Raw genomic sequence first — 57,495 nt, forward strand, 5'->3', positions numbered from 1 at the left:
GCCGAGGATCACCGGCCGCTCCGGGAAACTGGAGCTGCTGGACGAGCTCCTCGACACGATCCTCGCCGAGGGGGCGAGCGTCCTGGTGTTCACGCAGTACGTACGCATGGCCCGCCTCATCGAACGCCATCTGACGGCGCGTGGCCTGCCCTCGCAGTTCCTGCACGGCGGGACACCGGTCGCCCGGCGCGAGGCGATGGTGCGGCGGTTCCAGGAGGGTGAAGTACCCGTGTTCCTCCTGTCGTTGAAGGCGGCGGGCACCGGCCTGAACCTGACGCGGGCCGAGCATGTCGTGCACTACGACCGCTGGTGGAACCCGGCCGTCGAGGCGCAGGCCACCGACCGCGCGTACCGCATCGGCCAGACCCGCCCCGTGCAGGTGCACCGGCTGATCGCCGAGGGGACCATCGAGGACCGCATCGCCGACATGCTGCGCCGCAAGCGGGAGTTGGCCGACGCGGTACTCGGTTCCGGCGAGGCGGCGCTGACCGAGCTGACGGACGCGGAGCTGGCCGATCTGGTGGAACTGCGAGGGGATGCACGATGACCGGACACGACGCCGGCGCGGAGCGCACGTTCGCGGCGCTGCCGCCCGCGCGCGGGCGGGGTTTCGCCGAGACCTGGTGGGGCCGGGCCTGGCTGCGGGCCCTGGAGGAAGCGGCGGTGGACTCGGGGCAGGTGAAGACGGGCCGCAGCCTCGCACGCGCGGGTGCGGTGGGCGCGGTCTCGGTGCGCGCGGGGCGCATCACGGCAGTCGTCCAGGACCGTGACCGCAGCGCGCACCGGGCCGACGTCCTGCTGACCGAGCTGTCGGCCGAACAATGGGACCGTTTCCTCGACATGGCCGCCGAACGGGCAGGGCATCTCGCAGCACTGCTGGACCGCGAGATGCCGCCGCACCTGGTGGAGGACGCGGCCGCCGCGGGCATCGAACTGCTGCCGGGGCTGGGCGATCTGGAACCGGAGTGCGCCTGCGGCGCGTGGGACCACTGCGGGCACACGGCGGCCCTCTGCTACCAGGTGGCCCGCCTGCTGGACCAGGACCCGTTCGTACTGCTGCTGATGCGCGGCCGCGGCGAACAGGCGCTACTGGACGACCTGCAGGCCCGCAGCGTCGCCTCCACGGAGGAGCCCGCAGTCGCCGACGAGGAGACGGAGGGCGTGGACGCCGCCGAGGCCTATGGGGCGGGCGGCATCCTGCCTCCGCTGCCCGCAGCCGCCGAGTTGCCCCAGGAGCCCGGCCTGCCGCCCTCGCTGGACACCGAGGCTCCGCCTGGACCGGGAGTCGATCCGGTGGCCGTCCGTCACCTGGCGGCCAGGACCGCCGTCGAGGCTCATCGGCTGCTCGCGGAAGCGCTTCGGCCGCTGTCCGAACACCGCGAGGACGTCATCGAGTTGACGGTCGCTCAGGATGCCGTGCGGCTCGCCGTCGCCGCGCCCGATCAGGCCGTGACGCGACGGCTCGCCGACGGGTCGGGGCGCGACCCGGTGACCCTGGCGGACGCCACACGTGCGTGGGGCCTCGGTGGTGCGGCCGCGCTGTCCGTGCTGGAGGAGCACTGGACTCCCGACCGCGAGACACACGCACGCACGCGTGCCGCTCTGGACTCGGCCTGGGACGAGGACGAGAGGCCACCGCTGCGGGCGGCCGACAATAGGTGGACGGTCTCAGGAACCTCCACCCAGATACGCCTGGGACGGGACGGTCGGTGGTGGCCGTACCGGAGGGATCAAGGACGCTGGGTCCCCGCGGGTCCGGCCGCCCTGGATCCGGCGACCGCTCTGGCCTCGGCGCAGCTCACCTCAGCCGAAACGCAGCGGTAGTTCGGCCAGGCCTCGCAGAAGGGTGCTGCTGCGCCAGGTCAGCGTGCCGGGATCGGTCGCGAAGGCGAGAGCGGGCCGGTGACGCAGCAGCAGGCGCAGGGCGACGGCCGTCTCCGCGCGGGCCAGCGGGGCTCCCAGGCAGTGGTGCAGGCCATGGCCGAATCCCAGGTGCCCGCGCGTGGGGCGCCTCAGGTCGAAGCGGTCGGGCTCGGGGAAGCGGAGCGGGTCGCGGGAGGCTGCGGCGAGTGAGACCAGCACGGAGTCGCCCGCCTCGATCCGGGTGCCGCCGATGTCGAGCGGCCGGGCGGCGAAGCGGAACGCCGTTGAGTGCACAGGTGAGTTGTAGCGCAGGGACTCCTCCACGGCGGCTTCTGTGAGGGCCGGCTCGGCGCGGAGCAGGGCGAGTTGATCGGGGTGGGTGAGCAGCGCGTGGACGGTTCCGGAGATCAGGTCGACCGTCGTCTCGTGGCCCGCGACGAGGATCAGGAAGGCCATGCCAAGGAGTTCTTCGGAAGTGAGGTCGGCGGCCGTCACGAGGTCGCCGAGCAGGCCGGTCGCCCGTTCTGCGTGTCCTGGGGCGATCAGGTCGGCGAGGTACCCGGTCAGTGCGGCCGCGGCGGTGGTCGCCGCCTCGGGCGAGGTGGGCATGACGAGTTCGTCGGACCAGGCGTGGAAGGCCGCCCGGTCGGTCGCGGGCACGCCCAGAAGGTCACAGATCACCGTGACGGGCAGCGGCAGCGCGTACCGGGCGACCAGGTCCGCCGTTCCCCGTTCCGGCAGCGCGTCGAGGAGCCGCAGGGCTGTGGCTTCGATCCTCGGGCGCAGTGCGGCGATGCTCCCGGCCGTGAAGCGGGCCGCCACCAGCCGACGCAGCCGGGTGTGGTGCGGAGGGTCGGTCTGGAGCATGTTGCGGCCGATGGCGTGTCCGCCGTCGCCCTGCCAGGACGCCGAGTGCCGGATGTCGTTGCTCAGGCGCGGGTCGGTCAGCGCGGCCCTCGCCGCGTCGTGCGTGACGACGAGCCAGCTCTCGCCGCTTCCGGGGACGAGGACGCGGTGCACGGCACCCTCGGCACGCAGCGCGGCGTAGACGGGGTACGGGTCCGACGCCAGGTCGTGGCCGTCCGGAGCCAGGTCCTCCAGGGTGGGCGCGGGCATGGTGATTCCCTTCGATCGCGGTCCTCAGGTCCGCCCTGTGCTGCAGCCGCCGGTCGACAAGGCGTATGAGCAGCCGGCCCCCGGCGGTGGGCCGGCAGCACTACGGCGTACCGGTCGGCCTCTGTCGCTCGTCATGCCAGACCTTGTGCACCGACCCTGCGAGTGCCGTCGCCTGGGCGTGGCCGGCTCCGGCGGCCGCGGGGCGGCGCGCGTCGGACGTCATGTCGCGCCCCATGGCACGCCGCGCGGTGTGGTCCGGGGTCACGAGGGTGACGTGGGCGCCTTCCGCGGTGAGCGCGGCCGCCTGCTGTTCGGCACCGGCATGGGGGCCCACGGCGGCGGGGATCGGGGCGATGGCCAGAACGTGGTCGTGGCCGCGCGCGAGGTGGAGGTTGGCTGTGGAACGGCTGCCTCCGTCCATCCAGCGGCGCCCTCGCAACGTGACGGGAGGCCAGACCACGGGTACCGCGCAGCTCGCGGCGATCGCTTCGGGAAGCGTGATGCCGCAGTCGGCGTCGAAGGCCGTCAGTTGCCCTGAGAGAGCGTCGACCGCCGTGATCCGCAGCGCGCTGCCGGGCCAGTCCCGTACGCCACCCAGCAGGCGGCTGACGGCGTCGTACACGTCGGACTCGGGGCCCGTGCGGGCCTTCAGCGCGGCTCGTCCGAGGCGCCGTACGGAACGCTCCGGGTCACGGGAGCCCAGCGCGGCCCACAGGAAGCGCAGCGTCTGGGCGGGACTGACATGAAGGTCCACCCGGTCGGCACCGGCCAGTTGGCGTTCGTACAGCTCGCGCGCGGGCTCGCCGGCAAGGAGCCGCGAACCGAAGATCGCGCCGGCGGAGGTCCCGATGACGACGTCCGCGCGGACGGGGTCGACGCCCGCGTCGCACAGCCCCGCGAGGACTCCCGCCATCCAGGCTCCGCCGACGGGCCCGCCCCCGCCCAGGACAAGCGCGGTGCTGCCCATGTGTTGTCCACCCCTCCCAGGTAAATGGGGAGTGCTCCCCACTTCTTGGGCCGACGATAGCATCACTACCGGGGAGTGCTCCCCGGTACCGGAAGGGTGAACATGACGGACGACGCGACGGCACCGGCTCGACGGCGCGATGCGCGACGCAACCGGGAGCTGCTGGTCGAGGCCGCGCACGAGGTGTTCACGGAGCAGGGGCTCGAGGCACCCCTGGACGTGATCGCACGCCGGGCCGGGGTGGGCAACGCCACGCTCTACCGGCATTTCCCGAGCCGCGCCGCCCTGGTCGACGCGGTCTTCCGCGAGCCGCTGGCGGGCACGATGGCTGCCGGCGAGGAGGCCCGGACCGCCGCGGACCCCTGGGAGGGGCTCACCGGCTATCTGGACGCCGTGTTCGCCGTCCTGGCCACCGATCGCGGCACGAACGACCTGATGACCACGCATCTCGAAGGCGTCGAATCGCTGCAGGCCGTGCACGCCCACAACCGGGCGACCCTGGACCTGCTCCTCGCCCGCGGCCGTGACCAGGGCAGCGTCCGCGCGGATGTCACCACGGAGGACGTCCTGTTCGCACTGGCCGCGCTGGGGCGCGCCGTCCCCGCCCTGGCCGCCGCCGCGGCCCCCCAAGCCTGGCGTCGCCCGCTGACCCTGCTCCTCGACGGACTGCGCGCATCACCGGTCACCAGTGCCCTTCCCTCCCCCGCGCTCACAGAGGGCGAACTCGGCGACGTCCTCCAAGGGTTGGGACCGCACCGGGCACCCCGGAGCTCTCCTGCGTGAGCGCAGGTCCCGTACGGCACACGCGCGTGCGCGTTTCAGAGCTCCCCTGGATGAGCGCACGTCTCGCACGGCACACGCGCGCCCGCATTCCGGAGCTCCCTGGATGAAGGCAGGTCTCACACGCCACACACGTGCGTGCGCGTCACCCGATCAGGGAAGGGACCAGCGACTCCAGGTCGCTCGGGAACTCGCTGGGGATGTCGCTCGGGAACTGCGACGGGAGCTCGCTGGGCAGCTCGCTCGGGAGCTGCGAGGGCAGACTGAAGGACGGCTTCGCGGATTCGCTCGTGCTGGTGGCGGGGGCCGGTTTCTTGTCCGGTGAATCGTTGTTCCCCGACGCCATGAGGACCACGACGGCCACCGCGGCGGCGGCCAGGACGACGATGAGCAGGGCGATCAGCGGGCTGCGGCGCCTTCGCGGGCCGCGTGGCCCGGGCCCGCCGGGGTCGCCGACCGGACCCATCCGCTGGGTCGACGGCAGGCCGCCGTAGGGGTTCGGGCCCTTGCGCCCGAAGTCGTCGGGAGGTGGTCCGAAGCCACCGCCAGGAGGCGGTGTGTCACCCGGCGGTCCGGGCGGCTGGGGCGGTACCGGCGGCATGGCCATACCGTCCACAGTCGCCCCCGAACCGGTCATGGGGCGACCCCCGCGCGACAGTTGATACGGACCCATGCCGTGGATCGCATGATTCCGGAACATTCCGTGCAGGGGTCGCGACAGGCCGACTCGCTCATGCGCCGTCGTCAACGGTCCCGGTCGGTCGGCACGCGCGTATGCCGGCGGCGGAGGCCACTCACGACCGACGGCACACGCGCGTGGTCTTCGTTCAGCCGCGCGCGCCCAGCAGGTGATCCATGGCGAGCTGGTCGAGCTGCTCGAAGGCCATGCCGCGCGAGGCGGCCGCCTCCACGTCGAAGTCCTCGAAGGCGCTGCGGTCCGCGAGGAGCGACTTCAGGCCGTCCGCCGCGGTCTGCTGCGCCAGCTCGTCCAGGCGCGAGGCGCGCAGCGCCTCCTGGACCTGCGGGTCGGCACGGAAGGCGGCAGCACGCTCCTTGAGAATGAGGTAGTTGCGCATGCAGCCCGCGGCCGACGCCCACACGCCGTCGAGGTCCTCGGTCCGCGGCGGCTTGAAGTCGAAGTGCTTCGGCCCGGCGTAGCCGGCGCTCTCCAGGAGGTCGACGAGCCAGAAGGCCGCACGCAGGTCACCGGCGCCGAAGCGCAGGTCCTGGTCGTACTTGATGCCGGACTGGCCGTTGAGGTCGATGTGGAAGAGCTTGCCCGCCCACAGGGCCTGGGCGATGCCGTGCGGGAAGTTCAGCCCGGCCATCTGCTCGTGGCCGACCTCGGGGTTCACGCCGTACATCTCGGGGCGCTCCAGACGCTCGATGAACGCCAGGGCGTGACCGACGGTGGGCAGCAGGATGTCGCCGCGCGGCTCGTTCGGCTTGGGCTCGATCGCGAACTTGAGGTTGTAGCCCTGCTCGGTCACGTACTCGCCGAGGAGGTCGAACGCCTCCTTCATACGGTCGAGGGCGACGCGCACGTCCTTGGCGCCGCCGGACTCGGCACCCTCGCGGCCACCCCACGCGACGTAGGTCTCGGCGCCCAGCTCGGCCGCCAGATCGATGTTGCGGATCGTCTTGCGCAGCGCGTAGCGGCGCACGTCGCGGTCGTTGGCGGTGAACGCGCCGTCCTTGAAGACCGGGTGCGTGAAGAGGTTGGTGGTCGCCATCGGCACCTTCATGCCGGTCGCGTCCAGGGCCTCACGGAAGCGCTTGATGTGCCTCTCGCGCTCACTGTCCGAGGACCCGAAGGGGATCAGGTCGTCGTCGTGGAAGGTCACGCCGTGGGCGCCGAGCCCGGCCAGGTGCTGCACCGTCTCGACCGGGTCGAGGGCACGGCGGGTGGCGTCGCCGAACGGGTCCCTTCCCTGCCAGCCGACGGTCCACAAGCCGAAGGTGAACCTGTCCTCGGGGGTGGGCTGGTAGTTCATCACGCGGCTCCTCGCTGCTCCGGACTATTTCGTCATGGCGGTTTACAAATTAGTATGCGCACACGTCTCTGGGAAGAGACAAGGCGTCTCCGGGTGGAGACCCGAGCCATTTCAAGATCATGAGCCGTGCAACAAGGGAGAGCCCGATGTCAGCAGCCGAGGGTCCGCTCGTCGTCGGCGTGGACACGTCCACCCAGTCCACGAAGGCGCTGGTGGTCGACGCGGCCACCGGCCAGGTCGTCGCGAGTGGCCAGGCACCGCACACCGTGTCCTCCGGGGCCGGCCGCGAGAGCGACCCGCGTCAGTGGTGGGACGCGCTCAACGAGGCCCTGCGCCAGTGCGGAGACGCGGCCCGCGAGGCCGCCGCGGTGTCGATCGGCGGACAGCAGCACGGCCTCGTCACGCTGGACGCACAGGGCGAGCCGGTGCGCCCGGCGATGCTGTGGAACGACGTGCGCTCCGCGCCGCAGGCCCAGCGGCTGATCGACGAGCTGGGCGGCCCGAAGGCCTGGGCGGAGCGGACCGGCAGCGTGCCCGGCGCCTCCTTCACGGTCACCAAGTGGGCCTGGCTCGCCGAGCACGAACCGGAGGCCCTGCGCGCAGTCAAGGCCGTGCGCCTGCCCCACGACTACCTCACCGAGCGCCTCACCGGCCAGGGCACGACCGACCGCGGTGACGCCTCCGGCACCGGCTGGTGGGCGTCGGCGACGGAGTCGTACGACAGCGAGATCCTCGCGCACGTGGGACTCGACCCGGCTCTGCTCCCCCGCGTGGTCCGGCCCGGCGAGGTCGCGGGCACCGTCCGCGACGGGCATGACCTGCCGTTCTCCAAGGGAACCCTGGTGGCCCCCGGCACGGGTGACAACGCGGCGGCCGCGCTGGGCCTCGGGCTGCGTCCCGGTACGCCGGTGATGAGCCTGGGCACCTCGGGCACGGTGTACGCCGTGTCGAGGCGGCGTCCCACCGACCCGACCGGAACCGTGGCGGGCTTCGCCGACGCCCACGGCGACTGGCTGCCGCTGGCCTGCACCCTGAACTGCACACTCGCCGTGGACCGCGTCGCGGCCCTGCTGGGCCTGGACCGCGAGGCGGTGGAGCCGGTCTCCGGGGTGACCCTGCTGCCCTACCTGGACGGCGAACGCACTCCGAACCTGCCGAACGCCTCGGGACTGCTGCACGGGCTCCGTCACGACACCACCGGCGGCCAGCTCCTCCAGGCGGCCTACGACGGTGCCGTACAAGCCCTGCTCGGAGCGCTGGACCTGGTGCTCGACGAGGACGCGGACCGTTCGACACCACTGCTGCTGATCGGCGGCGGCGCCCAGGGCACGGCCTGGCGGCAGACCGTACGACGGCTCTCGGGACGCCCCGTCCAGGTGCCCGAGGCCAAGGAACTGGTCGCGCTCGGCGCCGCCGCGCAGGCCGCAGGACTGCTGACCGGCGAGGATCCGGGCGCGGTCGCCCGGCGCTGGAACACGGCCGCCGGGCCGGTACTGGAGGCCGTGGAGCGGGACGAGGAGACGCTCGCCAGGATCGCCGGGGTACTCTCCGACGCGGCGCCGCTGCTGGAGCGGGGGACGCGGGCCGGCTGACGACGGGGGACGCGGGCCGGCCCAGGACGGGAACGCGGATCCACCGAGGATCGAGGGAGGCATGACCGCACCGCTGCACGACGCCCACCCGGCGGGTCCCGGCCGCGGCCTGCCCGACACACAGCAGGGCATGCGCCGCCGCAACCTGGCCCGGGTGATGCACGCCGTCAGTGCCGAGGGACCGCTGTCGCGTGCCGCGGTCGCCTCGCGAATCGGTCTGACCCGGGCCGCGGTGTCGACCCTCGTCGACGAGCTCATACGCTCCGGGCTCCTCGAAGAGCTGGGCCCCGAGCGCCCCGGGAGGGTGGGCAGACCGGGTTCCGCACTCGCGGTCAGCGGGCGGGGCCCGGCCGGGATAGGCGCCGAGGTCGGCGTGGACCACCTCGCGGCCTGCGCGGTCGACCTGCGCGGACAGGTGCGCTCACGAGTGGTGCGGTACGGCGCCAACCGGGGCCGCTCCCCCGAGCCGGTGATCGCCGAACTCACCGCCCTGGTACGCCAGGTGGTGACGGAGGTCGAGGCCGAGGGCCTGTGGCCGGCGGGGCTGGCGGTGGCGGTGCCCGGTCTGGTGGCGCGTGACGCCAGGACCGTCGTCCGCGCCCCCAACCTCGACTGGCTCGACACGGACCTGGGCACCCTGCTGCCCGAGGACTACCCGCTGACCGTGGGCAACGAGGCCAACTTCGGTGCGCTGGCCGAACTCTGGCTCGGCGACGGAACCCCCCACGACTTCCTGCACGTCTCCGCCGAGATCGGCATCGGCGCTGCCCTCGTGGTGGACGGACAACTGCTGCGCGGGACCCGTGGTTTCGCCGGCGAGCTGGGCCATGTGCCGGTCCGGCCGGACGGCCCCCGGTGCCCGTGCGGCAGTCGGGGTTGTCTGGAGCAGTACGCCGGTGAGGAGGCGGTGCTGCGGGCGGCCGGGCTTGAGCCGGGCGAGGACCGGGTCGGACTGCTCGCCCAGCACGCGGCGGACGGCGACGAGGAGGTGCGAGGCGCGCTGCGCGAGGCGGGCGAGGCGCTCGGCATCGCACTGACCGGGGCGGTCAATCTGCTGGACCCCGAAACTGTGGTGCTGGGCGGCGCGTTGTCCGGGCTCGCACCCTGGCTGCTGCCGTCGCTGCGGGACGAACTGGCCCGACGCACGGCCGGCCCCGCCTGTCCGGTGTCCGTGTCCCGGCTGGGTTCGGAGGGGCCGCTGCTGGGGGCCGCTCACTCGGTGGTGCGGGCCGTGCTGGACGACCCCGCGGTTGTGGGCGAGCGGGCCTGACCACCTGCCGCTTCACCCCGTCGGGTGAGCGAGTTGTCCACATCACCAAGGTTGTCCACCGAAACACCAAGCACACTTCTGCCCCATCGGCAGGCGCCGTACCGTGATCCACGCGAGGCACACAGCCACCGTGAACAGCGGAGTCGGGGGGGCACAACATGTCGGCGAACAGGGCTGCTTGGCCGCGGCGCGACCTCATCGGGCTGCGCGAGATCCTGCTCCGTCGCATCACGGCCGCGGCCGACACCGCCCGCGTCCGCATCGCCCGTATCCGTACGGCCGTGTCCACCTCGCCCGTGTCCATACGGCTGGTGTCCGGACCGCCCGTGTCCGCCTCGCGCGTGTCCACCTCAGCGAACCCCTGCAGAACGGAGCCGTGCAGTGACGAGCGACGACCCCAGGATCCTGAAAGTGCGGCCCCGACCAGGCGAGTACGCCTGGACGTTCGGCGGCGCGCCACCCGTGGCCCGGATCTCCCCCGGCACGGTTCTCGACCTGTACACGGAGGACTGTTTTGCGGGGCGGGTGCGGTCCGAGAAGGATCTGGTGTCCGAGGTGTGCGAGTTCCCCTTCCTCAACCCGCAGACGGGTCCGTTCCACATCGAGGGCGCGGAGCCGGGCGACACGGTCGCCGTGCACTTCGTCTCGATCGAACCGGCCCGGGACTGGGCCGCGTCGACCACGGTCCCCCTGTTCGGCGCGCTCACCTCCACGCACACCACCGCCACGCTCCAGCCCCCGCTGCCGGAGACCGTGTGGATCTGGCAGTTGGACCGGACCCGGCGCACGGCACTGTTCCGGGCCCGGGACAGCGACATCGAGATCGAGCTGCCCATGGACCCGATGCACGGCACCGTGGGGGTCGCACCCGCCAATCTTGAAGTGCGCTCGGCGCTGGTGCCCGACGCGCACGGCGGGAACATGGACACACCGGAGATGCGGGCGGGCGTCACCTGCTACCTCGGGGTCAACGTGGAGGGCGCCCTGCTCAGCCTCGGCGACGGACACGCCCGCCAGGGTGAAGGCGAGACGTGCGGGGTCGCCGTCGAGTGCGCGATGAACACCGTGGTGATCGTCGAGCTGCTCAAGGGAATCGCCACGCCCTGGCCGCGCATCGAGTCGGACACGCACATCGTCTCGACCGGTTCGGCCCGTCCGCTGGAGGACGCGTTCCGGATATCGCAGCTCGACCTCGTGCGGTGGCTGGTGCGCGACTACGGGTTCAGTGAGCTGGACGCCTACCAGTTCGCGACCCAGGCCGTGGAGTCTCCGTTGGCCAACGTGTGCGACACCAACTACACGTGCGTGGCGAAGATCCGCAAGGAATGGCTGCCCGCGCGCGAGACTCACCGCGGGGTGCACGACCGGCTCCGTGAGACCGCGGCGGCCCTGCGGGGCTGAACACCGCCTACAGGAAAGGCGCTTGACTCTTGGAACGCTCACGACCGCTCCTCGACAGACGGCGACTGCTGAAGGGGGCCGTACTGGCCGCCGTACCGTACACGCTGCTTCCCGAGACGCGGGCCGGGGCGGCTCCCCAGCCCGTCGACCACCCGTCAGCCGAGTGGCAGCCGGCCACCCCGTCCAACTACACGGCGTCGGACCGCCCCTACTCCTACCGGGTGGACCGGGTGATCATCCATGTCACGCAGACCACCTACACCGGCACCCTCGACATCTTCCAGAACCCGGCGAAGAAGGTGTCCGCGCACTACGTCGTGCGATCGGCCGACGGCCATATCGCGCAGTGCGTCCGGGAGGCCGACGTCGCCTGGCACGCCGGGAACTGGGGGTACAACACCCGCAGCATCGGTATCGAGCACGAGGGCTGGGTGGACAAGCCCGCCTACTTCACCGAGGCCTTGTACGGGCAGTCCGCGAAGCTCACGGCGGAGATCTGCCGGAGGTACGGCATCCCCCGGGACCGCGGGCACATCATCGGGCACTACGAGGTGCCGGGCACGGACCACACCGACCCCGGACCGTACTGGGACTGGGCGCGCTACATGAGCATGGTCGAACTGGCCTGATCCGCGCGAGAGGCACATCGCTTGAGGTGACGCCGGTCGAAGTGGTTGTCTGCGCGCGTACCCGGAGTGACGATGTCCCCAGTCACATCGCCGTCCGGGGAGACCGAGTTGACCGATCCTTGGGTGGCCCTGGAACCCGGGGCCGACCCCGCCGAGCAGGTCCGGCTGCTGCGACGCGCCCACGAGACGTTCACCGAGGCGGGCACGGTGCAGCGGCCGGTGCGCCCGGTGGTGGCCGACTCGTGGCGGCGTTCCGCGCGGGCCGGTGTCGGGCCCGACGGAACGGCGAGCGTCGACCTCAGCGACGGTGACCTCGGCGTGTACCGGGCCGAGCATCCGCTGGCCCGGGTCATGCCGCTGGTCCGTGAGCTGATGGGGACCTTCGCCGCCGACGGGGAGCATCTGCTCGCGGTGTGCGACGAGCACGGCAGGCTGCTCTGGGTCGAGGGACATGCCACGACCCGCCGGCAGGCGGAGTGGATGAACTTCGTGCCGGGCGCGCGGTGGGCGGAGACAGCGGTCGGGACGAACGCGCCGGGTACGGCGGTCGCGGTGGACCGGCCGGTGCAGGTGTTCGCGGCGGAGCACTTCATCCGCCGGGTGCAGCCGTGGACCTGCGCGGCGGCACCGGTGCACGATCCTCGGACCGGGCGGGTGCTGGGGGCCGTGGACATCACCGGTGGGGACGGGCTGGCGCATCCGCACAGTCTGGGCTTCGTCCAGGCGGTCGCGCGGGCCGCCGAGTCCCAGCTGGCGCTGCTCCTCCCGCAGCGGCCGACCGGCGATGTCCCCGAGCTGAGCGCGCTCGGCCGGGACGAGGCGGTGCTGGTCAGCGACGGCCGCGGGACCAGGCTCAGCCGTCGGCACAGCGAGATCCTGGTGCTGTTGTCCCGGCACCCGGAGGGGCTGACCGGGGACGAGCTCCTGTGCGCGCTCTACGAGGACGAGTCGGTGCCACCGGTGACGCTGCGGGCCGAACTGGCGAGGCTGCGCAGGGTTCTCGGGCCGGGACTGCTGGCCTCGCGGCCGTACCGGCTGACCGTGCCGGTCGAATCGGACGTGGCCCTAGTCGAGCGGCGGCTGGAGAGCGGGGCGGTCACGGGGGCGGCGCGGGGATATGCCGGTCCGCTGCTGCCCGCGTCGCAGGCTCCGGCGGTGGTACGGCTCAGGCGCCGGGTCGCCGACGGGCTGCGGACCGCGTTGGTCGCCCGCCGCGATCCCGACCTGCTCTCCGACTGGGCGCACGCTCCGTGGGGCGAGGACGACGTCGACGTGTGGCGGGCGCTCGCGGCCGTGCGGCCCACGGTGAGCGTGCGGGCCCGTCTTGCCGCGCTGGAATCGGAGCTGGCCGCCCCGGCGGCAACGTGGTTGCAACGTCCGCGCCCCTAGCCTCGCGCCCAGAGCTGCCCAACGGCGGGCAGCGCTGCTGAGGGAGGCAGGCCAGCATGACCCGTTACGCGGCACCCGGCACCGAGGGCGCGATCGTCTCCTACCAGGCGCGCTACGACCACTTCATCGGCGGCGAGTACGTGGCGCCGGCGCTCGGGCAGTACTTCGAGAACCCGTCCCCGGTCAACGGGCAGCCGTTCACCGAGGTCGCCCGGGGCACCGCGCAGGACGTGGAGCGGGCGCTGGACGCGGCCCACGCCGCCGCCCCGGGCTGGGGCCGGACCTCGACGACCGAGCGGTCCGGCATCCTGCTGAAGATCGCCGACCGAATGGAGGCGAACCTGGAGAAGCTCGCCGTCGCGGAGAGCTGGGAGAACGGCAAGCCGGTGCGGGAGACCCTCGCCGCCGACATCCCGCTGGCCATCGACCACTTCAGGTACTTCGCCGGGGCGATCCGCGCGCAGGAGGGTTCGCTGGGCGAGGTCGACGACGACACGGTGGCGTACCACTTCCACGAGCCGCTCGGCGTCGTCGCGCAGATCATCCCGTGGAACTTCCCGATCCTGATGGCGGTGTGGAAGCTCGCCCCGGCCCTCGCCGCGGGCAACGCCGTCGTCATCAAGCCCGCCGAGCAGACGCCGGCCTCCCTCCACTACTGGATGAGCCTGATCGCGGACCTGCTGCCGCCGGGCGTGGTGAACATCGTCAACGGCTTCGGCGTGGAGGCAGGCAAGCCGCTCGCGTCCAGCCCGCGGGTGGCCAAGGTGGCGTTCACCGGCGAGACCACGACGGGGCGGCTGATCATGCAGTACGCCTCCGAGAACATCAAGCCGGTCACCCTCGAACTCGGCGGCAAGTCACCGAACATCTTCTTCGACGACGTGTGGGCGCAGGACGACGACTTCCGCGACAAGGCGCTCGAAGGATTCACGATGTTCGCCCTCAACCAGGGTGAGGTCTGCACCTGTCCCTCCCGGGCACTGATCCAGCGCGGCAACTACGCCGAGTTCATCGAGGCCGCCGTCGCCCGCACCGAGCTCATCACACCGGGCCACCCCCTCGACACCGACACGATGATCGGCGCCCAGGCCTCCAACGACCAGCTGGAGAAGATTCTCTCCTACCTGGACGTCGGCCGGCAGGAGGGCGCGAAGGTCCTCACCGGCGGTGAGCGCATCGAGTACGACGGTGAGTTGAAGGGCGGCTACTACGTCCAGCCGACGATCTTCGAGGGCGACAACCGTATGCGGATCTTCCAGGAGGAGATCTTCGGCCCCGTCGTCTCGGTGACGTCCTTCGACGACTTCGACGACGCCCTGAAGATCGCCAACGACACGCTGTACGGGCTCGGCGCGGGTGTGTGGACCCGGGACATCAACACGGCGTACCGGGCGGGGCGCGGGATCCAGGCCGGCCGCGTCTGGACCAACTGCTACCACGCGTACCCGGCGCATGCCGCCTTCGGCGGGTACAAGCAGTCGGGGATCGGGCGGGAGACCCACAAGATGATGCTGGACCACTACCAGCAGACGAAGAACCTTCTCGTTTCATACAGTCCGAAGAAACTCGGGTTCTTCTAGAGCCTGAAGTCGGTTGCCTGGAGGCATCGTTGCGCTCCAGGCAACCCAACGCGGTAGCCGCCCTACGGGAAGTTCCTGCTCGCCGTGGTGGCCGAATCGGCTGTGGCCGTGGAGATGGAGGGCGTCGGCGCTCTGGCGCCGAAAGCGGGCGCAGTTGGGGGCGAGGGCGGGGTAAGAGCGTGCGGCCGGGCGATTCTCGACGCGTAGCGGATCGTGGGGCGGGTGGGACTCGAACCCACGGCCGACGGATTATGAGTCCGTTGCTCCGCTCCAGGATGAAATTCGCTCCCTCAACACTTCCCCGCCTCTCGGCATGCGGCTGGCCACAGTGGGATCTGGAACGCCTTGGCCGCCGCCGTCGGGTGCGCCAAGGTGATGCGGCATCAAGCCAAAGGGGCCCAAGCTCCGTTGGCTTTCTTCCGGGATCAGTGCGTCGCCCATATCCTCGTACGTCGGCGGTTACCTACGGTAAGGGGTAGCGATGGGCGGCACCACACGCAGAGGGTTCCTAAGTTCGGCCGCGGCCGCCGGCGGCGGAGTCGCCCTCGCGCCCCCCCAACGGGCCGCGGCCCGGGACGGCGCCGCCGCACAGACCGTGGCCGTATTGGGCGGAGGCGTCGCCGGGCTCACGGCCGCCCACGAACTCGCCGAACGCGGCTTCCGGGTCACGGTCTACGAACGCAAGGCGCTGGGCGGCAAGGCCCGCAGCATGGACGTACCGGACAGCGGCACGGGCGGCCGCGGGCCCCTGCCCGGGGAGCACGGCTTCCGCTTCATCCCCGGCATCTACCACAACCTGCCCGACACCATGCGGCGCATCCCCTTCCCCGGCAACCCGGGCGGTGTCCACGACAACCTCGTCGCCCCCAAGGAGATGCTGTTCGCCCGGTCGGGCGGCCGCGAGGACATCCGGATCCCTCTTCCGTGGCCCGGCAACACCCCGGCCGAACTCACCCCCGACGACATCCGCCGCGCCCTCACCTCGGTCCTGGACACCGCCTTCAACCTCCCCCTCCACGAGGCCCTCTACTTCGCCAACCGCTTCCTGGTCTTCCTCACCAGCTGCGATGAACGCCGCGACGAGACCTGGGAGCAGATGCCGTGGTGGGAGTTCGTACGGGCCGGACGGATGTCGTACGACTACCAGCGGATCCTCGCCATCGGCATCACCCGCAACATCGTGGCCACCAAGGCGGAAGAGGCCAGCACCCGTACCGTCGCTACCCTGCTGGAGGCCTTCGCCTTCAACCTCCTCGGGCGGGGCGCGGACGGACCGCTGGACCGGATCCTCAACGCGCCCACCAACGAGGCCTGGATCGACCCCTGGGTGACGTACCTGAGGTCACTCGGGGTCGAGTTCCACATCGGCTGGACCGTACGGGACCTGATCCTGGACACGGGCCGGATCGCCGGTGCCGTCGTGGAGGACCCGGATGGTGCCCGCCGGACTGTCACCGCCGACCACTACATCTCGGCCATGCCGGTCGAGCACGCGCGCCGCACCTGGAACTCCGCCGTGCGCGCCGCCGATCCCCAACTGGCCGAGTGCGACCGGCTGGAGACGGACTGGATGACCGGCATCCAGTTCTATCTCACCGAACGTACGCCGATACTGCACGGCCACCTCGACCTGATCGACTCCCCCTGGTCGCTGACCGCGATCGCCCAGGCCCAGCACTGGCCGGGCCACGACTTCCCTGCCGACTTCGGCGACGGCAAAGTCGCGGACTGTCTGTCCGTGGACGTCTCCGAGTGGGACCGGCCGGGCATCCTGTACGGCAAGACCGCCAAGCAGTGCACCCGCGCCGAAGTCGCCCGCGAGGTGTGGGCGCAGTTGAAGGCGGCGCTCAATGACAGCGGCCGTACGGTCCTGAAGGACTCCGTGCTGCACTCCTGGTTCCTCGATCCGGCCGTCGACGGCCTCGGCACTCCGAACCCGGTCAACGAGGAGCAGTTGCTCATCCATCCGACAGGAACCTTCCACCACCGTCCGCGATCGGCTACGAAGATCCCCAACCTCTTCCTGTCCGGCGACTATGTGGCCGTGCCCATCGATCTGGCCACCATGGAAGGCGCCAACACCTCGGCCCGGCAGGCCGTCAACGCCCTGCTGGACGGGATCGGTTCGACCGCGGAACGCTGCACCGTCACCCCGCTGTACCGGGCCCCCGAGTTCGAGCGGATCAAACGCCACGACCGCACCCGTTACCTCCTTCGACTGCCTAATCTCTTCGACGTCGGTTGACAGCAACGCTGAACCCGTCCCCGGCGACGGGGATCCCTGGGCTCTCCCGATGCTCCGGCGAATCAGCGCTGAATTGCTGAACGCCCGGGGACGGTCCGGATCGGGTGCCCGAGACCAAGATCCGGGCCATTTCCGGACCAAGCTGCCATCGACCGCCGACAGCGGGCTCGTTTCCGCAGCTCAGAGCAGGAGCGTCGCGTGTACCACCACGAGACGAAGAACCTTCTCGTTTCATACAGTCCGAAGAAACTCGGGTTCTTCTAGAGCCTGAAGTCCGTTGCCTGGAGGCATCGTTGCGCTCCAGGCAACCGGACACGGCAAGCAAAGGCGCTTCGATGACGGCTCCTGCAACCCGCATCGCGGTCATCACCCGGCCCGCACCGGAGGTCAGTCGGCTCGCTCCGGGTCCGCGACGACCGTTGGTCCCGTGGTCATGTGTGCCTCGCCGACCCAGGACGGCGGATCGACGGCGTCATCATTTGCGGTGATGTCGCTGTTCTCCAGTGGGCCGCCGTTCACCGCTTCCGTCTTCTCGGTGGAGTCTTTGTTGCCGTCGCTCTCCTTCTGCCGCCTCTGCAGGGCGAGTTCCCTCGCCCTCTTCTCGGAGTACAGCCTCATCTCGGCCTCTGTCCGGTGCTCGAACACTGTTGTCTCCATGTCAGTTCGTGGGGTCCGGTGCACGCACATGGCCCGCTGGTCCGGTTCGTCCTCGCTGCGTCGTCTTCGCCGCCGTCCTCCACATCTCCGATCGCGGCTGACCACAGGTGATGACCGGGTACCCGGGGGTTCTGTGACAGTGTCACAACATTGGTAGCCGTGACACCAATCGTGGGTCGAGTGCATGTGCCGCTGATCGCCGTTGAGCCGTGACACCCCGAAGCGCACTGCGGTCCATCCCGCGCGAAAGAGCGAAGGCTTCCAGTGGCTCTTGCTGTCATGGCGGACCCACTTGCGCAGCGTTCCGGCCAAGGTCCGTTCGGAATTCCGGAGGTCACTCCCGTCACGGATCAGGCGGATGTGGCCTCGCCTTCGAACTGGATGGCACGGATCTCCCGGCGGGAGGAGATGCCGAGCTTCGAGAACACCTTGCGGAGGTGCCATTCGACCGTGTGTCTGCTGATGAACAACTGGGCACCGATCTCGGGGTTGGTAAGCCCTTCCCCGGCGAGCCGGGCGATCTGCGCCTCCTGCGAGGTGAGAGCCGTGGGGGTCGCGACCGCGTGGCTGCGGACCTTGGCCCCCGTGGCCTGCAACTCGCCCCGGGCGCGTTCCGCGAACGCCTCCGCCCCGAACCGGCTGAACATCTCGTGTGAGACGTCCAGTTGGGAGCGGGCGTCGACGCGTCGGTTCTCGCGCCGCAACCACTCCCCGTACAGGAGATGCGCGCGGGCGAGTTCCATGCGGACCCGGGTCCGGCCGAGCCGCTCGATCGCCTCACGGTAGAAGCGCTCCGCGGCGTCACCCTCGCTGAGCAACGCCCGCGAGCGGGCTTCCACGCCCAACGCCCAGTCCGTACCGCTGGCTCGCGTCGCCTCCGAGAGCAGCTCCAGCGCGTCGGTGGCGAGCTCGGGTGAACCGCTCCGTACGGCCGCCTCGATCAGTTCCATCAGGCCCCATCGCGGCGAGGCGATCTCCCGCTGCTCGGCCGCTGCCTCACGGGCCGCGGCCAGAGCCTGCGCGTACCGGCCCAGTCCGTTGCAGAGCACCGCCTCGTACCAGCGTGTGATGGTGACAGTGGCCCCCTGGCCCCGCGGCACCGCTTCGGCAAGAACCGCGTCGATCAACGTACGGGCCTCGCCCTCGCGACCACGCCAGACGGCCAGGCCGAGGGGGCCGAGACGTGCCGAGTTGCTGTTGCCGGTCGCCGCGCACACCGCCGCGCTCTCCTCGATCAGCGACTCGGCCGCGGACAGTTCTCCAGCGATGAGGTGCACGAAGGCGCGGGAGTCGAGTGCGTCGGGGAGAGCGCTGAGCGCTCCGGCCTCGCGGGTGACCGTCACATGACGTACCGCGGCCGTGTGCCAGTGCTCGTCGTCCCACAGATCCGAGGCGATGAAGGACCCGAACCAGAGCCGACGCAGCTGCACCTGTACGGGAAGTCGCTCGTCGCAGAGTGCTTCGAGTGCCCGCTCCATCATCGGCGCCGAGGCCGGGTAACCCTCGGTGAATCGCACGGCGAGGACGTCCAGCACCATGTCGGACACCTGTGGCTGCCGCGCCGGCGGTGCCTCACGGGCGGCCTCGCCCACCTCCAGCAGTCCTGGGCCGCGCGCCAGGCGGCCGGCGAATATCGCCGCCTCGACGGCGTCCAGGTAGGTCCCACGAGTGAGTGCGACATCGTCGAGCCGGCCGAACCGGCGAGCGGCGGTGAGCAGCAGCTGCGGGGCCTCGCCGCCGCGGTTCTGGGCGAACGCGAGCCCGGCACGCAGCACCTCGATCCGCGCGCGGCCCAGCTCGTCGAGGGGCCCGGCCGCCGCCGTGGCGAGGAGGGTGGCAGCCGACTCGAACGCGCCGGCCTGGAGTTTTGCCTGTGCCGCGTCCACCGCGCGCTGTGCGCGTCGCGCGGGATCCTGTGTCAGCGCGGTCGCACGCTGGAGGAACGCGGCGGCCGCGGCGATGCCACCGCGCGCGTGGGCTCGGCCCGCGGAGCGCTCCAGTTCGGCGGCCACTGTCTCGTCGGGCCCCGAGGCGGCGTCGGCCAGATGCCAGGCCCGACGGTCGGGGTCGAGCCGGGCATCGGTGGCGTCGGCCAGCGCCTTGTGCACCTCTCGGCGTTCACCCGGGCCTGCTGCCCGATAGGCCGCCGAGCGCACCAGCGGGTGCCGGAACCGTACCCGGTTGCCGAGGGTGATCAGGTCCGTCGCGCCTTCGTGCGACCCGGCGGCGTCGGCGTCGATCCCCAGGCGCCCGGCCGCGCGCCGCAGCAGTGTGACGTCACCCAGCGGTTCGGCGGCGGCTATGAACAACAGGCGTCGGGACTCGGGCGGAAGCGCCTGGACGCGGCGGAGGAACCCCTGCTCGATCTGGTTCGACAACGGCCATGCGTCCGGACGCTCGAATCCTCCGGCCATCTCCGCGGCGGTCAGCGCACGCGGCAGCTCGAGCAGGGCCAACGGGTTGCCGCGTGACTCGGCGACTATGCGGTCGCGCACCCGTTCGTCGAACGGACCGGTGACGACCGAGTCGAGCAGTGTCCGGGAGTCGCGCTCGGTCAGCCCCGTGACGGACAGCTCGGGAAGGCTGCCGAGAGCATGGCCGGCACTGGGTTCACGGACCGCGAAGACCAGCACAACCGATTCCGCGAGCAGTCGGCGCGCCACGAACTCCAAGGTCAGCGAGGACGCCTCGTCCAGCCACTGCGCGTCGTCCACGACACAGATCAGCGGCTGGTCACCTCCGGCGTCCGCGATGAGACTCAGAGTGGCCAGACCTACGAGGAACCGGTCGGGCGCGGCACCGGCACGCAGACCGAAGGCTGTGCCGAGCGCGTCCCGCTGAGGGCCGGGCAGCTGGTCGAGACCGGCGAGCAGAGGAGCACAGAGCTGGTGCAGGCCGGCGTAGGAGAGCTCCATCTCGGACTGGACGCCGGCCGCTCTGATGGTGCGGCATCCTGTGGCACGAGCGAGGAGATGCCTCAGCAGTTCGGTCTTGCCGATCCCGGGTTCACCGCGCAGGACCAGGACACCGCTGCGCCCGGCTCTGGCACCTACGACGAGATCGTCGAGGGCCTCGCATTCGTTCTCCCTGCCGAGAAGCCCGGCCCGTGAACCGCGCCTCGCCATGGCAGCTCCCTTGTCAGGACTCTTCGCTCGGTATGGTAATCCGTCCGTTGATCGCCACGCCCATGATCGATCGTGCCGAGTCGGCTCGCCCGCCCTGTGTGACGGTGTGGGTCGGTGACCCGGGCGGCCGAGAGTCGACCAGGCGGGCAACCACGTGCGGTCACCCGGCGTCTGCGCCTGCTGAATCGCTCGCCGGATGTCCGTCCCGGAGTGCGGCGAGCGCGGCAGCGAGCCTGCCCCGGCTGGTGATGCCCAGGCGGGGATAGATGCGGTACAGATGGGCTCCGACAGTGCGGTGCGAGATGAACAGGCGCTGGCCGATCTCCCGGTTGCTCAGCCCCTGCGACGCGAGCACCGCGATCTGCATCTCCTGGGCCGACAGCCGGTCGCTGGTGTTCGCATGCCGCGGGCCGCTCGACTCGCCGGCGGCACGCAACTGCTCGCGAGCCATCTCGGCCCACGGCCGCGCGCCGATCCGGTCGAACTCGTCGCGGGCGCTGCGCAGCGGGTTGCGGGCGTCGACGTAGCGCCGTTGTCGACGCAGTCGGCGGCCGTGATGCAGGTGGAGCCGGGCCCGCGCCAGGGTCCAGCCGGCGGGCAGGGCGGTCAGCGCCGCGGTGTAGTGCTCGTCCGCCGTGTCGTCCGGTGCCAGCACCGCCTCGGTGTAGGCGTGCGCGACCGTCATCATTTCCGAGGGCAGTCGGGCGGCCAACTCGGGCAGTCCGTCCAGTAGTTCGCGGGCCTGCGGTACGGTGCCCGCGGCCACCGCCGCGTCCGCCAGGTCCGGTGCGAGCAGCCAGCGGCTGACCGAGTGGTAGTGCGGGTCGGCCGGATCAAACGCGCGCGCGAAATTGTCGTACGCCTCGACCGGGCGGCCGTCGAAGAGTGCGAGCAGGCCCTCGACCTGCTGCGCCATCACGGCGGCGAACGGCATGCCAGGGAACAGCCGGTGGGTCCGCAGCTCGCCGAGCATTCGTGTTGCGTCCTCGGTCTCCCCGCGCAGCGCCGCCACCAGACTTCCCGTCGCCTTCACTCCCAGCCAGACGATCCACTCCCCGGTCTCCTCGGCCAGGGCCAGGCCCTCACCGGACTCCTCGCGGGCCCGATCGAGCTGACCGAGGTACACCCGCGGCCAACTGCCCGCGAGTGACCGGGCGAGCAGGCCGAGTCTGCCCTGCGACCGCCACACCGTGGCCGCCTGTGACAGGTACCGGGCAGCGAGAGTGGCTTCGCCCAGGACCATCGCGCCGCTGCCGAGGAAGTGCATGACCAGGCCGTCCAGGCGATCCGGCCTGAGGCTGCCGAGCCGTGCGATCACCTCGGCGCCGTACCGGTACGGCTCGGTGTACGCCCGTACCGTCAGGACGACGGGAGAGTCCGGATCCGGGTTCCATCGGTCCAGCTCGGCCGCGGCCAGCGAGCGCACCCGTGCGTCACCGTCCTGGAAGAAGCACCGGGCGGCGGCCCGCCACAGCAGGTTCTCGGCGACCCGTACGTCTCCGGTGTCGAACGCGCCGGCCGCCGTGGTCACCATGTCCTCGATCCGGCGGTGCGGCTCGTCGGGTTCGAACGCCGCCTTGTCGGACACGACCATGAGGCGGGCCCGCTCAAGCGGACCGAGTTCGCTCAGGTCGGCCCGGTCCAGCAGCAGTTGGGTGTGAACGCGGTCGTTGATCTCGCTGGCCGACTCGACCGCCCGGACCAGGATTCCGGTCCTGCGGCGCGGGTCCTGCACGAGCTCGGCCGCCTGACGCAGGGCCGGTACGGCCGAAGCCACCTTGCCTCGGGCCAGCGCCGTCTCGGCGAAACGTTCCAGCCGCGCGGCGAGTTCCTCGTCCGGGCCGAGCGTGGCGGCGGCCAGGTGGAGGAGCCGGCGCTCGGGGGTGTCGGCCATGGCCGCGGCGATGGCGCGGTGGGTTGCCAGCCGGTCGGCGACCGTGGCGCGGGTGTAGATCGCCGAACGCATCAGCGGATGCTGGAACACGAGGGTACGGCCGACCAGACCAGCCAGGCCCGCGTCGACCGCCTCCTGCACCGCGTCCAGTGAGACCGCCGCCCCCCTCAGGCTGCTCGCCACGTCCAGGAGCCGGCTCAGGCGTGCGTTGGGCTCGGCGGCCAAGGCCAGCAGGAGCGCACGGCACTCGGGGCTCACCGAGTCCGTACGCGCGGCGAACGCGTCCTCCAGCCGCTGGGTGAGGGGCAGGTCGTCCAGCTGCGTGCCCATGTCCTGCACCGTCTTGGGCAGTTCGACAAGGGCCAGCGGGTTGCCCGCGGCGCGCTCCAGGACGAGGGCCCGGAGCGGCTGTGACAGCCCCGGTGCGCCCGCGTCGAGCAGTTCGGCGGCGGCCGACCGGCCAAGGGGTCGCAGAGGGAGTTCCGGCTGTGCGCTCGGGGCGTAGGAGTCGGAAGCGTGGAGCCTGGAGGCCGCCACGATCAGGACGGGAAGATCGCGGGTGCGCCGGCCGACGAATCCGAGGACGTCCCGGCTCGGCGAATCGACCCACTGCAGATCATCGACGAGCAGCAGGAGCGGTTGCCCGTCGGCCGCGTCGACGAGCAGTTCGAGCACGGCGAGCGCGACCCGGAAGACATGGGGCTCGGCCTGCGTGGCGCTGAACGCGTCGGCCAGCGCGGCCCGGTGTGGGGACGGCAGCTGCCCGATGCCGTCGGCAGCCGGTTGCAGCAGCAGTTGCAGAGCCGCGAACGGCAGCCACAACTCAGTCTCCACCCCGGCCACGCTCAGCACCTTGAAACCGCGCTCGGTGCCCTCGGCGCCCACCGAGCGCAGCAAAGTCGACTTGCCGACGCCGGCGGTGCCGTGGATCAACAGCGCACCGCCGCGTCCGGCCGCCGCGTCCGCCAGCAGTCCACGCAGGACCCGCAACTCCTCGTCCCGGCCGATCATCGCGCGGGGGCCCGGTTCGGCCTCTGGAGGGTTCCGGCTGCTGGGCTGAGCATGTGCGGCTTCCTCCGTGCAGGGAGTCACGTTGCACCGCATCCTAGCCGCGGCCCATTACACCCTGGGCGGGATCACACCATCGGTAGAACGACTCAAGTTCGGCCGGAACCTCGTCCGCGGCACAGCACCGAGCCCTGATGCGCAGGTGGTCGCACGGCGGAACCGGCTGCGCGTGTGGCCTCGGCCGGTGCTGCCGACTTCGGTGGCGTGGGACTCGGTCCGGCGTCAGGAGGACTGCTTCGCGGGGGTTCTAGGTACGGCGGACGGCGGACCGATGCGGAGGAGTGTCTCGCGGGTCTCCTCGGTCAGACCGCCCCAGATCCCGTACCGCTCCCGGTGGTCGAGCGCGTACCGGCGACACGGAATCCGCACCGGGCACCGATCGCAGAGGGCGAGCGCCCGCTGGACGGCGTCCCGGTCGTCCGGGGGCGGGAAGAAGGTCCTGGTGTCGGAGTCTCGGCAGTTGGCCGCCCCGCACCAGTTCACCGCGGCGGGGGCTGACGCTGTGTCGGGCGCTGTCATGTCATCTCCTCCAGCTTCCTGCCGTTGGTCTCGCGCACGCGGACGGCGACGAAGACGAACGAGAGCACGGCGAAGCCCGCGTAGACGGCGTAGGTGGACGACAGGTTCCAGTCCGACATGCGGGGGAAGCTCTCGGTGACGGCCCAGTTGGCGATCCAGTTCGCGGCGGTCGCCACCGACATCGCGGCGGCGCGGATCCTCAGCGGGAACATCTCGCCGACCATCACCCAGAGCACCACGCCCCAGGAGACCGCGAAGAAGAACACGAAGGCGTGGGCGGCGACCAGCGCCACGGTGCCCTGGGCGTCCGGAATGGACAGGCTGCCGCCGCTTCCCGACTTGTACGAGAACGCCCAGGACGCGACGGCCAGAGACACTGCCATGCCGGCCGAACCGGTCAGGGCGAGCGGCTTGCGGCCGACCCGGTCGATCAGCAGCATCGCCACGACGGTTCCGACGATGTTGACGATCGACGTGGAAAGGCTGATCAGCAAAGAGCTGGCCTGGTCGATGCCCACCGACTGCCACAGCAGCGACGAGTAGTAGAAGATGACGTTGATGCCGACCAGCTGCTGGAAGACGGCCAGCCCGATGCCGACCCAGACGATCGGCAGCAGCCCGAAGCGGCCGTCGAGCAGATCGCGTACCCGCGGCTTGTGGTCGGTCTTGAGAGCGTGCTGAATCTCGGCGACCCGCTCCTCGGCACCCGTGTACGTGCCCTGCAGGTCGCGCAGTACGGCAAGGGCCTCGACCTCACGGCCCCTCGCGACGAGGAAGTGCGGGGACTCCGGGATGCGCATGGTGAGGAACAGGTAGCAGAGCGCCGGTACGACCGCGGCCATGAGCATCCACTGCCAGGCGTGCAGGGCGCCCAGCGGGTTCTCGCTCCTGCCGTCGGCTCCCTGGGCGATGCCCCAGTTCACGAGCTGGGAGGCGGTGATGCCGAGCACGATGGCCGCCTGCTGGAACGAGGCCAGCCGCCCGCGATGGTCGGGCGGCGCGACCTCGGCGATGTAGGTGGGCCCGATCAGCGAGGCGAGGCCGATCGCCGTACCGCCGACGACGCGCCAGGCACCCAGGTCCCAGACGGAGAAGGGCATGGACGAGCCGAGCGCGCTGATCGCGAAGAGAACCGCGGCCAGGTGCATCACGCGCCGACGGCCGACGCGGTCGGCGAGACGTCCGGCGACGGCCGCTCCGAAGGCGGACCCGAGCAGAGCGGAGGCGACGATGGTGCCCGTCTGACTGGAGGTGACGTCGAATCGGTGCTGGATTCCGGTGACGGCACCGTTGATGACGGCACTGTCGTAGCCGAACAGGAAGCCGCCGATCGACGCGGCCGCCGAGATGTAGGTGACGCGTCGGAGGTTGGTCGGGCGGAGCGCGGCCCTTGAGTGGGCCCGCCCCGCGGAAGAGGCGTTCGCGGTCATGGACAAGGACTCCTTCACAGGACGGGTGCCCGATCGCGCGGGCGGGGGCACCGGTCATAGAGGACGTGGATCGGGACGACGGTCGCGCTGATGACCGGGCACGGCTCTTCGTCCCGGCCGGCAAGCGGGTCGCCGCTCAGACGCCGACCGCCGGGACGAGCAGTTCGTGGAGACGGGCGAGGTTCGCCGCGCCGACGAGACCGGCGTCCGCTCCGACGGTGGCGGTGCGGACTTCTGCGTAGACGCGGTGCTCGCCGCCGCCGAGGGCCCGTCGGTAGGAGATCTCTGCCGGACGCCTGATCAGCTCGCCGGTGTCGCCGAGGCCGCCGCCGATGACGAGGACGGACGGGTCGAGGATGGAGGCGAGGTCGGCGAGGGCCTGGCCCAGCCAGCGGCCCGACCGCGCGAACACATCGAGGGAAAAGGGGTCTCCGCCGAGGGCTGCCTCGGTCAGATGGCGTCCGTCGAGGCCGGCGGAGGTGCCGTCGCCCAGCGCGAGCACCGCCGCCGCGCGGGCCGGATCGGCGGCCGCCATCTCGCGGCCGCGGCGCACGTGGGCCGCTCCGCTGGCGTACTGCTCCATGCAGCCGTACTGGCCGCAGGGGCAGCGGAGGCCCTCGGGAACCGCCCGGTAGTGGCCGATCTCGCCGGCCATGCCGAAGCGGCCGCGGAAGAGCCGGCCCCTGCTGATGATGCCTCCCCCCAGACCGGTGCCCGCCGTGACCATCAGCATGTCGTCGTGTCCGGCACCCGCTCCGTGGATGAACTCGCCCCATGCGGCGGCGTTCGCGTCGTTCTCGACGACGACCGGAAGCCCGGTGGCCTCCTGGACGATGTCCCGGATCTCCTTGTCGTGCCAACCGAGGTTGGGCGCGAATCGCACCGTCGAGCGGTCCGCGTCCACATATCCGGCGGCCCCCACGCCGACTGCCCGGACGTCGTCCCGGCCCTGGCGAACCTGCTGGACCGCCTCGGCGATCGCATCGGCGATCCGGTCCGGGTCTCTCGGGGTGGGGATGCGCACACGGGCGACGACCTCCCCCGCGGGGTCGACCGTCCCGGCGGCGATCTTCGTGCCGCCGAGATCGACGCCGACGGTCAGACCGCCGTGCTGTTCGTTCATGCGGCACCGCCCACGCCGTCGAACCGACGGTACGCGCGCCGACATGTGTGTACGCCTGGGCGTCGCAGGCTGACGAGATCGAGAGACATGGTGTGATTCCCAACGTTGTGATGCCATGTGGATGCGATGGTTTCGCCGTCGGTCCGACTACTGGCTCAGCTTCCGCAATCCGGTGGCGAGTTGCATGAGTCATTCGACTGCGGCCCGGTTCCTGCCGCTCGTTGTGTCACACAAGCGCCGCTCGCCTTGTCTTCCTAGGGAAGCAAGTTCGATCAGATGGAGGCGTGACACGGTGTTGGACAACGAATCAATGAGCGGGGCCGACGAACACGGTGGCCAGGACGGGACCGGGCCCAGGATGCTGGCCGACGTCAAGCCGCCCTTCGTGCCGGAGGGCGCTTCGGCGATGACCGTGGTGGTCGAGTGGCCTCCGGGACACCCCGGAACGCCACCGCACCGGCACTCGGGGCCGTGTTTCGGCTACGTCACCGAAGGCGCCGTCCGGTGGGAACTCGAAGGCGAGCCCGAGCGGGTGATCAAGGCCGGTGAGACGTTCTGGGAGCCGGGCGGTGAGGTGATCCACTACCAGAACGGCAACGCACTGTCGGACACACCCGCCAAGTACGTCGTCATCATGCTGTGCGCGCCCGGCCGGCCGATGCTCACCCTGGTCGACGAGGAGGAACTGGAGAAGCGGTCCCACCTGCGCGCCCCCCGGCCCTCGGCCGACTGAACCACCGACCGGCGACGAGGAGTCCACCGCACCAGTTCTCGAAGGGGGCCACCGTGGCCGGAAACGGGTCGAAGCCGCGCACGACCGAGGTACTGGTAGGGCGCGACCGGGAACTGGAGCTGCTTCGGTCGTACGTCCACCAGGTGCTCGGGCGCGGTGGGGTGCTGGTGCTGACCGGGGAACCGGGCGTCGGCAAGTCCGTGCTGCTGCGTGCCGCAGCAACGGAGGCGACGGCGGCCGGTGCGCTGGTCCTGCGCTCCGACGGAGTCGAGTTCCTCGCGGATCTGGGCTTCGCCGGCCTGAATCACGTACTCGAACCCTTGCAGCACGAGTACGGCGGTCTCGACCCGGTGCACCGTGAGGCCCTGGCCGTGGCGCTGGGCGGGGATGCCGGTGCCCCGGTGGATCGGCTGGTCCTCTACGGGGCGGTCCTGGCACTGCTCCGCCGGGCGGCGAGCAGCCGTCCGGTCCTGCTGGTCGTCGACGACCTGCAATGGGTCGACCGGGCCAGCGCCGCGGCGCTCGCGTTCGTGGCGCGGCGGCTGGGCGGGAGTCGGGTGGGCCTTCTCGCCGCCTGCCGTCCCGGGTTCGAGAGCTTCTTCGAACGCGCGGGACTTCCCGAGCTCACGGTGTCCCCGCTGGACGACAGGGCGGCAGCCGGCCTGGTCGGCACCCGCTTCCCGCTGCTCGCCGGGCGGGAGCTGCGGCGGGTCCTCGCGCAGGCCCGGGGCAACCCGCTGGCCCTGCTGGAACTGCCGGCCGCGCTCGACGACGCACGAGGCAGCGCGGGAGTGGTGCTGTCCGAGGTACTCCCGCTCAGCCGTCGACTGCAGGACCTGTACGCCTCCCGGGTCGCGGAGATGCCTGCCCCGACCCGCCGGCTGCTGCTTCTGGCCGCCCTCGAGGGCGGCGGCGATCTGTCCGTGCTGCGGGCCGCCGCCGGCCAGGACGTGCTGGCCCTTCTCGCCCCCGCGGAACGGGCGCAACTCCTGCGGATCGAGCACCGGGGACCGGGGCGGCTGTCCTTCCACCATCCGCTGATCCGCGCGACCGTCGTGTCGGGCTCGACCAGCCGTCAACGGCTGGACGCCCACCGCACTCTGGCCGAGGCGCTGACCGGACAACCCGATCGCCGGGCCTGGCACCTCGCCGAGGCCACGCCCGATCCGGACGAGCAGGTCGCGGCGCTCCTGGAGAGCACCGCCCACCAGGTCCGCCGGCGCGGCGACGCCGTCGGCGCGTTCAACGCGCTGGTGAGGTCCGCGGACCTCACTCCCGGTGCCGCGGACCGCGGCAGACGGCTGGCCGAAGCCGCCTTCGTGGGCGCGGACGTCGCCGGTGAACTGCGCACGGCGGCCGAACTGCTCGTGGAGGCCCGACGCGCCGACCCCGATCTGCGGGGGTCGCTGCGCGCGGCGGCCGCCGCCTCCCAGGTGCTGCTCAACCGCGACGGTGATGTCAACACCGCGCACCGGCTGCTCGTCGGCGCGATCACGACCCGCGACGGCCGGTCCGACGGCGACGACGAGGCGCTCTTCGAGGCGCTGTGCACCCTGCGCAGGGTCTGTTTGTGCGCAGGGAGACCCGAGCTCTGGAACGCGTATCACTCCGCCATGTCACAACTGACCGTGCCGATGCCTCCCCTCCAGGAACTGCTCGGCGACGTCTACTCCGATCCGGCACGCTCCTCCGCGCCCGCCCTCGGCCTGCTCGACGCGGTGATCCACGACCTGCATCGGGAGACGGACCCGAGCCGGATCGAACGGGTCGCGATGGCGGCACTCTTCGTGGACCGGGCGACGGGGTGCGGTGCGGCGCTCTGGCCCGTGGTCGAGGACGGTCGTGAAGGCGGCGCGGTGGCCTCCGCTCTCATGGCGCTGGTGGTGCTGTGCCTGGACGACTTCATGACGGGACGGTGGGACGAGTGCGGCCGTCTCGCCGCCGAGGGGTTGGCGCTGTGCGAGGCCCACGGCTACCAGACGCCGGCCCAGCAGTTCCGGCGGGCCCGGGGTCTGCTGGCCGCGGCCCGGGGCGACGACAGCACGGTGCGGGGACTCGCACAGGAGGTCATGGACTGGGCGGTGCCCCGCGGTGCCCGGACCGTCGAGCACTTCGCGCGGCACATGACGGCACTGGCCGCCCTGGGACGCGGTGACCACGAGGAGGCCTACCTCGAAGCCTCAGCGGTCAGCCCTTCAGGCGAGTTGGCCCCGCATGCCCCGCTGGCGTTGTGGGTCCCCATGGACCTCGTGGAAGCCGCTGTCCGCAGCGGACGCCGAGCCGAGGCACTCGCCCACGTCGCCGTGATGCGGCAGACGGGCCTGCCCGGCATCTCCGGCCGGCTGGCACTGGTCACCGCCGGTTCGGCCGCGATGGTTGCCTCCGGGGACCGGGCCGCCGACGCCTTCGAGGAGGCGCTCGCCGTTCCCGGTGCCGAGCGCTGGCCCTTCGACCTCGCGCGAGTCCGTCTGGCCTACGGGCAGCACCTGCGTCGCGCGCGGGCCGTGAAGGACGCCGGAACGCAGCTCGCCGCCGCCCTCCAGACCTTCCGCCGTCTCGGGGCCACTCCCTGGGCCGCGCGGGCGGCCGAGGAGCTGCGGGCCACCGGTCGTACCGCGGCTCGGGGGGCCCATCGGAATCCGGTGACGAGCCCTCTCACGGAGCAGGAACACCAGATCGCCGCACTCGCCGCCGCCGGACTGACCAACAAGCAGATCGGCGAACGCCTGTTCCTCTCCCACCGAACCGTCGCGGCCCATCTGCACCGGATCTTCCCGAAGCTCGGTATCACCTCGCGGGTGACCCTGGGTGAGGCCCTCGCCTCACAGACCCTCGCCTCACAGACCCTCACCGCGCAGGAAGAGACGCAAGCGCGTCCCTGAGCGCCGCGCGTGAGGCGATGCCGAGCTTCGGGAACAGCTGGTAGAGGTGCGAACCCACGGTTCGGGGCGACAGGTGGAGATGTTCCCCGATCTGCTTGTTGGTCATTCCGGAGGCGGCGAGTGCGGCGATCTCCTGCTCCTGTGGGGTGAGGGTGACGGAACCGAGCTTCGCGCCGCTCCGGGACCGGTAGGTGGCGCGGAGTTCTCCCTTGGCCCGGTCGGCCCACGGCCGGGCGCCCAGGACGTCGAACACCTCGGCGGCGGCGTCCAGTTGGGCTCGGGCCTCCGTGACGAAACGCATGCGCCTCAGGCGCTCCCCGTAGGCCAGCCGGATCCGCGCCAGATCGAAGGGCCGGTCCTGCGCCCCGGGGACGGCCAGCGCCCGCTCGAAGCATCCGACCGCGCCGTCATCGGGTGCGACCAGCGCGGCCGAGCCGGCCACCAGCAGCGCCAGCCGCGGAGAGAGCGCAGCGACACCGGCTTCCCGCAACGCACGCACGTGTGCCCTCGCCTCAGCGGTGCGCCGGGTGTGCACCGCCGCTTCCACCAGGTCCATGCAACTCCACAGTACGTACGGGGCGTGGGACGCGAGTCGGCCCGCGGGGCTTATCGCCACGGCGTGGCGGTACGCGCATTCGTAGTCGCCTGCACCGAGTTCGACGAGGACCCTGGCGTGGTCGGCGTGGGCCGCCGCTGCCAGAACTCCACGAGGCACGGCCCAGTGCGTGATCCGGTCGGCCGCACTCCGGCTCTCTTCGAAGTCCCCGTGGACGGCGGCGAGCAGGGCCTGGTGGTACGTGAAATACCAGGAGAAGAACGGGTATTGGCGCTCCTCGCAGATGCTCAGACCCTCGGCGGCCAGCGTTCCGGCCTCCTCCCACCGGCCGACCGGGAAATCCTGTAGGCACAGGTCCATGAGCGCGTCGATGTACCGGCGTACGTGCCCGCCCCGGCGGCCGCGGCGAACCTCGTCCCAGGAGTCGTCCCGTGGTTCCGTGAGCCGGTCGGGGTGAACGGTGGCCAGGTACGCCGGTGCCGCCGGCTCCAGCCGGCCGAGGGCCGCGTAGAAGGGCTTCCACAAGGCATCCCGGCCACCGGCCCAGCACACCAGCCGCAGCATGTGCAGTGCTTCGACGAGGCCGTCGTTCTCGTCGTCGTCCTCCCTGGCGTGTCCCTGACTGCCGGTCTCGACAGCCTCCACCAGCAGGCGGTGAGCCATGTCGATGTCGCCGTCACCGCCGTTGAGCAGGAGGAGCGCCGCCGTGGCGGCGGTCAGCGGAGACCGGGTGACGTCCGCATCCGCGCACCGGGCGCGGTCGAGCAGCTTCGAGGCCGCACGCAGCCCACCGGTCGCATCGGCGCACAGATGGGCGGCCCGGGTCAGTCGGCGGGCGCGGTCCGAGGGGCGCGGGCTCAGTTCGGCGGCCCTGGTGAAGGTGGCGACCGCTGCCCTGGCGTCACCTCGCCGGGCGGCGCGGTGCCCGGCCTCCGCCAGCAGGGCGGCGACGCGCTCGTCGGGAACCAGGGTTGCCCGGCCCAGGTGCCAGGCCCGGCGCTCGGGTATCGCCGCGCGGATCTCGGCGAGCGCGCGATGGGCCTGGCAGCGCTCGCTCAGGGTGCTGGTCTCGACGACCGCGGACATCGTCAGCGGATGCCGGAAGACGATCCGGCGGTTCGTACCGTCAGAGTCGAAGGTGATCAGACGGTCCGATTCGGCCGCTGACAGCGCCGCGAGGGCCTTCGGGCCGTCCGGTCCGGCGTGGAGGACGCCAGGATCTCCGGTGCCGTCGAGGGCGAGGAGCAACAGGAGCCGACGCGATTCGGCCGGAAGCAGGGCCACGCGCGAAGCGTGGCGGCGCCGAAGACGCGGCGAGAGGGGCAGTACGTCGTGCAGATCGGTCAGTGCGTCGCGTCGCGGGCCGCTCAGCGCGGCGGACAGCTCCACGAGCGCCAGCGGGTTGCCGTGCGCCTGCGCCAGGACACGCTCCCGCACCTGTTCTGCCAGCCCCGGAAGACGGACCTCGAGCAGTTCCGCCGCCGCGTCGCGATCCAGCGGTGGCACCTCGTACTCGGTGAGTACGGCTCGGCCGAAGCAGGTCTCGGTTCCCGATCTGCAGGCGGCTAGGAATCCGAAACGGCTGTCCGCCGACCGACGGGCGACGAAGGCCAGCACCAGCGAACTGGCCCGGTCGAAAGCGGCGAGGTCGTCCACGACGACGAACACGGGGCGTTCGGTTGCCGCCCGGCGCAGCAGAAGGATCACCGAGTCGGCGACGTGGCGCCCGTCGGGCACCGGATCGCCCCCATAGCCGAGCGCACCGCGCAGCACCCTGCGATGTGGGTCGGCCAGGCGCTCGATCCGGTCGTTCAGCGGCAACAGCAACTGGTGAAGACCGGCGTAGGCGAGTTCGGCCTCGGACCGGACGCCGGCGGCCGAGAGAACCCGGGCACCCGCCTCGGACATGACCCTGGCGACCTCACCGAGCAGCACGCTCTTGCCCACACCCGGCTCTCCGGAGAGCAGCAGGGCACGGCCCGGGGCCGAGCCCTGCCCGAGCAGCGCCGTGATCTCCTGCAGCTGCCGCGCACGCCCCACCACTTCAGGGGGCTGACCGGCGTCTGAGGAGGGAGTCCGGGGCGACCGTTCGACGCGCGAGCCGAGTGACATGGGTACTCCGTACGTTTGTGCTCGTCCTGCCCACCGCACGGCGGGGGGCTTGAGCTCACCGTGCACCGGCCGGCGAGGACGAACATCAGTCACGTGACTGCGCGGCGACTCAGGGGTCATTTGACTGATGGTGCCGAACCACGGGGGCCTCGCAGAATCGTGATGTCACTGAATCACACGAGTGGGCGCAGGACGCAGCACACCGTGTGTTCATCGATCCCCCTTGATCCCTCCGATTCACCGAGCGGTGATGTGATGAGAGAACCCGACAGCTGTACTCCGGTGGTGTGCCGGATGCTGGTCCGCCTGATCGTCGCCGAAGGAGTGGACCGGCCCGTGATGCTTGATCTGTCCTACGACGGAGCAGATCCCTACGCGGTGTCCCTGACGTTCCACATGTTCACCGACACGACCGTGCGTTGGGTGGTCGGCCGCGAACTCCTCCTGGACGGGCTGGAGAAGCTCACCGGCGTCGGCGACGTCCAGATCTGGCCCTGCCGGGACCCGCGGTCGGACCGGGTGCACATCGCGCTGTGCCCGTGTCCGAAGGAGAGGGCCGTCGTCGTGACCGCCCCGGCGCGAACACTTGGGACCTTCCTGCGACGAACCTTCGCGGTGGTGCCCCCCGGTACCGAGGGGTGCCACCTGGACATGGACGGAGCCGTCCACCAACTCCTGGGCGGCTCCGGTGAGTCGCTTCGCTAGGGGCCGTCCGAACCGGACGGCCCGGCGCCGGGCTTCGAGCGAGACGATCAGCGTGAGCGTCGGCCACGGGCTCTTCTCCGTCCCCACCATCCATGCCGCAAGAAGGCCGACCACGACTACGAGGCGCAGGAACTCGAACTGCGTCACAACACGCACCTCACGGAACTGGTCCACGCGCTCACCGTCGAGATCCACCAAGCGGTGAACGCCGTGGCCGCACGTGAGACGGACGACACCGGCGACAACGCCGAACAGATGCCCACCCCCGAGCCTGAGTCGCCGAGGCATGTCACATCGGCCCGGCCTGCGCGGTCTACATGGTGACGGACAACAAGCAGAGGCAGTCATGCGAGAGATTCTGATCGTCGGCGGCGGCTACGCGGGCTTCTACACCGCCTGGGGCCTGCAGAAGAAGCTGCGTCCGGGCGAGGCGCGGGTCACGGTCGTCGACCCGCGCCCGTACATGACCTACCAGCCCTTCCTGCCCGAGGTGGCGGCCGGTTCGGTGGAGGCACGTCACGCCGTCGTGTCGCTGCGGCGGCACCTGCACGGCACCCGGCTGATCTCGGGCACCGTGACCGGGATCAGCAACGCGGACCGTACGGTGACCGTCCGCCCGGTACGCGGCGACGCCTATGAGCTCCACTACGACATCCTCGTGGTCACCGCGGGCGCGGTGACCCGCACCTTCCCCATTCCCGGACTCGCGCAGCAGGCCATCGGTATCAAGCACGTGGAAGAGGCCGTGGCCATCCGTGACCGGCTGATGACCTCGTTCGACCAGGCCGCGTCGCTGCCGGACGGCCCCGAGCGGCGAAAGCTGCTCACCGTCACGTTCGTGGGAGGCGGGTTCTCCGGCGTCGAGGGCTTCGGTGAACTGCTGTCGCTGGCGACCGCGATGCTCAGGTCCTATCCGGAACTGACCGTCGACGACCTGTCGTTCCACCTGGTCGAGGCCCGGGGCCGCATCCTGCCCGAGGTGAGCGACAGGCCGGGTGCCTGGGTGGTGCGCCACCTGGAACGCCGCGGCGCGCTTGTCCATCTGAACACGCAGCTGCTTTCCGCCGAGGACGGTCACGTCGTCCTCTCCGACGGAACGGAGTACGACTGCGAGCTGATCGTCTGGGCCGCCGGCAACGCCGCGAACCCGGTCGTGCACAACCACACGGACCTGCCGCTCGACGAGCGCGGCCTGCTGTTGGCCCGCGCCGATCTCCGTGTGGGCACCGACGCCGAACCCGTACCGGACGTGTGGGCCGCCGGCGACGACGCGTCCATACCCGACCTGGCCTCACCGGTGCCGGGCGCGCGTACGGTGCCGAACGCGCAGCACGCCGTGCGACAGGGCAGACGTCTCGCCAGGAACCTCGTGGCCGACCTGCGCGGGCGGCGGGTGAGGAACTACCGCCACGACAGCCTCGGCGTGGTGGCGACGCTGGGGCTGGGACGGGGCATCTTCCAGTACAAGGGCATCGTCATCAAGGGATTCCCGGCATGGCTGATGCACCGGGGCTACCACGTGCTCGCGGTGCCCAGCTGGGAACGCAAGATCCGCGTCCTGGCCGTCTGGCTCACCGCGGCCCTGACCGGCCGGGATCTCGTGTCTCTCGCCTCCGTCCAGCACCCGCGGGACGCCTTCGTCGCGGGTGAGGGGACGCAGCAGACCGCGAGTGCCGGCCGGGCGAAGGAAGGCAGCACGCCATGACCATGTGGGGTTCTTTCCATCGGGGGTACGCCGTGACCGCACGCGAGGAGGCCGCACGGGGCCTGCCCGACATCGAGGGCTTCCTGTACCGGGAGGCTCACAGCGGAGCGGCACTCCGCCGCGTCGCGGACTTCACCGCGCGCGTGGAGGGGCTCACTCCCGAGCAGAAGCAGGACATCGAGCAGTGGTACGTCGACGAGCAGAAACACGTCGCCCACATGGTGACTGATCACATCGCCGAGCGCACCGACGCGCTGGAGGCGCAGCACCACGTCAGGATCCGGCACTGGCTGCGCGGAACACTCACCGGGATGGCGCTGATCACCCTGTCGATGATCGTGTGCGTCGTGGTGATCCTGGGCTCGTCGCGGTGACCGCCGTGCGCTGGTGACGCCCGGTGCGGTACAGGCCCCTGCCGGCGCGCTGGACGCGGGAGGAGGCGACGAGGCGGTCGAGTGTGCTGCGGACCGCGTTGATGCTTCCGCTGTCGGCGTCACGGCCGAGTGCCGCAGCGACGTCGCGGGCCCGTACCTCGACGTCACCGACCTCGGCGAAGTACGCCAGGATCTGCTCGGTGAGTTTTCCGTACTTCGTGTCCGCGTCGGTGTCCGTGTGTGAGGAGCCGGGCGCGGTGTCCTCGTCCGTCCGAGGAGCGGTGGCCGGCGTGACCAGCGCGCTCTCGAGGGCGCCGAGGGCCCGCTGTACCGAGCCGAGATGGGCGACGACCGCCGCCAACTCCCTTTCCAGCGCCTGCTTCTGGAACTGAAGCCGGGCCAGTTCCTCCTGAAGGCCCTCGGCGGTGACCTCGATGCTGTGTGCCGTGCGGCTCGCGGAAACCATCGGTTCTCCCCTCCTCAACCCTTGTCGACATCATATGCAGTCTTCGCGTGTCAGACAGAGCATCTCAGTGTCTCGAACAGTGGCATTTCGCAGGTCCGTGAAAACACATCGTCCATTTCTGTCACAAGCGTCGGTCGGTCACGGTCCATGCAGCGGATGAACCGTAGCAACGGAGGCCAATGGATCATGTACGTCGAACCGTTCCCCACCTCACCCGACGACCTCGAGGACGCTGTCGCCGTCTTCATGCACCACCGCAGGCGTCTCTTCGGGATCGCCTATCGCATGCTCGGCAGCACGGTCGAGGCCGAGGACGTGGTCCAGGAGGTATGGCTGCGCTGGCAGAAGACCGACCGCTCGGTGGTGCTGAGTCCCGCGGCTTTCCTGTCGAGCGCCACGACCCGCCTCGCCATCAACGTCGCTCAGTCGGCACGCCTGCGTCGGGAGACGTACATCGGACCGTGGCTGCCGGAACCCGTCGACACCGGCGCGGACCCCGCGATCGGTGCCGAGCACGTGGAGACGGTGGAGTTGGCCCTGCTGCTGGTGCTGGAGAAACTGACTCCTGTCGAGCGGGCCGCCTATGTACTGCGCGAGGCGTTCGACTACGCCTACACCGAGATCGCCGACATGCTCGAAGTCAGCCTCGTCAATGTGCGGAAGATCGTCAGCCGTGCTCGTCGGCACCTGCTGGACGAGCGGCGGGAAACCGTGGACGCGGCTGAGCACCGGCGTCTCCTCAGCGCCTTCGTCTCAGCGGCCAGAACAGGAGACGTGGCATCACTGGAAGCCCTGCTCGCGCCCGATGTCGTCAGCCTCTCCGACGGCAACGGCATGCGGGGCTGTGCCCGGGTGCCGGTGCGGGGCCGCGCCCGGGTGGCCCGGCTCGCGACCTATCGGCCGTTGTGGCGGGAGGCGGTGCCCGAGCTGGTCGACGCCAACGGGGCTACGGGCGTGCTGGTCCGGCGGGACAGCCGCACGGTCGCCTTCATGACCGCGGCCGCCTCGAAGGACGGCGTTCACCAGGTGCTGTGGGTGTTCACGCCGAGCAAGATCGCCGCCTTCCTCGATTCCCGTTCCCGCGTCGCGGTCACCCCTGGTCTCACGTAGGGCGGTGGTTCCAGGACCGGAGTTTGTCGGGGTTGAGCATGACCCAGACCTGGGCCACACGGTCGTCCGAGACGTCGAGGCTGATGACGGCGGCGACCTGGCGGTCGTAGCGGGCGACGAGGCCGGTCCGGCCGTTGACGGAATGGGTGGTCAGGGTGGTGTGCGGGCTTCGGGCCAGGAGCCTCAGGAGGCTGGCTGCGACCGGCCGACAGCCGTGGACCGGCCCGGTCAGCGCCCGCACCTTGCCGCCCCCGTCGAAGAACGCCGTCGCGTCCGAGCACAGCAGCGACGTGAGCAGTTCCGCGTCCTCGGTGACGCATGCCCGGCGCACGGCGTGGGCGACGGAGTCATGCTGCTGCGGTGTCGTGGAACGGGTGCGGCGCAGACACAGCCACTGCCTGGCCCGTGCGGCGAGTTCGGCGAGTTCCGGCTCCGTACGGCCAACGATGCCGGCGGCCGTGGCCGGGGCCATCCCGAAGGCACGGAACACGAACGCGGCGCGCTCTGCGGTCGACAGCGACTCCAGCGCGTTCAGTACGACCCGACCGGCCTCCTCCTCCACCGCCGACGGCTGTGCCCCGTGCCCTTCCTCGTGGCCGGCCGTGTCGCGGCCGGGCCGTGCGAGGCGGTCCAGGCAGATCCCGCCCACGGCCTTGGCCAGCCAGGACCGTGGGACGGTGACCTGCCGACGTGCCGCGTCGGAGAGCCCGCGCCCGGGTCGCCCAGCATCCAGTGGGCGACATCGAGCAGGAACCGGCGTTCCTCCCACAGCTCGTCGATCGGCACCGCATCGCTCCGGTCCACTGGGCATCCTCGCTCTCGCTCGCACTGCCCCGCACGCGGCAGGGGCGTCGGCTCACTCCGTTAGACCGGGAACCGCCGGATGGTGTGACACGGGCTCGTCGCGGCCGCGTGTCACACATGCGGCGGCTGCCCGGTCTTACAGGACAAGACCGCACGTTTTCCCTGACTGCCGAACGAGGTGACCATGCCGTGGAATGGCGTGAACGGGCAGCGTGTCTGCGCGTGGATCCCGAGCTCTTCTTCCCCGTATCCAACTGTGGTCCCACCCTTCGGCAGATCGACGAGGCGAAGGCCGTCTGCGGCGGTTGTCCCGTCGCCGAACAATGCCTCGACTGGGCTGTTCGCGTGGGCCTCGTGGACGGCATCTGGGGCGGAACGACGGAAATGGAACGCCGAGCGATGCGAGGAATCAAGACCCGGGTGGCAACGCGATGAACAAGGGGGAAAGAGTCGCCGAATGGGCTGACGGACGCGTGGGTTTCCGGCGACCGGTCGGAGGAAGAGCACGACGGGCGTTCCCGGACCACTGGTCCTTCCTGCTGGGGGAAATCTGCCTCTACAGTTTCGTCGTTCTCGTCGTCACGGGCGTGTATCTGACCTTCTACTTCCATCCGTCGATGAAGGAGGTGCAGTACAACGGGAGTTACGCACCGCTGCGCGGTCAGATGGTGTCGGAGGCCTTCGACTCGACCATGCACATATCCTTCGACGTCCGCGGCGGTCTGCTGATCCGGCAGGCCCATCACTGGGCGGCGTTGGTGTTCGTCGCCGCCATATTCGCCCACATGATGCGGGTGTTCTTCACGGGCGCCTTCCGCAAACCGCGCGAACTCACCTGGCTGATCGGCTTCCTGCTGTTGGTCCTCGCCATGTTCGGCGGGCTGACGGGATACGACCTACCGGACGACCTGCTCTCCGGTACCGGCCTCGCCGTGGTGAACGGAACGATCCTGTCCGTTCCGATCGTCGGGACGTACCTGTCGATGTTCCTGTTCGGAGGCGAGTTCCCCGGCACCGAGCTGGTGGCCCGCTTCAACACCATCCATGTGCTGATCATCCCCGGCCTCATGGTCGGACTGCTGACCGCCCATCTGGCCCTGATGCTCCACCACAGGCACACCCAGTACCCCGGGCGTGGACGTACCGACGGCAATGTCGTGGGCGTGCCGGCCAAGGTACGCGTCGTCAAGTCCTGCGGGTACTTCCTGCTGGTGAGCGGTGCCGTCTTCGTCATGGCCGCGGTCGCACAGATCAACCCCGTCTGGCAGTACGGGCCTTACCGTGCCGACCAGGTTTCCGCCGGGTCGCAGCCCGACTGGTACATGGGCGTGGCGGACGGCCTGCTCCGGGTGATGCCGGGCTGGGAAGTCGACTTCTGGGGTCATACCCTGGCGCTCGACAACCTGATTCCGCTGACCGTGGGTGTCGGCCTCTTCCTCGCCCTTGGCGCGTATCCGTTCATCGAGTCCTGGGCGACCGGTGACACCCGCGAGCACCACCTGCTGGACCGGCCACGCAACCGGCCCGTGCGAACGGCACTCGGTGTCGCATGGCTCAGTTTCTATCTGGTTTCCCTGATCGGCGCCGGGAACGACATCATCGCGATCCGTTTCCATGTTCCGGTCGAGTCCGTGACGTGGGCGGTCCGCATCGGACTCCTCGTGGTGCCTGTCGCGGCCTATGTGCTGACCAAACGAATGGCACTCGGCCTGCAACGCGGCGACCGCGACAAAGTGCTGCACGGACGTGAGACCGGCATCATCACACGCATGCCCGACGGGGAATTCGTCGAGATGCACGAGCCCCTGCGCCAGGAACAACTCCACGCCCTCACCCAGCACGAGCAGTACAGGCCGATCGGTCCCGGTGTCCGCCTTTCACAGCGACTGCGTTCCCGGATCAGCGAGATCCTCTACGGAGAAGGCACACAGATCATCAAACCGACCGCTCAGGAATACCGGGCGCTGCACAAGAGTCGCGCCGACGACCGTGCCTAGGCCGATGCCGCCTCGCCTGCGAGCCGTATCGTGCGGATCTCCTTGCGGGAGGTGATGCCGAGCTTCGAGAACACCTTGCGCAGATGCCATTCCACCGTGTGGGGGCTGATGAACAACTGGGCGCCGATCTCGGAATTCGTGAGACCGTCCCGGACCAGGCGGGCGATCTGCTCCTCCTGAGGGGTGAGGGCCGCATGCGCCGCGGTGGGATGCTTGCGGACCCTCGCTCCCGTCGCCTGGAGTTCGCGGCGCGCCCGCTCGGCGAAGGCCCCCGCTCCGATGTGACCGAGCATGTCGTGAGCGATGGCCAGTTGGACGCGGGCGTCGGCTCGGCGGTTCTCGCGGCGCAGCCATTCCCCGTACCGCAGGTGGGTCCGAGCGAGGTCCATCCGCACGCCTGTGACACCGAGCCGCTCGATCGCCTCCCGGTACAGAGCATCGGCGACCTGCCCCTCACTCACCTGAGCACGGACGCCGGCAGCGGTGCCAAGAGCCCACTCGGTACCGCCGGCCTGCGCCATGTCGACGATTCTGCGCACCGCCGAAGCCGCGTCCATGGGTCTGCCCAGTCGTACGGCAGCCTCGATCAGCTCGACCGTGGACTGGAGGGAGAGACCGAGTTCCCGCGGGTTCTCGCAAGCCCGCACAGCGGCCGTATACGCCTCCGCGTACCTGCCGAGGCCGTTGTAGAGCACCGCCGCAGCCCACTGTGTGGCTGTCTCCACCTTGCCTTCCCCACGCAGGAGGAGATCCTGGGTGACCGCTGCGATCGCCTGCCGGGTCTCGGTCTCCCTGCCCTTCCAGGGCTCGACGACCAGCGCGCTGTAGTGGGCGAAGAAACTGCTGCCGGTCGCCTCCCCGATCGCCGTCGCCTCCGCGACCAGAGAGCCGGCTCCGGCGAGGTCACCGGCGAAGACCCGGTTCGACAGACGGAGCAGAAGCGCCGACGGCAGCACCGACAGGGCTCCCGTCTCACGTGCGAGGTCGACCAGCCGAGCCGAGAGCACGGACCAGCTCTCGAAGTCCCAGGTGCTGTGGGCCAGGCGGCATGCGAGAGGGAGCCAACCGAGCCCTTCTCTGGGCGGGATCCCTTCTGCGCGGAACGCGGCCAGAGCCCGGAGGAGCATCGGCGTCCCCGCGGCGTAACCCTCGGTGGTCAGCAACGCCTGGCCGTCCAGAAGGAGATCGTCGCGTGTCGGCTCGGCGGGCCTGGGCGTCGCGAGAATGGCCTGGGCCACTTCGAGGATCCCCTCGCCCTGTGGCAGCCGGCCTGCGGTGAGGGCCGCGTAGATCGCGTCCCGGTACGTCTCACGGGCGAGTCCGGCATCGAGCGGCTCCAGTCGTCTGGCCGCTTCGAGCAGCAGCGGCAGGCCGGCGCCGGCGCTGTTGGAGGCGGTCATGATCCGACCGCGCAGCAGGGTCGACCGTGCGGCTCCGAGCTCGTCGAGGGGGCCGAGCTCGGCCGCGCCCGCCAGTTCCCGCGCGGCGTCGAACGCGCCGGCCTGGTATTTGGCGTGTGCAGCCGCCAGTGCCCTGGCTCCACGGCGCGTGGGGTCGGGCGTCAGCTGGGCGGCCCGGTCGAGGAAGGCCGCCGCCGCGGCGACTCCGCCACGTGCCTGCGCACGCTCCGCCGAACGCTCCAGCTCGGCGGCCACCGCCTCGTCGGGTCTCACCGTCGCACGCGCCATATGCCACGCCCGGCGGTCCGGATCGAGCTGGGCGTCGGTCACGTCCGCCAGAGCTCTGTGCACCTCGCGCAGCTCGTCCGGGCCTGCCGCGCGATAGGCCGCCGAACGCACCAGCGGGTGACGGAAGCGCGCCCAGGCACCGAGGGTGATGAAGCCCGACGCCTCGGCGTCCGCCACGGCCGCGTCCACGTCGATTCCCAGTCTCTCGGCCGCACGCCTGAGCAGCGTCACATCGCCGACGGGCTCGGCGGCGGCGACGAACAGCAGGCGTTGCGTCTCGGCGGGCAGCGCCTGGACCCGGCGGAGGAAGTCCTGCTCCAGGCGGTTGGACACGGGCCCCGCGCCGGGGCGCCCGGATTCGCCGACCGGGTCCAACGCGGTGAGCGCGTGCGGTAGTTCGAGCAGGGCGAGTGGATTGCCGCGCGTCTCCGCGACGATGCGGTCACGCACTCTGCGGTCGAGCGGTCCGGTGACGACCGAGGCGAGGAGTTTTCGGGAGTCGTCCTCGAACAGCCCGGTCACGGGCAGTTCGGGAAGGCCGGTGAACATCTCACCGGTGGTCGGCTCGCGTACGGCGACGGCGAGCACGACCGATTCCGCGAGCAGTCTGCGGGCGACGAACTCCAGGGTCTGTGCCGAGACCCGGTCCAGCCACTGCGCGTCGTCGATGACACAGACCAGAGGCTCGCTCGCGCCGGCCTCCGAGAGGAGGCTCAGCGTGGCCAGACCCACCAGGAACCGGTCGGGTGCTGCCCCACCGTGCAGCCCGAACGCCGTGCGCAAAGCGTCGCGTTGAGGCTCCGGCAGGTTGTCGAGTCCTGAGAGCAGTGGCGCGCAGAGCTGGTGCAGGCCGGCGTAGGAGAGCTCCATCTCGGACTGCACGCCGACAGCGCTGACGGTACGGAATCCGGTGGCGCGCTCCCGCAGGTACTTCAGCAGCTCGGTCTTCCCGATCCCCGCCTCGCCTCGAAGGACCAGGACTCCGCTGCGTCCGTCCCTGGCGCCCGCCAGCAGGTCATCGAGGGCCCGCCGCTCGTCCTGCCTGTCAAGGAGTCCGACTCCGGAACCGCGGCTCGTCATGGCAGTCTCCCACGTCAGATCCTCCCGGCGGTGCGTCGGCCGGTGCATTGGCGGATCACTGCAGCCGTGGTGCGGCCGAGGCGAGCCGCGCCCATCGTAAACGGCTGCGAAAGCCGAAAACTTTCGACTTCAAGTGAACGCCGCTGATCCAGTGCCCTCCGCAACGACGCCCCGGACAGATGGCCACGGACCCGCCACGGCACGACCACGCAGTCCCCTACGGCCTTCCAAGGGCGCGGCGGGCCGCCCTCGGGCGCGACATTGGTGCCGGCTGCCCTTCGAGCTGCTGACCCATGGAGCAGAGGAGCCGGACGTGGACACACATCTGACCGAGACCCGGCACAGCCGGGAGACGACGGGCACGTCCGTCATCGCGCTGGACGACGCGACCTGGGTGTTCGTGCGGGCCAGGCCCGGGCTGCTCAGCCTCGCCCGGCAGATCGTCGGGAACGCGCACGACGCGGAGGACGTCATCCAGGAGACGTGGCTACGGTGGCAGGGCGCCGACCGCACGGCTGTCACCAACCCGTCGGCACTGCTCAGGACGACCACCGTCCGGCTGGCCATCAACGTCGTCCAGTCCGCCTGGAAGCGCCGGGAGTCCTGTGCCGACCCCTCGTTCCCGGAGCCGTTGGACCACCACGCGGGCCCCGAAGCGGTGGCCGAGCGTCAGGACGCCATGGAGCGAGCGGTTCTGCTGCTGCTGGAGACCCTGACTCCGAGACAACGTGCCGCGTACGTCCTGAGGGAGGGGTTCGGCTACCCGTACGACCGGATCGCCGAGATCCTGCGCCTCAGTGTCGTCAACACGAGGCAGCAGGTCGCCCGCGCCCAGCGGCGTCTCACCGGGGACCGCCTCAGGCAACCGGTCGACTCCGTCGCGCACCGGCGTCTCGTTCAGGCGTTCCTCTCGGCTGCCCGGACCGGCGATCTCGGGCACCTGGAGAGGGAGCTGTCCACCGATGCGGCTGGTCGGCGGTGACGGCCGCGGCAGGTGTCAGGGTCTTGCGGCGGGCGGATCGGAATCTCGTCGACGGTGAGGTCTCCGGGGGAGATCAGCGGCAGGCGGCATGCCGGTTCAGCGCCGTCGAGACGACGTTCATGCGCTCGCCGAGGTCCGCGAGTTCCTGGCGCAGTTGCTTGACCCGGGTACGGAGCTCGGCGGCTTCGGCGGTCAGCGCTACGAAAGTGGCTGTGAGGTCGACGCGGTCCTCATCGATTAGGGACATCGTGTCTCCATGAATTCACGAGGAGTGCGAGCCGTTTCCCTGCTGGAATGGGATAGGCCCGTTGTCACACGGCACGGGTGGCCCTCTCCTTTCGGTGAGGGCCACCCGTAGGAATCACTTCTGCTGTGCGAGCCAGTCGGCGAACTTGGTCTCGGCTCGGTGGGCGTCCGAACCGGGCAGGAGGGTGTCGTCCTCCAGCGGGGCGCCCCAGTACGTCGCCTGCGGGTCCGTGACGATCTTGCGCGGGTCGTTCAGGGCGGTCAGCCCCATGCGGATGAACTCCTCCAGCTGGAACACCTCGGGGCCGCCGACCTCCACCACGCCGCCGACCGGTGCGCCGACCGCCGTGCGGGCGACGGCCTTGGCCACGTCGTCGGAGACGATGGGCTGGATCCTGGCGTCGGGCAGACGCACGGTGTCACCCTCGGTGACCCCGTCGGCGAGTCCCTTCGCGAACTCGAAGAACTGGGTGGCGTGGACGATGGAGTAGGGGTTGCCGGACGCCTTGATCAGGTCTTCCTGGACCTGCTTGGCGCGGAAGTACCCGCTGCCCTGGAGGCGGTCGGTGCCCACCACTGACAGCGCCACGTGATGCGCCACGCCGGCCTCGGTCTCTGCCTTCAGCAGGTTGGTCGTCGAGGTGCGGAAGAACTCCATGACGGCCTCGTCCTCGAACGAGGGCGAGTTCGACACGTCGACCACGACCTGCGCGCCCTGCAGGACCTCGGCCAGTCCCTCCCCCGTCAGCGTGTTGACGCCGGTGTTGGGCGACGCCGCGACCGCCTCGTGCCCGTGCGCGCCGAGCCCGGCGACCACCTTCGAGCCGATGAGCCCGGTTCCACCGATCACTACGACCTTCATGACGGAATTCCTTTCGGGTTTTCCTGATGCCTGTACCAGTAGAGACCAGGCACCCGATCTGTTTGTGACACCTTCTATTCGACGAGTTTTCCCGCGGTCGAGACGTCCTCCATGAGGCGGGAAATCTCGTCGGGGACAGCAGGAATGTTTTCGCGGGTGACGCCCGCCGTCGGGGACCAGACGAGATTCACCTGCAGAGCGGAATCCAGGCCGGGATAATCGCTGCGGTTGTGACAGCCACGGGTCTCGCGGCGCTCCAGTGCCGATTCGAGGGTGGCCCGGGCCGCGAGTGCGGCGGACCTGAGGTCGAAGGCGTGCGCGAGATCCTGGTAGCCGGCGATGTCCGGGTGGATGCCGACGTCCTGCATCCGCTTCTCGATCACCGCGAGTTCCGTCAGCCCCGCACGCAGGCCGTCCTCGTCGCGTACGACACCCGCGTGCTCGGTCATGGTGTTGCGGATGGCGCGTTGCAGGGCACGCACGTTCTCCGGCCCGTCGGCGGCGAGAAGTCCGTCGATCTCCGCGCGGGCCTCCGAGATCGCCGACGCCGACCGCGGCTGCGCCTCCAGGGACTGTGCGTACGCGGCGGCGGCCTGTCCGGTGAGGCGGCCGAACACCAGCAGCTCGATGAGGCTGTTCCCGCCGAGACGGTTGGCGCCGTGCAGCCCGCTCGACGCCTCACCGATGGCGTACAGGCCGCGCACGTCCGTGCTGTGGTCCTCCGGGCGCACCCACACCCCGCCCATCGAGTAGTGCGCGGTGGGCGCGATCTCGATCGGCTCGCGGGTGATGTCCAGCATCTGCAGGTCCAGCAAGGTCTGGTAGACGCGGGGCAGCCGCGTCATGATCGTCCGCCGGGGCAGGTGCGAGACGTCGAGCCAGACACCGCCCTTGGGCGTGCCGCGGCCCTCTTTGATCTCCGTGTAGGCGGCCAGGGCCACGCGGTCGCGGGTGGACAGCTCCATGCGCTCGGGGTCGTAGCGGGCCATGAAGCGTTCGCCGAGCGCGTTGCGCAGGATGCCGCCCTCGCCCCGCGCGGCCTCGCTGACCAGGGTGCCGGCCGCGTTCTCCGGCTCGATGATGCCGGACGGGTGGAACTGCACCAGCTCGGCGTCCCGCAGCCTGGCCCCGGCCTCCACGGCGAGGCGGAAGGAGTCACCCGTGTTCTCGTCGCGCCGTGAGGAGGTGCGCCGCCAGATGCGGGTGTGGCCACCGGCGGCCAGGACGACGGCGTCGGCGTGGATCAAGTAGCGCCTGCCGCTGGTGAGGTCGAAGCCGTAGGCGCCGAACACTGCGCCCTCGTGCACCAGCAGCCGGGTGATGTACACCCCCTCCAGTACCGGGATGTCGAGCTGTTCGGCACGCCTGATCAGCGTGCGCTGGATCTCCAGGCCGGTGTAGTCACCGGCGAAGGCGGTCCGCCGGAACTTGTGCGCGCCGAAGAAGCGCTGCGAGATCCGGCCGTCCTCCTCCCGGGCGAAGGCCATGCCGTAGCGCTCCAGGTCGTCGATGCCCCGGGCGGCGCCCTGGGTGACGATCTCCACGGTGCGCGGGTCGGCGAGGAGGTAGCTCTCCTTCAGGGTGTCGGCGGCATGCTGCTGCCAGCTGTCCTCCGGGTCCATGGTGGCCAGCGCGGCGTTGATGCCGCCGGCCGCCAGTGCCGTATGGGCGTCCTCCTTGGGACGCTTGCCGACGGCGAGGACATCGATGCCGGCCTCGGCCAGTTCGATCGCCGCGCGCAGACCTGCACCGCCGGTGCCGATCACCAGCACCATGGTGGCAAGACGTTGTTCGGTGACAGCCACGGTCCACTCCGATCGCTGGGGTCTTCACCCAGTACGACCGGGCAGTCCGGCGATCTGTGACACCCCTGCCGCGGCTTCAGTCACCCAGCGATGCCACGTAACGTGCCAGTTTCTCCGGGTTCATGACCCACATGGCCCGCTCGATGCCGCGTTCCGAGATGTCGAGGGTCAGCAGGACCACGGCCGTCCCGCCGTCCGAGACGAGGGCGGCCGGTCCGCCGTTGGCCTCGACCCACTCGATCTCCTTGTGCGGCCAGAAGCGCGGGCCGAAGGCGGCGAGGTACCTGGAGACGTGCACCGGGCCGGCGACCGGAATCCGGGACGCGCCGCGCAGCCCGTTCCCGTCGGTGTAGCTGATGACGTCCTCGGTGAGGATGTCCTCCAGCACAGCCAGATCGCCGGTCTGTGCCGCGGTGAGGAACACCTCCATCAGCCGTCGGTGCTCGGTGGCGTCGACGGGCTTGCGGCGCTCCGAGGAGATGCGTTTGCGCGCGCGGCTCACCAGCTGGCGTGTGTTGGTCTCGCTGGTCTCCAGCATGTCCGCGATCTGCCGGTAGGGGTAGTCGAAGGCTTCCCGCAGCACATAGGCGGCGCGTTCCACGGGGTTCAGTCTCTCCAGGAGGAAGAGCACCGCCAGGTCGAGCGCCTCGGCCCGTTCGGCGCCCAACTGCGGATCGGCGCGCGTGTCGATCGGTTCCGGCAGCCAGGGGCCGGTGTACGACTCGCGCCGCACCCTGGCGGACTGGGCCAGGTTGATCGCCAGGCGGGCGGTGACGGTGGCCAGGAACGCCTTCGGCTCACGGACCGCGCCACGGTCGGTGTGCTGCCAGCGCAGCCACGCCTCCTGGAGGACGTCCTCGGCCTCCGCGGTGCTGCCGAGCACGCGGTAGGCGATGCCGAAGAGCCGGGGCCGCACCGCCATGAACACCTTCGTCGCCTCGTCGAGGGAGTCCGTACCGATGAGGAAGTCCGTGCCGTCATGGGAGCCGGAGCCGTCGAGGGGGTCCGTGCCGTCGAGGGAGTCCGTGCCGTCCCTCATACCCATGCGTGCCGCCTTCAGTTCCGACCCGTTCGCGCAAGCGCTCGCCCATGGTACGCAGGCTGGTCACGACCGGGCGGAGCACGTCATGGTCGGGCCAGTCGTACGGCCAGTACGGACGCGTCCGGCCGTTCGGGCAGCGCGAGGAAACCCTCCTCCTCCAGTTCCGCGATCAGCTCCGCACGGGAGGCGGGCCACATCCAGAACGTCTCGTCGTGCCGGCGCAGCACACGTCCGTCACCGCGCACCCAGTAGTCGAACCGCGCCCGGATCCGGTCCTCGTCGGCCCACGTCACCATGCGGCCCCCGTACTCGTGCCGGCCGACCGTCCGGGTCGGCAGCGCATGGGTGGTCCTGTGACGCGGCAGACGGGCCGGTGGCAGCTGGACGAGCAGCACCCCCGAGGGCACGAGTGCCTCGGCGACAGCCGGCCACAGCGCCCGGCGCGACGTCGGATGCAGACAGGCGACGGTGTTGTGGCAAACGGCGACGTCGGCGACCCCGTGCAGCCCCGTCTCGTCGAGCGCCTGCGGGTGCACGGTCACCCGGGTCGTGAACTCCGCGCCCAGGGACGCCAGACGTGTCATCAGCGGGGTGCGCATGGAGCGGGCCGGCTCCACCGCGTGCACGGGAACGCGCGACTCCAGGAGGCTCATCAGCGTGACCCGCCCGGTGCCCGCGCCCACGTCCAGCACACCGACCCGGGCCCTGCGGACGTCGTCACGGTAGAGCGAGCGGACCCGAACCTCGTCCCGCTCCCCCTGCAGGACGTCGTAGAACTCCGCACTGATCGCATACGCGTCCTGATGCTGCCGCCCGGGCGAATCGACCGACGGCGCGTTCACGACGGTCACCCGCGCCATCCGTACCACTCGCGGGCCTGCCCGACCGCCTCCGAGCTGACGGCGCCGACGCGTGCCAGCCGGTCCAGGGCGGCGACGACGATCGACTCGGCGTCCACGCGGAAGTAGCGCCTCACGGCGTCCCGGGTGTCCGACAGCCCGAAACCGTCCGTGCCCAGCGACGAGTAGTCGTGACCGACCCACTGGCTGATCTGGTCGGGTACCTGACGCATCCAGTCGCTGACCGCCAGCACCGGTCCGGGCGCGTCCCCGAGCGCCGCCGTCACATACGGGACTTGTTTCTCGCCCCGCAGCATCGCCCGGTCGGCGTCCAGCGCGTCGCGACGCAGTTCCGTCCAGGAGGTCACCGACCAGACGTCGGCGTGGACGCCCCACTGCGACAGCAGCAACTCCTGGGCGGTCAGCGCCCAGTGGATGGCCGTACCGGAGGCCAGCAGCTGGATCCGCGGTTCCGCACCGGCGGGCTCGGCCGCCTGCCGGAACAGGTAGATGCCCCGCAGGATGCCTTCCTCGACGCCGGGCCCGGCGGGCATCGCCGGCTGCTCCTTGGGTTCGTTGTAGACCGTCAGGTAGTAGAAGACGTCCTCGGGCCGGTCGCCGTACATGCGGCGCAGCCCGTCGCGCACGATCACCGCGATCTCGTACGCGAACGCCGGATCGTAGGACACGGCGGCGGGGTTCGTGGAGGCCAGCAAGTGGGAGTGTCCGTCGGCGTGTTGGAGTCCCTCCCCCGTCATGGTCGTACGGCCCGCCGTGGCCCCGATGACGAAGCCGCGCCCCAACTGGTCGGCGAGCGCCCAGAACTGGTCGCCGGTGCGCTGGAAACCGAACATGGCGTAGAAGATGTAGAACGGGATCATGGGTTCGCCGTGGGTGGCGTACGAGGTCGCGGCGGCGGTGAACTCGGCCATGGAACCGGCTTCGGTGATGCCTTCGTCGATCAACTGGCCGTTCCTGGCCTCCCGGTAGTAGAGCAGCTGGTCCGCGTCCACCGGTTCATAGGTCTGGCCGTCCGCCGAGTAGATCCCGGCCGTCGGGAACAGGGACTCCATGCCGAAGGTGCGGGCCTCGTCCGGGATGATCGGCACCCAGCGCGGTCCCGTCTCCTGGTCGCGCATCAGATCCTTGACCAGGCGGATCAGAGCCATGGTGGTCGCCACCTCCTGAAGGCCGAAGCCCTTCTCCAGGGGCTCGAAGGGGCGGGCCGGCGGCTGCTTCAGGAGTTTCGGGACGACCCTGCGCACCGGGGCCGGGCCGCCCAGCGCCGCCCGCCGCTCACGCAGGTACCGCACCTCCTCCGAGTTCTCGCCCGGATGCCAGTACGGCACCAGATCGCCACTCAACGCACTGTCGGGGATGGGGAGTTCGAGCAGGTCACGCATCTCGCGGAACTGCGCCATCGTCAGTTTCTTCATCTGGTGATTGGCGTTGCGCGACTCGAAGGCCGAGCCGAGCGAGTGGCCCTTCACCGTCTGGGCGAGGACGACCGTCGGCGTGCCCCGGTGCTCGACGGCGGCCCGGTAGGCGGCGTAGACCTTGAGCGGTTCGTGCCCGCCCCGGGAGTTCCGGAACAACTCGGTCAGCAGGGTGTCGCCCAGCCCGGCGGCGAGAGCGGAGAGCGCGTCGCCTGTGAAGAAGTGTTCGCGGATGTACGTGGCGTCCCGGGCGGCATACGTCTGCAGCTGGGCGTCGGGGACCTCGCCGAGGCGCCGGACCAGGGCGCCGGTGGTGTCCTGCCCCAGAACCGGGTCCCAGGCCTCGCCCCAGAGGGACTTGACCACGTTCCAGCCCGCACCCCGGAACCGGGCCTCCAGTTCCTGCACGATCTTGGAGTTCGACCGCACGGGCCCGTCCAGGCGCTGCAGGTTGCAGTTGACGACGAAGGTGAGGTTGTCGAGACGCTCACGGGCGGCGAGCGCCAACGCGGCCGTCGCTTCCGGCTCGTCCGTCTCGCCGTCCCCGAGGAAGGCCCAGACGCGCGACGCGGAGGTGTCCTTGATGCCCCGGGCGTGCAGATACCGGTTGAACCGGGCCTGGTAGACGGCGGCGAGCGGGCCGAGGCCCATGGACACGGTCGGGAACTCCCACAGCCACGGCAGCCGTCGGGGGTGCGGGTAGGAGGGCAGTCCATGGCCGTCCGCCTCCCGCCGGAAACCGTCCAACTGCGCCTCGCTCAGGCGCCCTTCGAGGAACACCCGGGCGTAGATGCCCGGTGAGGCATGCCCCTGGAAGTACAGCTGGTCGCCCGAACCCTCCCCGTCCTTGCCCTGGAAGAAGTGGTGGAACCCGATCTCGTACAGCCAGGCCGCCGACGCGTAGGTGGATATGTGGCCGCCGAGCCCGAAACGGGAGCCGCGGGTCACCATCGCCGCCGCGTTCCACCGGTTCAGGGCGGTGATCCTGGACTCCATGGCGACGTCACCTGGAAAGGCCGGCTGCTCCGATGCCGGGATCGTGTTGATGTAGTCGGAGGTCAGGAGCCCCGGCAGGGACACACCGGACCGGGCCGCGAACTCGTGCACTCGTCGGAGCAGGTAGCCGGCCCGTTCCGGGCCCGCGTTCCGGACCACGGCGTCGAGCGACGCCTGCCATTCGGCGGTCTCCTCGCTGTCCTGGTCGGGTAGTTGGTCGAGCTCACTCATGACTGTTTCCTGTCGGGGCGTTGTGCGGGAAGTCGGTGGGGTGCCGACGGGGTCATCACCGCGCGAGCCACTCGGAGAAGGTCTCGTGCCCCAGGTGGGCGTCCGCCCCGGGCAGCAGCGCCCGCTGCCCGAGCATCGCCCCGAAGAACGGGGTGTGGGCGTCGGAGACCACGGCCCGCAGGTAGCCGCGCGCGGCCAGAAGCTTCGCGGTGAGGTCGTCGAGGCGGTGCTCCTCGGGGCCCGCGACCTCCAGAACACCGAACAGCGGTACTCCCACGGCGACATGGGCGACCGCGGCGGCGACGTCGTCCGTCGACACGGGACGGATCAGGACGGGCGCGACATGGACGACGTCGCCGTACGTCGCCGCGCGCGACATGTACTCCACCGACTCGAAGAACGGTGTGGCACGCACGATGGAGTAGGGCATGGGCGAGCGCCGCACCTGCTCCTCCTGCAGCGCCTTCGCGCGGAAGTAGCCCGCTCGCAGATGCTCGGCCCCCACTATGGACAGGATCACGTGATGTTCGGCGCCCGCCCTCGCCGCGGCCTCCAGCAGGTTGTGGGTCGCCGTGCCGAAGAACTCCAGGCTCTCCAGCTCCCCGCGCGAGGGCGTGTCGGTGACGTCCACGACCACATCGGCGCCACGCATGGCCTCGTCGAGTCCCTTCCCGGTCGTGACGTCGACGCCCTCACCGCGTGACAGGCGCACGACCTCCACACCGTGGTCCCGAAGCCTCGCGACCGTCCTGGAACCGATCAGACCGCTGGCTCCTGCTACGACGACTCGCATTCCGGGCCCCTTCCGTCGAGGGGTCGGTGACCCCGCTGATCGCTTCGTGAGGTGACGGTGATGTCGGTCCCCCACACCAGCTAGGACAGGACTCGCACCAATGTTGTGACACTGATGTGGCCGTGAGTGTCACAGATTCACCCGGAGCCCGGTCATCACTGGAGACGGTCATGGCAGCCATGACCGGGTGCAGACCCGAGGGAGGCCGACACATGTCGGACAAGGACTCAGCGCAGGGGACCGGAGTACAGACCCGGCCGGAGGGATGGAAGACGGCGGCGAAGATGCTGCAGGACACCGCTCCGCTCACCGTCCCGGAGGGCGCTTCGGCGATGACCATCTGCGTCGAGTGGGAGCCGGGCGACCCGGGATCCCCGCCGCACCGCCACTCGGGACCGGCGTTCGGCTACGTCCTGGAGGGCGCCGTCCGTTTCGAGATGGAAGGCGAGCCCGAGCGCGTGATCGAGGCGGGCGGGACGTTCTGGGAGCCGGGCGGCGACCCGATCCACTACCAGGACGGCAACGCGCTGCCCGACGCGCGCACCCGGTTCGTCGTGACGATGCTGTGCGCACCGGGCAAGCCCATGCTCGAACTCGTCGAGGAGGAGGAACTGGCCCGGCGGGCCCATCTCCGCGCCCCACGGCCCACCGGCTGACCGCCGGACGGTTGCGCAGGGACTCGTCCGCTCCGTGGGAGGGCGTGGTGAGGCATGAGCGCCAGTGATGTCGTGCACGGCATGCTGACAGCACTGTTCGCGGCCGCGGCCGTTCACTCGCTGCGACAGGCCGTGCTGACACGAGGCGCCGGATGGCGCGGCCGAGGCGACGGTCTCTTGCACACCGTCATGGCGGCGGCCATGACGGTGATGCCGTGGCACGGCATGAGCGAAGGGCCGGTGCCGGGGCGGACGGCCTTCTTCTTCGCCGTCGGGGCCCTGTGGTTCCCGCTGACCGCGGTTCGCGGCCCGCGTGGCCCCGGATCGGCCGACCTCGTGCGCAGGTCGCCACACGCGGTCGGCATGGCCGCCATGGCATGGATGCCGGTGCGGCACGGCGACGTCACGGACGCACAGACCGGCGACCTGGTCACCGCTGTGCTGACGCTCTGTCTGCTGGCCTACGCTCTCCGGTCGTTGACCCAGGACATGCCCACGCTGCGTGGGGCTCCGGGCAGCGTGGCCGTCCCCACGGACCTCGGCGGGCCCTACGACCGCTTCTGGCAGGGATCGACGGCCATGGGCACGGCCCTCATGCTGCTCATGCACCACTGACATGTGGCACCGGGCAACCATGTTGTCCCGAAGCCGGAGCCCAACGGTGTCACACATCGTGTGGCAGCCCGGTCCCAGTGGGAGAACCAGTCCGATTCCGTGTCCATGGCGAAAAAGGTGGATCATGAGGGGAAACCCGGGAAACCCCACAGCGGCAGGTCTGGGCAGCCTTCCGCGTCCCGTGGCCGTGGTGGTGGGCGCCGGTGGCGTGCTCGGAGCGGCGCACATCGGAGCCGGGTACGCGCTGGAACGCCACGGATTCGTCCCGGACATGATCATCGGAACCTCGGTGGGTGCCCTCAACGGGGCCATCGCGGCCGCCCACCCCCGCAGGGCCGCACCGTGGCTGGACCACGTGTGGACCCAACTGCGGCGCCGTGACGTGTATCCGCTCGGCTACCTGACCTCACGGACCAGCGTCTTCACCGACCGCGGCCTGCGCCGACTGATCGCCAGGGCCGGGCTGCCCTCGCGGATCGAGGAGTTGCCGGTCCCATTCATCGCGGTGGCCACCGACCTCGTCACCGGTGCTCCGGTACTGCTCGACCGGGGAGACCTCCAGTCCGCGCTGCTGGCCAGCGCGGCCATCCCCGGGATGCTGCCCCCGGTGGTCCGCGCGGGCCGGACGCTCGTCGACGGCGGCCTGATCGCCTATGTCCCGGTACTGGCGGCCCTGCAGGCCGGGGCGGCCAGCGTGGTCGTGGTGGCGACCGGGCCGGAGAGCTCGCCGTTGCGCCCCACCGTTGTGCGCCGACGTGCCGGAGCGATCGCCGCCAGGGCCGGGGTGCTGCTGTTTCACCATCAGATCGAGCGCGATCTGCACGAGGTCTCCCGGCACATCCCGACCGTCGTACTGCCGACCGGCGTCGAAGCCTGGCCCGCACCGTGGGACTTCGGCCAGACCCAGAGGCTGATCAGCACAACCTGCCTCACGGCGGAGCGCTTTCTGGACGGGCTGCACATCAACGGCCCGGGGCTGTACCGGGTCGACGACGCCTCGGCGCCTTCGGGAATCCGGGGCGAGACATCCATTTCTTCCACTGCGGAGGCCGGCCTGTGAGCACCATCGCGTTCCTCAGCATCGGCATGCACGGACACATCAATCCGACGCTTCCGGTCGTCGCCGAACTCGTCCGGCGCGGCCACGCCGTCAGCTACCACACGTCGCCCGCGTTCCGTGAGGAGATCGAGGCGGCCGGGGCGACCGTCCACTTGTACCCCGGGGGCGACCAGCCGCTCCCCGATCCGCCTACGCCGGTCAGCTGGATGGAGTCCCTCGCGAGCACCGCCGTCCAGTTGCTGCCCCCGGTACTCACCGACCTGCGCCGCGACCGGCCCGACCTGATCGTCCACGACAGCGCCTGTCTGTGGGGTGCGGTGGCCGCCCGCGAACTCGGGGTGCCGGCAGCCTCCTCGTTCACCACCTTCGCCCTCGACCGGCATGTCCCGAGCCCTACCCGGGGCTCCTGGGACCTGCTGACCGCGGCGACGGCTCAACCTCGCAGTGTCCGGGGCTACTTGCGGTCCCGCTGGGCGCTGCACCGCCGCTTCGACGCACGCGGGTTGCCCCTGCTCGACCTGGCGAACATCCGCCAGCCGCTCAACCTGGTCTACACCTCACGGGCGTTCCAGCCTGCCGTCGAGAGCTTCGACGAGTCCTACCGGTTCGTCGGACCGAGCATCGGCGCCCGGCCGCCCGACCCTTCGTTCCCGGCCGACCGGCTGCGGGACCCGGTGCTGTTCGCCTCGCTGGGCACGGTGTTCAACGCCGACCCCCAGTTGCTGCGCAGCCTCGCCACCGGGCTCGCCCCGCTGGGCGGCACAGTGATCCTCTCCACCGGGCAGACCGCCCCCGAGGCTCTGGGGCCGCTGCCGGCCAACGTGCTCGCCCGCCGCTTCGTGCCCCAGCCGGAGGTGCTGGCCCGTGCGGCGCTGTTCGTCACCCACGGCGGGATGAACAGCGTCAACGAGGCCATGTACGCCGGGGTTCCGCTGCTGGTGGTCCCCCAGGGTGCCGACCAGCCGATGGTGGCCCGGCGCGTCGTCGAGCTCGGCGCCGGCCTGTCGATCCGTACCCAGGACGTCGCGCGGGGCTCGGTGCGTGTCCTCGCCCAGCGACTGCTCGACGACCCCCGGTTCCGGGCAGCGGCACGAACCCTGCGGACCGCCCAGCGTGAGGCGGGGGGATACGAGCGCGCCGCCGACGAACTCGAACGGTATCTGCACGCGACCGACCCGAGCGGTCAGCCGTCTGCGTCGGTGCGACACAGCGAGGCCGAGTGATGTCCCCCACCGTGGTTGTCCTGTTGCTGTTCGCCGGGCTGTCGGAGGCCGCTGGGCGCATCCTGCCGCTCGTAGCGCGTCGGCCTGGTATGTCGAGGAGTCTCGTGGCCGGGTTGCTGCTGCCCGCGGGCCTGGTCGAGGGGGCGGTGTTCGCACTGTGGCCGCTGACCGCGTGGACCATGACCGAGTTGGTGCCGTCCCCTCCCGCGCCGGGCACGGGCCTGGTGTGGACACCGGGCATGGCCGCCCCGCTGCTGCTCGCCGCCGTCCTCGCGTTCCCGTTGCTCGGACCTCTGCTCCACTTCCTGCTCTTCGTCGGGGTCGGGGCAGGTCTGGTCGGTCCGCTCGCCGCGGCCAGCGGGCTGGGCTGGTGGAGCGCCGCCGGTTGCGTGGCCGTCGCCGGGGCCGGGCTCGGTCTCGCGGTGGAGACCGTCCGGCGGCTCGTCGTGAGGATCAGCGCGACCCGAGCACAGGAGTCGACGGCATGAACGGGTTCTTGCTCTGGGCCTGCCTGGTCGGGCCCGCTCTGCTGGCCGAAGCGCTGTTGGCCCGCTATGAGGTGCTGGCGTACGGCGCCGGCTGGCGGGTCCCTGGAACCGAGCTCCCGGCAGGTGTTCCCTACGCCCGGGGTGCGGCCGCCGACAGTCCCCCGGGCGCCTACCTGGTCTACCTCGACGGAATCGGCAAACGCCGCGTACGGGACAGCCGGGACGGCGGCCAACTCGTCGAGGCCCTGATCGCCGGAGCGCCGGAGCTGCGGGTCCTGGGACAGGTGCAGCCCTATTCACCGCTGGCAGACCCACTCGCCGACCGGCCGGTGTGGGCGTGGCTGCGCCGCCACTTCGGGCTGCTGCTGTTCCTGCACAACGTCGTGCAGACCTTTGTGGCAGCCGACCATCGCTACCGGCCCCTGTACAACCGGGCCGTCGGCTCCCAGATCGCCACCCAGCTCCGGCTCGCCGGCTACCGGCCCGGCAGCGGTACGCCGGTGGTGCTGCTCAGCTACAGCGGCGGCGCCCAGGTCGCCACGGGCGCGGCCGACGAACTGCACACCCAACTGCGCTGCCCGCTCCTGCTGATCACGCTCGGTGGGTTCCACAACGGAGCCAACGACCTCACCCATGCCGAGCACCTGCACCAACTCACCAGCGCGAACGACCGGATCGAGCAGATCGGCGCCTGGATCTTCCCTCAGCGCTGGCGGCTCCTGCCTCGTAGCGGATGGAATCAGGCCGTTCGCGCGGGGAAGGTCACCGTGCACCGGCTCGACCCGGCCACTCACTTCGGTCCGCAGAGCTACATCAGTCCCACGGCTCAACTGCCCGACGGCCGCAGCCACCTCGACCGCACCGCCGACACGGTGATCGCGCTCATCCGCGCCCACCACGAATCCACCCTCACTCGCCGTCCGTGACACCACATACCTCGCTGCGGACGATCCGCCGGAATCTGTGTTGCGGCGTGCCGTCGGCCGGGACGGTCTTGGCCACATGTGGCCAACGTGAAGCAGGTCGCGGCCGTGCGCCGCCGTTACGACGAACGCACCGATGAGGGGCCCTGATCCGCAGCGGCAAAGCCGCCCGGCCCGGCCGCTGCCAGGAGTGCCTCGGCCGTCGCCGCGTCGGCCGGCAGGAACGCCTCCAGCTTCAGCTCGGCAAGGGTGACGTCGACGGCCGTGGCGAAGGTGGTCACGGTCGTCATCAGGCGCAGCTCACCGTACGAGGACTGCAGGCGGAGCGGAACGGCGAAACCGAGCAGCCCGGCGGACGGATCCAGGTGGGGAACGTACCCCGTGAGCTCGGCGCGCAGCTTTTCCAGGTGCCCGAGGCGGGCCAGAATGTGGCGGGACCATTCG

General features: G+C 70.7%; 47 protein-coding genes (2 of these 47 only partly in view). 25 read left to right on the forward strand and 22 right to left on the reverse strand.

The genetic code is table 11. The features are described 5' to 3' along the window. A protein-coding gene (locus tag ACZ48Z_RS07315) for a DEAD/DEAH box helicase (RefSeq protein WP_468734814.1) crosses the window boundary here: on the forward strand, positions 1 to 547 show its 3' portion. Its footprint begins 2,225 nt before the window's first position; 547 of the gene's 2,772 nt are visible here — the last part of the coding sequence; the start codon falls outside the window, past its left edge; it ends in the stop codon at positions 545 to 547. Further along, entirely contained in the window at positions 544 to 1,824 is a 1,281-nt protein-coding gene (locus ACZ48Z_RS07320) for an SWF or SNF family helicase (protein WP_468734815.1), read from the forward strand. Before ACZ48Z_RS07315 ends, ACZ48Z_RS07320 begins: the two co-directional genes overlap by 4 nt. Here ACZ48Z_RS07320 and ACZ48Z_RS07325 read toward each other — a convergent pair. Together ACZ48Z_RS07325 and ACZ48Z_RS07330 are read right to left on the reverse strand one after the other, a co-directional pair. After that, positions 1,804 to 2,979 carry a cytochrome P450 family protein gene (locus ACZ48Z_RS07325; RefSeq protein ID WP_468734816.1) on the reverse strand — a complete coding sequence of 392 codons (1,176 nt, stop codon included), beginning with the start codon at positions 2,977 to 2,979 and terminating at the stop codon, positions 1,804 to 1,806. The genes ACZ48Z_RS07320 and ACZ48Z_RS07325 overlap by 21 nt on opposite strands. Before the next feature lie 100 nt (positions 2,980 to 3,079). Continuing rightward, the gene (locus ACZ48Z_RS07330) at positions 3,080 to 3,946 is read right to left on the reverse strand and encodes a patatin-like phospholipase family protein (RefSeq protein ID WP_468734817.1); all 867 of its coding nucleotides are present in this window, start codon (positions 3,944 to 3,946) and stop codon (positions 3,080 to 3,082) included. Between the two features lie 102 nt (positions 3,947 to 4,048). On the opposite strand from ACZ48Z_RS07330, the gene ACZ48Z_RS07335 reads away from it, so the two are divergent. Then, the gene (locus ACZ48Z_RS07335; RefSeq protein WP_468734818.1) at positions 4,049 to 4,729 is read left to right on the forward strand and encodes a TetR/AcrR family transcriptional regulator; all 681 of its coding nucleotides are present in this window, start codon (positions 4,049 to 4,051) and stop codon (positions 4,727 to 4,729) included. Positions 4,730 to 4,871: 142 nt separating this feature from the next. On the opposite strand, the gene ACZ48Z_RS07340 is transcribed toward ACZ48Z_RS07335, so the two are convergent. Next, a complete protein-coding gene (locus tag ACZ48Z_RS07340) occupies positions 4,872 to 5,333 on the reverse strand; it encodes a hypothetical protein (protein ID WP_468734819.1) in 462 nt (153 codons plus the stop codon). Positions 5,334 to 5,553: 220 nt separating this feature from the next. Continuing rightward, a complete protein-coding gene (gene xylA / locus ACZ48Z_RS07345) occupies positions 5,554 to 6,720 on the reverse strand; it encodes a xylose isomerase (RefSeq protein ID WP_468734820.1) in 1,167 nt (388 codons plus the stop codon). 146 nt (positions 6,721 to 6,866) lie between these two features. Here xylA and xylB point away from each other — a divergent pair, with 146 nt between their 5' ends. The 7 genes from xylB to ACZ48Z_RS07380 all read left to right on the forward strand — a co-directional run bounded on the left by xylB (position 6,867) and on the right by ACZ48Z_RS07380 (position 16,826). Further along, a complete protein-coding gene (xylB, locus tag ACZ48Z_RS07350) occupies positions 6,867 to 8,312 on the forward strand; it encodes a xylulokinase (protein WP_468734821.1) in 1,446 nt (481 codons plus the stop codon). Between the two features lie 61 nt (positions 8,313 to 8,373). Then, entirely contained in the window at positions 8,374 to 9,582 is a 1,209-nt protein-coding gene (locus ACZ48Z_RS07355) for an ROK family protein (protein ID WP_468734822.1), read from the forward strand. A 381-nt stretch (positions 9,583 to 9,963) separates the two neighbouring features. Next, complete coding sequence (locus ACZ48Z_RS07360) at positions 9,964 to 10,983, forward strand: acetamidase/formamidase family protein (protein ID WP_468734823.1); 1,020 nt, start codon at positions 9,964 to 9,966, stop codon at positions 10,981 to 10,983. A gap of 29 nt (positions 10,984 to 11,012) precedes the next feature. Then, positions 11,013 to 11,612: an N-acetylmuramoyl-L-alanine amidase gene (locus ACZ48Z_RS07365; protein WP_468734824.1), complete on the forward strand. Its 600-nt coding sequence runs from the start codon at positions 11,013 to 11,015 to the stop codon at positions 11,610 to 11,612. A gap of 72 nt (positions 11,613 to 11,684) precedes the next feature. Continuing rightward, positions 11,685 to 13,001: a winged helix-turn-helix domain-containing protein gene (locus ACZ48Z_RS07370; RefSeq protein ID WP_468734825.1), complete on the forward strand. Its 1,317-nt coding sequence runs from the start codon at positions 11,685 to 11,687 to the stop codon at positions 12,999 to 13,001. A 56-nt stretch (positions 13,002 to 13,057) separates the two neighbouring features. Further along, positions 13,058 to 14,581 carry an aldehyde dehydrogenase gene (gene adh / locus ACZ48Z_RS07375; RefSeq protein WP_468734826.1) on the forward strand — a complete coding sequence of 508 codons (1,524 nt, stop codon included), beginning with the start codon at positions 13,058 to 13,060 and terminating at the stop codon, positions 14,579 to 14,581. A 481-nt stretch (positions 14,582 to 15,062) separates the two neighbouring features. Further along, positions 15,063 to 16,826 carry a hydroxysqualene dehydroxylase gene (locus ACZ48Z_RS07380; protein ID WP_468734827.1) on the forward strand — a complete coding sequence of 588 codons (1,764 nt, stop codon included), beginning with the start codon at positions 15,063 to 15,065 and terminating at the stop codon, positions 16,824 to 16,826. A 387-nt stretch (positions 16,827 to 17,213) separates the two neighbouring features. On the opposite strand, the gene ACZ48Z_RS07385 is transcribed toward ACZ48Z_RS07380, so the two are convergent. The 6 genes from ACZ48Z_RS07385 to ACZ48Z_RS07410 form a co-directional block, all read right to left on the reverse strand. After that, positions 17,214 to 17,471, reverse strand: coding sequence for a hypothetical protein (locus tag ACZ48Z_RS07385; protein WP_468734828.1), 258 nt, complete (start codon positions 17,469 to 17,471; stop codon positions 17,214 to 17,216). 362 nt (positions 17,472 to 17,833) lie between these two features. Next, positions 17,834 to 20,608 carry a helix-turn-helix transcriptional regulator gene (locus tag ACZ48Z_RS07390; protein ID WP_468734829.1) on the reverse strand — a complete coding sequence of 925 codons (2,775 nt, stop codon included), beginning with the start codon at positions 20,606 to 20,608 and terminating at the stop codon, positions 17,834 to 17,836. Between the two features lie 160 nt (positions 20,609 to 20,768). Continuing rightward, on the reverse strand, positions 20,769 to 23,594 hold the full coding sequence (locus ACZ48Z_RS07395; protein WP_468734830.1) for an ATP-binding protein: 2,826 nt from the start codon (positions 23,592 to 23,594) through the stop codon (positions 20,769 to 20,771). Positions 23,595 to 23,792: 198 nt separating this feature from the next. Next, the gene (locus tag ACZ48Z_RS07400; RefSeq protein ID WP_468734831.1) at positions 23,793 to 24,089 is read right to left on the reverse strand and encodes a WhiB family transcriptional regulator; all 297 of its coding nucleotides are present in this window, start codon (positions 24,087 to 24,089) and stop codon (positions 23,793 to 23,795) included. Beyond that, entirely contained in the window at positions 24,086 to 25,519 is a 1,434-nt protein-coding gene (locus tag ACZ48Z_RS07405) for a sugar porter family MFS transporter (protein ID WP_468734832.1), read from the reverse strand. The genes ACZ48Z_RS07400 and ACZ48Z_RS07405 overlap by 4 nt, the downstream gene beginning before the upstream one ends. A 136-nt stretch (positions 25,520 to 25,655) precedes the next feature. After that, entirely contained in the window at positions 25,656 to 26,642 is a 987-nt protein-coding gene (locus ACZ48Z_RS07410; RefSeq protein ID WP_468734833.1) for an ROK family glucokinase, read from the reverse strand. Between the two features lie 310 nt (positions 26,643 to 26,952). On the opposite strand from ACZ48Z_RS07410, the gene ACZ48Z_RS07415 reads away from it, so the two are divergent. Beyond that, positions 26,953 to 27,375, forward strand: a complete 423-nt coding sequence (locus tag ACZ48Z_RS07415) for a cupin domain-containing protein (RefSeq protein WP_468734834.1) — start codon at positions 26,953 to 26,955, stop codon at positions 27,373 to 27,375. 53 nt (positions 27,376 to 27,428) lie between these two features. After that, positions 27,429 to 30,257, forward strand: a complete 2,829-nt coding sequence (locus ACZ48Z_RS07420) for an AAA family ATPase (protein ID WP_468734835.1) — start codon at positions 27,429 to 27,431, stop codon at positions 30,255 to 30,257. Here the strand turns inward: ACZ48Z_RS07420 and ACZ48Z_RS07425 are convergent. Next, a complete protein-coding gene (locus ACZ48Z_RS07425) occupies positions 30,223 to 32,853 on the reverse strand; it encodes an AAA family ATPase (RefSeq protein ID WP_468734836.1) in 2,631 nt (876 codons plus the stop codon). The two genes, ACZ48Z_RS07420 and ACZ48Z_RS07425, sit on opposite strands and share 35 nt — an antisense overlap. A gap of 327 nt (positions 32,854 to 33,180) precedes the next feature. Between ACZ48Z_RS07425 and ACZ48Z_RS07430 the strand changes: the two genes are divergently transcribed. From ACZ48Z_RS07430 to ACZ48Z_RS07440, 3 genes are all read left to right on the forward strand, one after another. Continuing rightward, the gene (locus ACZ48Z_RS07430) at positions 33,181 to 33,630 is read left to right on the forward strand and encodes an SsgA family sporulation/cell division regulator (RefSeq protein ID WP_468734837.1); all 450 of its coding nucleotides are present in this window, start codon (positions 33,181 to 33,183) and stop codon (positions 33,628 to 33,630) included. Positions 33,631 to 33,976: 346 nt separating this feature from the next. Then, positions 33,977 to 35,335 carry an NAD(P)/FAD-dependent oxidoreductase gene (locus tag ACZ48Z_RS07435; RefSeq protein WP_468734838.1) on the forward strand — a complete coding sequence of 453 codons (1,359 nt, stop codon included), beginning with the start codon at positions 33,977 to 33,979 and terminating at the stop codon, positions 35,333 to 35,335. A gap of 32 nt (positions 35,336 to 35,367) precedes the next feature. Further along, positions 35,368 to 35,709, forward strand: coding sequence for a hypothetical protein (locus tag ACZ48Z_RS07440; protein ID WP_468734839.1), 342 nt, complete (start codon positions 35,368 to 35,370; stop codon positions 35,707 to 35,709). Here the strand turns inward: ACZ48Z_RS07440 and ACZ48Z_RS07445 are convergent. Then, positions 35,657 to 36,175 (reverse strand): hypothetical protein, encoded by a 519-nt coding sequence (locus ACZ48Z_RS07445; protein WP_468734840.1) that lies wholly within the window; start codon positions 36,173 to 36,175, stop codon positions 35,657 to 35,659. The two genes, ACZ48Z_RS07440 and ACZ48Z_RS07445, sit on opposite strands and share 53 nt — an antisense overlap. A 186-nt stretch (positions 36,176 to 36,361) precedes the next feature. Here ACZ48Z_RS07445 and ACZ48Z_RS07450 point away from each other — a divergent pair, with 186 nt between their 5' ends. Continuing rightward, positions 36,362 to 37,285, forward strand: coding sequence for a sigma-70 family RNA polymerase sigma factor (locus ACZ48Z_RS07450; RefSeq protein ID WP_468734841.1), 924 nt, complete (start codon positions 36,362 to 36,364; stop codon positions 37,283 to 37,285). Here ACZ48Z_RS07450 and ACZ48Z_RS07455 read toward each other — a convergent pair. Continuing rightward, entirely contained in the window at positions 37,278 to 37,934 is a 657-nt protein-coding gene (locus ACZ48Z_RS07455; protein WP_468734842.1) for a sigma-70 family RNA polymerase sigma factor family protein, read from the reverse strand. The genes ACZ48Z_RS07450 and ACZ48Z_RS07455 overlap by 8 nt on opposite strands. 272 nt (positions 37,935 to 38,206) lie before the next feature. Between ACZ48Z_RS07455 and ACZ48Z_RS07460 the strand changes: the two genes are divergently transcribed. Both ACZ48Z_RS07460 and qcrB read left to right on the forward strand, forming a co-directional pair. After that, positions 38,207 to 38,524, forward strand: coding sequence for a WhiB family transcriptional regulator (locus tag ACZ48Z_RS07460; RefSeq protein ID WP_468734843.1), 318 nt, complete (start codon positions 38,207 to 38,209; stop codon positions 38,522 to 38,524). Continuing rightward, entirely contained in the window at positions 38,521 to 40,086 is a 1,566-nt protein-coding gene (gene qcrB, locus ACZ48Z_RS07465; protein ID WP_468734844.1) for a cytochrome bc1 complex cytochrome b subunit, read from the forward strand. The genes ACZ48Z_RS07460 and qcrB overlap by 4 nt, the downstream gene beginning before the upstream one ends. On the opposite strand, the gene ACZ48Z_RS07470 is transcribed toward qcrB, so the two are convergent. Then, on the reverse strand, positions 40,083 to 42,854 hold the full coding sequence (locus ACZ48Z_RS07470; RefSeq protein WP_468734845.1) for a helix-turn-helix transcriptional regulator: 2,772 nt from the start codon (positions 42,852 to 42,854) through the stop codon (positions 40,083 to 40,085). The genes qcrB and ACZ48Z_RS07470 overlap by 4 nt on opposite strands. Positions 42,855 to 43,167: 313 nt before the next feature. Between ACZ48Z_RS07470 and ACZ48Z_RS07475 the strand changes: the two genes are divergently transcribed. Then, positions 43,168 to 43,836, forward strand: coding sequence for a sigma-70 family RNA polymerase sigma factor (locus ACZ48Z_RS07475; protein WP_468734846.1), 669 nt, complete (start codon positions 43,168 to 43,170; stop codon positions 43,834 to 43,836). Positions 43,837 to 43,909: 73 nt separating this feature from the next. Here the strand turns inward: ACZ48Z_RS07475 and ACZ48Z_RS07480 are convergent, their stop codons facing one another. The 7 genes from ACZ48Z_RS07480 to ACZ48Z_RS07510 form a co-directional block, all read right to left on the reverse strand. Continuing rightward, positions 43,910 to 44,083 (reverse strand): hypothetical protein, encoded by a 174-nt coding sequence (locus ACZ48Z_RS07480; protein ID WP_468734847.1) that lies wholly within the window; start codon positions 44,081 to 44,083, stop codon positions 43,910 to 43,912. 114 nt (positions 44,084 to 44,197) lie between these two features. Continuing rightward, the gene (locus tag ACZ48Z_RS07485) at positions 44,198 to 44,944 is read right to left on the reverse strand and encodes an SDR family oxidoreductase (protein ID WP_468734848.1); all 747 of its coding nucleotides are present in this window, start codon (positions 44,942 to 44,944) and stop codon (positions 44,198 to 44,200) included. A 74-nt stretch (positions 44,945 to 45,018) separates the two neighbouring features. Then, complete coding sequence (locus tag ACZ48Z_RS07490; protein WP_468734875.1) at positions 45,019 to 46,719, reverse strand: FAD-dependent oxidoreductase; 1,701 nt, start codon at positions 46,717 to 46,719, stop codon at positions 45,019 to 45,021. A gap of 106 nt (positions 46,720 to 46,825) precedes the next feature. After that, the gene (locus tag ACZ48Z_RS07495; RefSeq protein ID WP_468734849.1) at positions 46,826 to 47,794 is read right to left on the reverse strand and encodes an RNA polymerase sigma-70 factor; all 969 of its coding nucleotides are present in this window, start codon (positions 47,792 to 47,794) and stop codon (positions 46,826 to 46,828) included. A gap of 80 nt (positions 47,795 to 47,874) precedes the next feature. Beyond that, positions 47,875 to 48,642 (reverse strand): methyltransferase, encoded by a 768-nt coding sequence (locus ACZ48Z_RS07500; protein ID WP_468734850.1) that lies wholly within the window; start codon positions 48,640 to 48,642, stop codon positions 47,875 to 47,877. Further along, the gene (gene aceE / locus ACZ48Z_RS07505; protein ID WP_468734851.1) at positions 48,639 to 51,293 is read right to left on the reverse strand and encodes a pyruvate dehydrogenase (acetyl-transferring), homodimeric type; all 2,655 of its coding nucleotides are present in this window, start codon (positions 51,291 to 51,293) and stop codon (positions 48,639 to 48,641) included. The genes ACZ48Z_RS07500 and aceE overlap by 4 nt, the downstream gene beginning before the upstream one ends. 55 nt (positions 51,294 to 51,348) lie before the next feature. Next, positions 51,349 to 52,086, reverse strand: coding sequence for an SDR family oxidoreductase (locus ACZ48Z_RS07510; RefSeq protein ID WP_468734852.1), 738 nt, complete (start codon positions 52,084 to 52,086; stop codon positions 51,349 to 51,351). Positions 52,087 to 52,298: 212 nt separating this feature from the next. On the opposite strand from ACZ48Z_RS07510, the gene ACZ48Z_RS07515 reads away from it, so the two are divergent. From ACZ48Z_RS07515 to ACZ48Z_RS07540, 6 genes are all read left to right on the forward strand, one after another. After that, positions 52,299 to 52,742, forward strand: coding sequence for a cupin domain-containing protein (locus ACZ48Z_RS07515; RefSeq protein WP_468734853.1), 444 nt, complete (start codon positions 52,299 to 52,301; stop codon positions 52,740 to 52,742). A gap of 54 nt (positions 52,743 to 52,796) precedes the next feature. Beyond that, the gene (locus ACZ48Z_RS07520; RefSeq protein WP_468734854.1) at positions 52,797 to 53,357 is read left to right on the forward strand and encodes a DUF5134 domain-containing protein; all 561 of its coding nucleotides are present in this window, start codon (positions 52,797 to 52,799) and stop codon (positions 53,355 to 53,357) included. A 124-nt stretch (positions 53,358 to 53,481) separates the two neighbouring features. Next, the gene (locus ACZ48Z_RS07525; protein ID WP_468734855.1) at positions 53,482 to 54,417 is read left to right on the forward strand and encodes a patatin-like phospholipase family protein; all 936 of its coding nucleotides are present in this window, start codon (positions 53,482 to 53,484) and stop codon (positions 54,415 to 54,417) included. After that, on the forward strand, positions 54,414 to 55,640 hold the full coding sequence (locus ACZ48Z_RS07530; RefSeq protein WP_468734856.1) for a macrolide family glycosyltransferase: 1,227 nt from the start codon (positions 54,414 to 54,416) through the stop codon (positions 55,638 to 55,640). Before ACZ48Z_RS07525 ends, ACZ48Z_RS07530 begins: the two co-directional genes overlap by 4 nt. 104 nt (positions 55,641 to 55,744) lie before the next feature. Further along, positions 55,745 to 56,128 (forward strand): hypothetical protein, encoded by a 384-nt coding sequence (locus ACZ48Z_RS07535; protein WP_468734857.1) that lies wholly within the window; start codon positions 55,745 to 55,747, stop codon positions 56,126 to 56,128. Beyond that, positions 56,125 to 57,054, forward strand: a complete 930-nt coding sequence (locus ACZ48Z_RS07540; RefSeq protein WP_468734858.1) for a hypothetical protein — start codon at positions 56,125 to 56,127, stop codon at positions 57,052 to 57,054. Before ACZ48Z_RS07535 ends, ACZ48Z_RS07540 begins: the two co-directional genes overlap by 4 nt. A gap of 116 nt (positions 57,055 to 57,170) precedes the next feature. Here the strand turns inward: ACZ48Z_RS07540 and ACZ48Z_RS07545 are convergent, their stop codons facing one another. Next, positions 57,171 to 57,495 carry the 3' end of a helix-turn-helix domain-containing protein gene (locus ACZ48Z_RS07545; RefSeq protein WP_468734859.1) on the reverse strand. Its footprint extends 464 nt past the window's final position, so only the last 325 of its 789 coding nucleotides appear in the window; the start codon falls outside the window, past its right edge; its stop codon occupies positions 57,171 to 57,173.

The sequence above is a fragment of the Streptomyces sp. NPDC031225 genome (assembly GCF_055570355.1).

What these genes read in the sequence shown, in the direction of transcription:
- ACZ48Z_RS07445 (WP_468734840.1), bottom strand. Translation starts at nt 36,175, where the DNA reads ATGGTTTCCGCGAGCCGCACGGCACACAGCATCGAGGTCACCGCCGAG.
- ACZ48Z_RS07510 (WP_468734852.1), bottom strand. Translation starts at nt 52,086, where the DNA reads ATGCGAGTCGTCGTAGCAGGAGCCAGCGGTCTGATCGGTTCCAGGACG.
- ACZ48Z_RS07335 (WP_468734818.1), top strand. Translation starts at nt 4,049, where the DNA reads ATGACGGACGACGCGACGGCACCGGCTCGACGGCGCGATGCGCGACGC.
- ACZ48Z_RS07405 (WP_468734832.1), bottom strand. Translation starts at nt 25,519, where the DNA reads ATGACCGCGAACGCCTCTTCCGCGGGGCGGGCCCACTCAAGGGCCGCG.
- ACZ48Z_RS07380 (WP_468734827.1), top strand. Translation starts at nt 15,063, where the DNA reads ATGGGCGGCACCACACGCAGAGGGTTCCTAAGTTCGGCCGCGGCCGCC.
- ACZ48Z_RS07470 (WP_468734845.1), bottom strand. Translation starts at nt 42,854, where the DNA reads ATGACGAGCCGCGGTTCCGGAGTCGGACTCCTTGACAGGCAGGACGAG.
- adh (WP_468734826.1), top strand. Translation starts at nt 13,058, where the DNA reads ATGACCCGTTACGCGGCACCCGGCACCGAGGGCGCGATCGTCTCCTAC.
- ACZ48Z_RS07370 (WP_468734825.1), top strand. Translation starts at nt 11,685, where the DNA reads ATGTCCCCAGTCACATCGCCGTCCGGGGAGACCGAGTTGACCGATCCT.
- xylB (WP_468734821.1), top strand. Translation starts at nt 6,867, where the DNA reads ATGTCAGCAGCCGAGGGTCCGCTCGTCGTCGGCGTGGACACGTCCACC.
- ACZ48Z_RS07330 (WP_468734817.1), bottom strand. Translation starts at nt 3,946, where the DNA reads ATGGGCAGCACCGCGCTTGTCCTGGGCGGGGGCGGGCCCGTCGGCGGA.
- ACZ48Z_RS07540 (WP_468734858.1), top strand. Translation starts at nt 56,125, where the DNA reads ATGAACGGGTTCTTGCTCTGGGCCTGCCTGGTCGGGCCCGCTCTGCTG.
- ACZ48Z_RS07410 (WP_468734833.1), bottom strand. Translation starts at nt 26,642, where the DNA reads ATGAACGAACAGCACGGCGGTCTGACCGTCGGCGTCGATCTCGGCGGC.
- ACZ48Z_RS07355 (WP_468734822.1), top strand. Translation starts at nt 8,374, where the DNA reads ATGACCGCACCGCTGCACGACGCCCACCCGGCGGGTCCCGGCCGCGGC.
- ACZ48Z_RS07390 (WP_468734829.1), bottom strand. Translation starts at nt 20,608, where the DNA reads ATGGCGAGGCGCGGTTCACGGGCCGGGCTTCTCGGCAGGGAGAACGAA.
- aceE (WP_468734851.1), bottom strand. Translation starts at nt 51,293, where the DNA reads ATGAGTGAGCTCGACCAACTACCCGACCAGGACAGCGAGGAGACCGCC.
- qcrB (WP_468734844.1), top strand. Translation starts at nt 38,521, where the DNA reads ATGAACAAGGGGGAAAGAGTCGCCGAATGGGCTGACGGACGCGTGGGT.
- ACZ48Z_RS07515 (WP_468734853.1), top strand. Translation starts at nt 52,299, where the DNA reads ATGTCGGACAAGGACTCAGCGCAGGGGACCGGAGTACAGACCCGGCCG.
- ACZ48Z_RS07325 (WP_468734816.1), bottom strand. Translation starts at nt 2,979, where the DNA reads ATGCCCGCGCCCACCCTGGAGGACCTGGCTCCGGACGGCCACGACCTG.
- ACZ48Z_RS07400 (WP_468734831.1), bottom strand. Translation starts at nt 24,089, where the DNA reads ATGACAGCGCCCGACACAGCGTCAGCCCCCGCCGCGGTGAACTGGTGC.
- ACZ48Z_RS07430 (WP_468734837.1), top strand. Translation starts at nt 33,181, where the DNA reads ATGAGAGAACCCGACAGCTGTACTCCGGTGGTGTGCCGGATGCTGGTC.
- xylA (WP_468734820.1), bottom strand. Translation starts at nt 6,720, where the DNA reads ATGAACTACCAGCCCACCCCCGAGGACAGGTTCACCTTCGGCTTGTGG.
- ACZ48Z_RS07480 (WP_468734847.1), bottom strand. Translation starts at nt 44,083, where the DNA reads ATGTCCCTAATCGATGAGGACCGCGTCGACCTCACAGCCACTTTCGTA.
- ACZ48Z_RS07525 (WP_468734855.1), top strand. Translation starts at nt 53,482, where the DNA reads ATGAGGGGAAACCCGGGAAACCCCACAGCGGCAGGTCTGGGCAGCCTT.
- ACZ48Z_RS07450 (WP_468734841.1), top strand. Translation starts at nt 36,362, where the DNA reads ATGTACGTCGAACCGTTCCCCACCTCACCCGACGACCTCGAGGACGCT.
- ACZ48Z_RS07460 (WP_468734843.1), top strand. Translation starts at nt 38,207, where the DNA reads ATGCGGCGGCTGCCCGGTCTTACAGGACAAGACCGCACGTTTTCCCTG.
- ACZ48Z_RS07435 (WP_468734838.1), top strand. Translation starts at nt 33,977, where the DNA reads ATGCGAGAGATTCTGATCGTCGGCGGCGGCTACGCGGGCTTCTACACC.
- ACZ48Z_RS07340 (WP_468734819.1), bottom strand. Translation starts at nt 5,333, where the DNA reads ATGGCCATGCCGCCGGTACCGCCCCAGCCGCCCGGACCGCCGGGTGAC.
- ACZ48Z_RS07495 (WP_468734849.1), bottom strand. Translation starts at nt 47,794, where the DNA reads ATGGGTATGAGGGACGGCACGGACTCCCTCGACGGCACGGACCCCCTC.
- ACZ48Z_RS07520 (WP_468734854.1), top strand. Translation starts at nt 52,797, where the DNA reads ATGAGCGCCAGTGATGTCGTGCACGGCATGCTGACAGCACTGTTCGCG.
- ACZ48Z_RS07415 (WP_468734834.1), top strand. Translation starts at nt 26,953, where the DNA reads ATGAGCGGGGCCGACGAACACGGTGGCCAGGACGGGACCGGGCCCAGG.
- ACZ48Z_RS07490 (WP_468734875.1), bottom strand. Translation starts at nt 46,719, where the DNA reads ATGGTGCTGGTGATCGGCACCGGCGGTGCAGGTCTGCGCGCGGCGATC.
- ACZ48Z_RS07485 (WP_468734848.1), bottom strand. Translation starts at nt 44,944, where the DNA reads ATGAAGGTCGTAGTGATCGGTGGAACCGGGCTCATCGGCTCGAAGGTG.
- ACZ48Z_RS07320 (WP_468734815.1), top strand. Translation starts at nt 544, where the DNA reads ATGACCGGACACGACGCCGGCGCGGAGCGCACGTTCGCGGCGCTGCCG.